Below are 57,671 nucleotides of genomic sequence, written 5' to 3' on the forward strand. Positions count from 1 at the left end.
GACGAAATGTTGGCACAAGCAGAGAAGAACGGCATGAGCCTCGGTGGCATGATTCTGAAAAACGAACAAGCGTTTCAGGATATGGAAGCCATCAATCAACGTGCAGAACAGATCTGGCGTGTGATGACGCGTTGCATGGAGCGTGGTTTCGAAACAGAAGGTATTTTGGATGGCGGCTTGAACGTGACCCGCCGTGCGCCTAACTTGCTGAAGAAGCTTGAAGCAAATGAAGCAATCGAAAACGATCCGATGGAAATCATGGATTGGATTAACCTGTTTGCTTTTGCTGTGAGTGAAGAAAACGCGGCTGGTGGACAAGTGGTAACATCACCAACTAATGGTGCGGCGGGTGTGATTCCGGCAGTATTGATGTACTACCATCGCTTCATCAAAGAGCTTGATACTAAACAGCTTAAAGACTTTCTTGCTGTCTCCGGTGCGATTGGCATCTTGTACAAAACCAATGCGTCTATCTCGGGTGCCGAAGTGGGTTGTCAAGGCGAAGTTGGCGTGTCTTCTTCCATGGCGGCAGCTGGCTTGACCGCGCTGCGTGGTGGCAGCAATGAGCAAATTTGTATTGCGGCCGAGATCGCCATGGAGCACTCACTAGGCATGACGTGTGACCCGATTGGTGGCTTAGTGCAAGTACCGTGTATTGAGCGTAATGCAATGGGTGCAATGAAAGCGATCAATGCTTCTCGCATGGCATTAAAACGTAATAGTAAATGTTTGATCTCGTTGGATAAGGTGATTGAAACCATGTACCAAACGGGCAAGGACATGAACAAGAAATACCGCGAGACGTCACTGGGTGGGTTAGCTTTGATTCACCTAGCGCCGCCTTGCGAATAATGAGTTAGGCACATCTAACCAACGAAAAAGCCGAAGCACTGAGATGCATCGGCTTTCCTTTTTTGGAGCGTTTACAACTTAGCTATGCGTTTGCTCACCTTTTGGTGTGCTTTGGTTTGGTTGATAGTGCAAAATCACCATCGAGGTGGGTGACAGCAAGACTTCGCCTTCAGCATGTCCTGGGTTGAGATTACGTACGTTTGTATCACAGATCGTCACCCATTCTTGCTTTCGCTCATTGGGGAGCTTAAAGCGCGCTGTGGCGTTAGTTTGGTTGATGAGGTAGACCAGCTCTTGCCCTTCTTTACCGATACCAAGGTGAAGTGCGACGGAGCTTAAACGGTTCCAATCATCGTGCTCCATTAAGCGACCGTCTGTACGGCGCCAGAAAATACGGTTGTTATTGCGGTTTTCGCCACTGAAAGCTCGGATAAATGGCACCATGTATTGATTTCGGTTGGCGACCATTTGTGACATCCATGCTTTGAAATGTTGCTTACGTTCTGTCTCTTCCCAGTTCAGCCAACTGGTTTCGTTGTCTTGGCAATAGGCATTATTGTTACCGCCTTGGGTGTGAGACAGAACATCAGCAGTGAGAATGTGTGGGATACCGAAGGCAAACAGCAAGCTAGCAATAAGGTTGCGTTTTTGCTTCTCACGCGTGGCGATGATCATCAGATTTTCCGTCTCGCCCTCAACACCGTAGTTTTCTGAACGATTGTCACCGTGACCGTCGCGATTTTCTTCGCCATTGGCTTCGTTATGTTTGTGCTTGTAAGACACTAAATCTTGCAGTGTGAAGCCATCGTGATAAGTGATGTAATTTACGGTGAGTTTGTATGGCCAGTTCGCTGCACTATAAATGTCACGAGAGCCCATTAATCGAGTGGCAAACTCTTTTAAATAGCCTTGATCACCGCGCCAAAAACTGCGGGAAATATCACGCAGTTTGTCATTACATTCGTTCCAACCAAATGGAAAGTTACCCACTTGGTAGCCATTTGGACCAATATCCCAAGGTTCGGCAATCAATTTGGTTTCACGCAAAATTGGGTCTTGCGCAACGGCTTTAAAGAAAGCTGCTTCTGGGTTGTAATCATCGCCCTGTCGACCTAACGTTGCAGCCAAGTCAAAACGGAAGCCATCGACTTTAAATTCGCTAACCCAGTAGCGCAATGTATCCATCACAAGGTTTAAGGCTGGTTGGTAGGTGAGATCCACTGTATTTCCGCAGCCAGTGTAATTGGCGAAGTGGTTGCCATGTTTGATGTAAAAACAGGAATCGAGGGCCTTCAGGTTGAAAATTGTAGGCCCTTCACCACCTTCAGCAGTGTGGTTGTAAACCACGTCGAGAATCACTTCGATACCGTTTTTATGCAATTCGCGAATTGTTGTTTTTAATTCCGTAACGGCGTCTTGTTCTGCGTAGCGCGGATCGGGCACCATAAAGAGATAAGGGTTGTATCCCCAATAATTGACCTTTTCCATCTCTAGTAGGTGAGGCTCATGCATGCATGCTGCGACAGGTAGCAATTGCAGCGTGTTGATGTTTTGTTGTTTGTAAAAGGCCAGCATTTCAGGTGATGCAAGACCTAAATAGCGCCCCCTCAGCTTGTCCTCAACCTCTGGGTGGCGTTGGGTAATCCCTTTGACGTGCGTCTCAAACAACACCATCTCTTCTCTGGGTATACGCGGGTGATCCGTGTTTTGCCAGTCAAAATCATCTTCGATAACGACGCACTTCGGCATATCGAAACTTTTGGCTGGAGAGTACGGAGGGTGATAGTGGAGGGCTTTATCTATTGATTTTGCGTACGGATCAGAAATTAACAGTGGCTCTTCCTTGTGGGAGACAAGGTAACCGTATTTTTGCCCCGGCTTAATATCTGGAATAAAAGTATGACGTATGCCAGCGTATTCATTCGGTAAACCGTGAAGCTCGTAGCTGCCATCGTCTGCAAACAATGCCAGTTGAATGTCTTTTACGCCTGGAGCATGAATAGAGAAGTTACAGCCTTCTTTATTCAATGTTGCGCCCAGGGGGTAGGGGCGAGAGAGAAGTCGTGTCATCGGAGATACTTTATTTAATATTTATTGCTACCTTTAGGAAACTATAAGTTAAAAACTTTGTCTTACTAAGGTCAACCACCCTAAATATAAAAATATTCGTGTAATTTAATTACTTTATGTGACGGCTTAGAGTCAAAAATATGAAATGGCTATCACTTTGTAGCGGCTCAAAACCGAACAAACTTACTAATTCCTCCCTAGATTGGTGATCTGACTCGAAAAAACACCATTCGGTAAATTTTCTACTCCCTTCTCATCCCCCTTAAATTAGTTTAGGGCGGAGGAAGTCATCCTTGTACGCCTCGGGTAATCTCACAACTGTTGAAACAAACGGGGATTCGTTCCCATCTTACCTCTCTTTCTTTAGGTGTGTTTTTACTGCCTATATTCACCTAAAAGAGTGAGCAGGGAAGACAGAATTATAAATACCCTTAATGGAGTTAAGAATGAAAAAAGTAAGTGCAATTGCTGCTGCTGTAGCTGCAACTTTAGCTGCTGGTTCTGCATTCGCAGTGGATTTCCACGGTTACATGCGTGCTGGCGTTGGCGTGAACGCTGACGGTGGTCAACAATTAACATTCGAAAAGAACAAGATCGGTCGTCTAGGTAATGAAAGCGATATCTACGGCGAGATTCAACTAGGTAAAGAAGTTTACAACAACAACGGCAAAACGTTCTACGTAGACTCTATGGTTGCAATGACTTCTAACGGTTCAAACGACTGGGAAAGCACTTCTGCTAACTGTGGTTTGGATAACGGCGAAGTGAAATGTGTAGACGATGCACAATTCGCACTACGTCAGTTCAACGTTCAAGCTAAAGGCCTACTAAACTTTGCTCCTGAAGCAACGCTTTGGGCAGGTAAACGCTACTACCAACGTCACGACATTCATATCTCTGACTTCTACTACTGGAACATCTCTGGCGCGGGCGCTGGTGTTGAAGGTATCGAAGCTGGTCCTGGTAAAGTTTCTTTCGCTTGGGTTCGTAACGACCGCGGCGATATCGCTGACCCAGGCAACGATGGTGGCGCAACAAACGTAAACACTCTAGACGTACGTTACGCAGGTCTTCCTCTATGGGACAACGGTTCTCTAGAAATGGGCTTGAACTACGCAATTCTTAACGAAACTGACGCTGCGCCAAACGGCACTAAAGATGCGAAAAACGGCGTAATGTTCACAGCAGAATTGACTCAAGGTCTAGACGCTGGTTTCAACAAAACAGTGCTTCAGTACGGTACTGAAGGTTACTCTAAAACAATGGCATTCTACGGCGACGGCAGCTGGTACGGCGCAGAAGCTGACAACGGTGCATCTGGTTACCGCCTAATCAACTGGGGTGTAATCGGCATGGGCGACAGCTGGGAAATGGGTCACCAGTTAGTGTACGGTGTTGGTGAAGACATGTGGGCTGGCCAAGACAAGTGGGAAACAATGTCTGTTGTTGTTCGTCCAATGTACAAATGGGATGACAACCACAAAACTATTTTCGAAGCTGGTTACGCTATCGACGATAACGACGGCGAAGAAAACAAATACGGTAAGCTAACTGTTGCTCAAGCATGGTCTGCTGGCTCTAGCTTCTGGGCTCGTCCTGAAATCCGTGTTTACGCTTCTTACCTAACGGCTGACAAAGAAGACAACTCAAACACATTTGACAACGGTCGTTCAGACGATACGTTCCAGTTCGGTGTACAAGCTGAAGCTTGGTGGTAATCATCTAACCACTAAGTCCTAAATTGTCCTAGAATGATACAGCCAGAACTTATCTGGCTGTATTTATTTAAAAAACAATAAAGAGTCGAGGTAGACAGTAATGAAAAAATGGCTTGCTCCCGTACTGCTGGGCATGTTGGCTACTGGTTGTGCGTCTGTAGAACAAGTAGAGATGAGTCCAAAAGGTCAGCAACAAGTGATCACGCAATCGGGTGATATTCAATGGGTACCGCTTAACGTGCCTGTGGTTACTGAATTCGCTTTGACTGATAAAAGCCAAATGTTGTTGGATGGTAACAGTGCTGGCGCTATTGCAGCGTTTGCTCTTCCAGGTAACCGTGGCAGTCTCGATATCAAATTAGAGACATTCGTAAGTAAAGAACTTCAATTTTATGCTCCTAATGTCGCAGTGATGAACTCGGCAGGAGAAACCATTTACCAAGCAGATTTTTCAAAGTTTAAGTACGAACCAGCAAAACTGTTGGACAATGATAAATTCGTACTTGATCTCAATGTGATTCCAGACATGACAGGTAACGATCTGCATGTGTTGGTTTACACGACTTCCGCCGATCTAAAAGGAAGTACACAAGTTTTACACCCAGCAAAAGCCTTCGCCATGGCGCGTCACACTCAGCCGCCAGATATTGCAGACCCTCTAGCGAAACATAGCCCACTAGGTCAGTTCCGCTTTTCGGTATCCGCGAATGATATTGTGAATACTAAGATTGTTGCGAAAAACGACAACATTCCCCAAGGTACGGACCTTACTAGCTACTACTACAGCTCAATTGAAGCGGCAGTCGCAGCGAATGATATTCCGAAAGCGCTCACTTTGCTTGATGAAGCAAAAGAGCTAGGTATTGAAGGTGCACAACAAGTTTTTGTGAAAGCCGTAAATAGAAAATAATCAGATAAAAAAAGGTCAGCATTTCGCTGACCTTTTTCATAGAAAATAAACTAATAAAAACACCCCTACATAGAGTTACCTTATTCACATAATTATTTTTATTACTTTGTTTTTTATATAGGTTGGATCAATAATTAATGGCAGTTCCCTAATTTATTTTTTGTACTTAGGAAATAAACAAACTTCTCGAAGTGATTTAAATTCACAATCTGACGATATTTATTTGGCGTTTGATATTTCCATTTTAATAACGATTAATATTTCTTTTAACCGTTGAGTTTATTTTGCTTTGGATATACTAAAAAGGAATTACGTGAAATGAACATGATGAAGACCTCTCTTGCTGCTGCTCTACTTGTTGCCTTAGTGGGTTGTCAATCGACTGCAGAACCAGAAGCGGCCGCAGAGCCTGTTGTTAATATGTCTCAAGACGAAGTGGTTGCTTTCATGAAAGCGTGTGACAACCCAGATAGCACAGCGAAAGGACCTATTTCTAAACCACTATTTGTGGTGGGTACGTTTGCGGATTCCGATTGGAAACACGTGCCTCAGCGTCAATACACCTACAAAGGGAATAATTTCTACCAAGCCGTGGTTCAAGAAAAAGTAGGCTCCTACAAAATGCAGTACGCGACCGAGTTGTGGTTCCCACAATTTACCGCAAAAGGTAATAGAATGAACGTTGGTGAATTAACACCATTAACATTTGGTGGTTACGGTACGGATACTTCGGTTGATATTAAAGAAGATGGTAAATATGTATGGAGTCTTCAGTTTGAAGGAAAAGGCAAACCTGTTCATGTCATGGTAAATAAGTGCCAATAATATTCCATTCAGTTATTTAAAATCTATTTTTATTTATTAACCCCTGCATGAAACACATGTCGGGGTTAATTTTATTACTCAAATTTCCGTAGTTTATTTGAGTAAGTTAGGGAGAATAAAATGCGTAATATCCTACGTAACCATCGCCTGTCTCGATCGTTGTTTGCGTTAAGTGTGATTGGTGCTTTATCTGCGTGTAATTCTTCTGGTGGTGGCGACACTAATAGCAGCACTCCGCTACCGGATACCAGTTATGCTTGCCAAGCCAATGTCATGGCGCAAAGTAACCAACTTCGTACTTATCAAATCATGGTAGAGAGTTTTGTGGATGGTGATGCGAGCATTGGTCACGGTACAGGTTATGGCACCAGCCATCATAACGGCGATTTGCAAGGAGTGATTGATTCACTCGATTACATCCAAGATTTAGGGATGAACGCGATTTGGTTGACGCCAGTTTTTGAATCGGAAGCGATAGTGGGCCAAGAACACTGGGCCGATCTTCTGGATGCCACGGGCTACTTTGCAACGGATTACTTCACCATTGATCCACGTTTTGGTGATTTAGAAACGGCGAGAACCTTGGTCGAGGAAGCACACAAACGCGGCTTATACGTGTTTTTTGATGGTGTATTTGGTCATCACAAAGATGGTTTGATCAAACCATCTCCCTCCGGTTTGTTGCCATCGGGATCGAGCAATCCCGTTGATTACCCGGCCAGTCTCGATTTCTACAAAGAAGTGGCAACCTATTGGATCAAAGAACTGAAGATTGACGGCTGGCGTTTAGATCAAGCCTATCAAGTTCCGACAGACGCTTGGACACAACTTCGTAAAGCCGTCGATGAAGCCTCACAAAGTGTGACGTACACCAATAGCAAAGGCGAACAAGTGAATCCGTTGGGCTATATGGTGGCAGAGATTTGGAAAGGGGAGTCTGAAATCGCGAATGAGGCGTATGGATCGAACAGCGATCCAGCATTGTGCTCTGCGTTTGACTTCCCTATGCGATATCGCATCGTTGAAACTTTGGCCGTGAATGAGAGCGGCGTGGGTGGTCGCGGTGCGGATTGGTTAGACAACGGCTACAGCACACACAACCAATATCCAACACATGCGCAGCCGAATTTGATGATCGGCAACCATGATTTAGTGCGCTTTGGTGACTTGTTACAGCGCGGAAACTTGGCGGATGTGAATGATGCAGAATATTGGTTACGCCATAAAGCCGCGTTTGCTTTCCAAGCGGCGTACACCGGGCCAATCACGTTGTACTACGGTGATGAAATCGGGGATCAAGTGGATGGTTTTGCCGCAAAAGAAGACAACAGCACCTGCGCCATTCAAGGTTTGTGCGATGATCACGTTGCGCGCAGCAGTGCGAAAATTGAAGGCGTGACGGCGACGCTTGATGCAAACCAAGCCGATCTCAAATCTTATGTGACATCGCTGATGACAATGCGCGATGCGCATCCTGCACTTTATCAGGGGTCACGCACGAATTTAGTTGCGAGTAACGGCAGTTATGTGGACTTGAAACAATCTGGTTCGGACAAAGTCTTGTTTGCGCTAAATACCTTAGAGAGCGCTAGAAGCGTTACTCTTACTCAGGAGAGTGTTGGTACTGGTGAGTTGGTGGATTTGCTCACGAATGAAAAAATTACTCCGAGCAATGGTCAATATCAGATTCTGATGTCGCCACTACAAGGACGATTCTTTGCGGTAAAACCTTAAGGAATTATCCAGAATTGATGCTCACCAGTTGAGCTGACCACAAGCTTTCTTATAAACAAGCCAAGTGTTGTTGCTGACCCCCATAGGCGCACACTTGGCTTTTTTCTGTCTGTTTTACTTTTCTCTTAATGGTTTTACGACGATGTAGCCAACAAGTTGCTTCGCTTTTTGTATTGGCATTTGTTTTCAGCAGATGGATATTTGTGAGATAAGCTGCACATTAAAAAGTAAATTAACACTTGTGCAACGTAAAAATGTGACTGAAGGATTACTTATGCCCCACTAATATGTTTATCGTGTTTGGGATTTACATAACTAATGGAAAAGTATAATGAAATCCATAACGAAACCCCTCTGTCTTCTTGCTGTTATTAGCTCTCCGCTTGCATATAGCCAAATTCTCAATGGTGACTTTGAACAGTGGAATGGCAGTGCGCCTACGCAGTGGTCGGAGATTGACGCTGGCATTACAGTGTCGCCAAGCAGCGAGCAAATCAAATCGGGTGGTCTGGCTGCCCAGGTCGTCGTGAATACAGGTACCCAAAGCAACACCGACTTTTTGCAAACCATTAATGTGGAGCAAGGGAAAACCTATCCGTTTTCTGTCTCGGTTTATCATACCGAAGGAAATGTAAAAGCACGTCTGGTGGTTGATGGTTATCACAATTACTCGAACCCACAACAGATAAACCAGTGGCAAGAGCTCGCGCACAATTACACAGCGAGCTCGAACAAGACCATCAACGTCGGTTTGCGTTTTTACGATGAAGCCAGTTTTGATGGCTCAGAAGTTGTCTACGTCGATAATTTTCAACCGACTGAGACGAGTACACAACCTCCTGTAGAAAGTTGTAGTGATCACCAAGTGGTCTTGACTCTCACAACCGATAACTATGGTTCAGAAACTAGCTGGACGTTAAAAAACAACCAAGCCGAAGTACTGTTTTCTGGTCAGGGATATGAGTCAGCAACCACCATTGAAAAGAGCATGTGCTTAGCTGACGGTAACTACCAATTCACGATTCAAGACGAGTATGGTGACGGCATTTGTTGTGGCAGTGGCGCGGGGTCGTACATTCTGACTGAGGGAGATAAGACTCTTGCTTCTGGCGCTGAATTCTCGAAAAGTGAAACCACCGATTTTACGTTAGGTGACTCAACCACGACCCCACCAGTGGTTGATGGTTACTATCAAGCGGCATCTGGTAAGACGGGATACGCTCTAAAAACGGCGCTGTTTAACATCATCAACAACCACACTAGCCGAGGTTATTCTGCGGTGTGGACCTTGGTAAAAGATGCCGATATTGATCGTTATTACGAAAATGATGGCTCTATTCTCGATATGTACTCTGAAAAGCCATCTGCTAGCGATACAGTAAGCTTTACCAAAGTCACAGACCAATGTGGCCAATACAAAACGGAAGGGGATTGCTACAACCGTGAGCACTCTTTTCCGAAAAGCTGGTTTGGCGGTAAGGTTGAGCCGATGAACTCAGACGGTCATCACTTGTTTGCAACCGATGGTTATGTAAACGCGAAGCGCAGTAATTGGCCATTTGGTGAAGTGGGCACCGCGACCTACGTGTCTAGTAATGGCTCTAAACTTGGCCAAGCAAGCACTAGTCTGGGCTACTCCGGTACGGTGTTTGAGCCGATCGATGAGTTTAAGGGCGACTTCGCCCGTGCTTATTTCTACATGGCGACTCGTTATGAAAATGTTGTAGGTAATTGGGAAGGTAATTCAAGCAATGCGGATGCTGTCCTTGATGGTTCAAGTTCGACGGTTTTTGAACCTTGGGTGTTAAACATGCTTAAGCGTTGGCACAAAAATGATCCCGTTAGTGAAAAAGAACGAAACCGCAATCAACAAGTGTTTGATTTTCAGGGCAATCGTAATCCATTCATTGATCATCCTGAGTTTGTTGAACAGATTTGGGGAAACTAACACCTTTTTGATTTTGGTATCCACCATTTAGTGACGCCAACAAAACAAAGGGGAAGCGTGATGCTTCCCCTTTTTCATTACGGATGTTTTTAAATGAAACTAGTTTTTCGTTACCGTCACGATTGGCGCCGACTTGTCAGCCGCGTTGAAGTGGAAGTTGTAATTTCCTGCTTCTGCAATCGCAATTTTCAGGTTTGCACTACCGCCACCGACTTCCATCGTTAGCGCTTTACCAAGCTCAACACTGCCTTCGCCACCGAAGTTGGTGTCTGCTGCCCAGTCTGCGCTCGCAACTTTCATTTCGTAGTTGCCCGCCGCTAGGTCAATGTCTAGCGAATAAACGTCATTTGCAACATAGCTGAACTTCGCTGTTGAGTCTTGTGCTGGAGCATCCCATGTAGTGATAGTGCCACGTAAGTAAAGTGCTGTTTCACCGAATGTTGGTGCATCTGCTGATTTGGTCACTGACACGACCGGTTTTTCTACGCTTTCATCTTGAACATGCAGCGCGTTCAGAGTGAAGTTGTACTTACCTGTTTCTGCAACAGACAGCTTACAGTTACCTTCTGAACCTAAGTCTAGTGAACCAGAAGCTATATTCGCAATATCACAACCGATGTTTGGATTTGCCCAACCAGAGTCCGCGAATTTGAACTCGTGTGTACCAGCTTCAAGAACGCCAGTTACAGAGTACATACCGTTGCCAATAAAGGTCATCGCCCAATCACTGCTATCAGACCACTCGTTCATCGTGCCTTTCACGTAAACAACGGTTTCGCCGTAAGGAGGAATACTCGATACGTCTTTGTTATCCGTGTTTACTGGCAGGCCAGCACCTTGCGCGCCGTTTTGTGGCTGCACGAATACCGCTGTTGTCAGTGCTGGTACTGTGAACGTTTCATTGGTGAAGCTTGCACCTTTGACGATGTCATCCGCAGAGTTTTGTTGAACTTCATGCAGTTCGAAACCAGTTGCGCCGGCAACTTTGAAAGATTTCTCAGTTGATGTTGAGTTCACAACCGCCACGATAGCATCGTAGTTCGAATCTAAATCGGCACCTGCTGATGTACCATCGTCGATAGACATCACAATCAAGCCTTCCATTTGGTCTTTCCCTACGTTGCGGAAGTCAACACGGTTCATCACTTCTTGCGCGGTATCTAGGCGGAATAGTTCGCTTGTGCTACGGATTTTTAGTAGCTCTAGGAATTGTTGCTTCGTCAGCTCGATGTCCGTTGAGTCTGGTTTCGCCGTGCTGTCACCGACGATGGTTTTGATCAACTCCCAGTTTGCGCCGTCTTTGTCTTCACGTGGTAGACCAACGTTCCAGTTATTGTCGCTTCCGTCGAAGAATACACGGTTGAACCAGTCACCAGAATCGTACGAGTCGCGCTGCATAGATTTAGAGCGCAATAGCTCAGAACCCATGTGGATGAATGGAATGCCTTGACCAAGCATCACCGTTGATAGGGACACAGACTGCATACGTGCACGCTCGGCAGATGAAGTGCCTGTCGCAATCTTGTAGGCGTTGTTATCCCACAATGTTTGGTTGTCGTGCTTAGACACGTAAGAGATGTTCTCTGATGGCACTTTTGTGTAGCCTGCAGGCGCACCATTGTAATCAACGTTCTTACCCAGCTTGGTTTCGCCTTTGTAATCAAGAAGGATGTAGTCAGCCAAGTTACCAGCCATACCTAGACGAACCAGATCTTGGTTGTGTAAACGACCATTCACCGATTCTGCGTCAGTTTTGGTTTCTTCGTTAGGGTAAGCGGCGTTACCAAAGCCTTGGTTAAAGCGAAGTGGGTGCTTACCTTCAGAATCTACACCGCCATCAAATGGGCTTCCGCCACGAACTGCGTCACGCAGACGATCAGAGAAAGTACCGATTTCTGTCCCTGCCATGTTGACTTGTGTCGCCTGATCGAAGCGAGCGTTTTGCGCGACTTCACCAAAGTCCCAACCTTCGCCGTAGAACAAGGTATTCGGGTCAATTTCACGGACTTTTTCAAGTGCGTAAACCATCACATCTTTCGGCTGGTGGCCCATAAGGTCAAAACGGAAACCATCGACTTTATAGTCATCCGCCCATACCATCAATGAGTCAACCATTAGTTTACCCATCATCAAGTTCTCGGTTGCGGTGTTATCACAACAGGTTGAGTTTTCGACGCCGCCAGTGTTGACGTTTAGGCGGTGGTAGTACCCAGGGACAATCTTATCCAGTACTGATTTTTCGTTCACACCAGATGCATTTGTGTGGTTGTACACGACGTCCATGACCAGTTTCAGATCCATTTTATGCGTCGCTTGAACCATTTCGCGGAACTCAAGAATACGCTTAGATCCGTTAGGATCGGTCGCATAACTGCCTTCTGGCACGGTGTAGTGGTAAGGGTCATAACCCCAGTTGAAGCTGTCTAGCATGCGAAGATCGTTCATCAACGCTTGTGCTTTGCCCGTTGTTGGGTCGTAGCTATTTAATACCTCTTCAATCACTTTGCCGTCATTTTCGGTCTCACAAATGGAGGCTTCTGGCTTGATGCCACAAAGTTTACCCACGGTGTCGGTGATATCGACTCGCTTGTCAGCGTCTTCATCCACGGTTGCAATATCAAATGCTGGCAGGATATGTAGCGTTGTTAGGCCAGCATCTTTCAGGGCTTTTAAGTGAGAAACAGACTCACGCTCAGGTTCTGTAAGCGCCAGATATTTGCCATCAAGACTTGGTGTGCCTTTACTGTCGTTAAAACTGAAATCACGAATGTGTGACTCGTAAAGGACGTGGTCTTCGTCTTTTTTAACCGTTGGGCGTGCGTAGTTTTTCCAATCTTGAGGCATTAAGCTTGGATCATCTAAATCAACCACTTGCGAGTATCGTGAGTTCTTAGACAAGCTCATTGAATATGGGTCTGTTACCAAACGCGTTTCAACGACGCCAGTTGTTGGGTGGTATACTTTAACTTGGTAGCGATAGTATTTGTTGACAACGTTGCTTTGTGCCTCAGAAACCCAGATACCTGTTGCTGGGTCTTCCGTCATGGCAACGGTCGCTTCTTCTGCTAAGTTTTCATCGTAGATTATCAGATCAACATCTTGGGCAGTTGGTGCCCATAGTTTGAAGGTTGCGGCACCGCCTTCCACAATCGCACCGAGTTCTTGACCGATCGCGTTACCTGCCTTGGAATCGGCAAACACCGCATCCAAAACGCCCGGCTTTTGCATTTCAGTTGCAGAAATGACGTCACCATTTGCGTTGTAAACCACCATAACAATTTGTGACTTCAGGATCGTACGCAAGGTCGCGTCATCGACATCGATACCCGCAGCTTGAAGGCTAGCAAGGTGACGGAAGCGTGATTTCAGACCATCAGACAACTCACCAGCTTTTGTCAGCTCAACGGCTGTACCGCCAGAGATTTGCTTGTCTTCATCCATTTTGATGTCATTGCTAAGGCTGTAGAACAGCTTCATGGAATCCGCACTGGTCGCCGCTTCCCATGCGATGGTGTTGGCGTCTAACCAATGGGCTTTTTGACCATCAATATCAACAGGGCGCTCTTCTATTGGCTCGTAGTAAAGTTCACTGCTGCCGTGGAAGCCAAACAAACCTTTCGATTCGCCGATTTTCGTCAACTCTACTTTTGAGTTTGCGCTGCCGAACGCTTTCTCATCACCTTTGTGCAGAATGAAGTTCATGCATTCGTGTGGGTCAGAGGCGTCAGGGTTTATTTTCAGTACGTAGTAAGCACCGTAGGTGTCGTTGATGCCATCGAATGGGTGTGGCGCAGACCAATCCGTTCCTGTTCCCGGAATGCCCATTGCGTCTAAATCTGTGCTGGTACAGCCCTCACCGTTCCATAGGTGCAAGCCCCAACCTTCGTAGTCGCTGGCTGTTGAAGCTGATGCTACGTCACGTTTGTAATAAATGACGACTTCGTTCTCTCCCGCAGGGTACAAGCCTGAGCCAGGGGGCGTCGTATCTTCGTTCGTGCTATCACTACCACAACCGCTGATTACCGCGACGGAAATCAAAGGCAGTACGGTTTTGGCAATTGTTGATAATTTAAATGTCTTATTGTCCACGTTTACAAATCCATTGTTATTGAATTGATATTGAGCTGCGCGCTGCCTTCGCTGACTCAATCATCAAGAAGGTTTTGCACACGCTAGAAAGGCAGATGCCAAAAAAGGAAATGTTCAATTAGATGCTAATACACTGAATCATCAGCAAAATGTGAGAGCAGGCTGTTAAGTTTTTTACAGGTGCAAATTTTCTGTCACAGTCGATTTTGTTCACAAATTAAATAACAAAACAGGCGCATAGTGAGAGATTCTGCACATCATTAAAATGTAAATTTTTATGGGATGAGTAAGGGGGGATGATAGGGGATGAGAATGTCTCAGCCCCAAAACCGTGATTAAGTTCTATAAAAATGAGGGCTATATTTTTCTTTTAAAAATAAGTTGCAGTGATGTTGAATAAAATACCGCCATTAAGTCTTCGCGAGCTTCAGATTTTCGCTAAGTGGTCGTTATATAATGACGTTAGTCGGCATTACGTCGGCGCGTAATCATAAGATTTCCCTGAAAGGGAGTTGAATTGGGCCCTGAAACCAAAAGAGGCTATTTATGAGTAGTATGGGCATTGCCATTGCGGCAACTGGCCTTTCACTCGTCCTGATATTTGTGTGGATGATCTCGTTGTCGATGCGGAAACAGAGACTCGAGGCAGAGAGGAAAGCTCGCGAAGCCGCTTATCGAAAGGCGATGCATAAAGCGCGAGAGCAAGAGCGTAAAGAGCGAGAGTTCAAAGCAGAAACCGGGCATATCCCCACCATTTTATTTCTAGCGAAAGAAGCCGAAAAGGACAACATTCGTCAAGCGCTGTATTGGTATGATAAAGCAGCTAAATTGGACAATGTGACGGGGATGTACGGCATTGTTCGCTTAAGTGAACGCATGCGCGAAGATGTGATTTTAAAAGAGCAGGCAAACTTCTGGCGTACCGCAATTGCGGGAATGGAAGGGGATACCGAAGCGAAATTTTCGACGGGCAAGGCCTTGGTCTTTGGTCGAGGAACTGAAAAAAATATCCCAAAAGGTAACCAACTGATTGAAACTGCCGCCGAAGAAGGCTGCATTGATGCCATGATTTATATGGGGGAATGGCAGCTTTCACCAGACAATAGTGCAGGACGCAGTGCAGATGCGCTTTACTGGTTTATGAAAGCGGCGGAAAAAGACAGTGCAGATGGCAAGATCCAAGTCGGCTTATGTTACCTAAATGGCATTGGTACAGAAAAAAGCATGGTTAAAGGTTGCTACTGGCTGGAACGGGCCGCGGAAGGTGGCAGTGCTAAAGCGATGTATCATGCTGGCGAAGCGTGGAAGGATAAAGGTAAAACGGGTAATGCAATTGCTTACGTTTGGCTGTTTCTTTCTGCCAATATGGGCTACCAACCTGCGCGTACGTTGCGTGATGAAGTGGCGACCAATATTGGTGTTGATGTTGTCGTTGGATTGCAGTCCATAGCGAAGCCGTTGCAAAGAAAGCTGGCCTCAGGAATTGTGAGAAAGCACTCTATTATTCGAGCCCTTAACAAAGTGTACAAACGCGAAGCGTATTTTCCTGCGGAAGAGGAGCTCAATGCGGTGTTGAATGATGAGAATAAAGACGCCTCCGAAGCTTGGGAGGAGACATCAACACTAGATTTTCAGCCTAAGATGACAACGGTAACAGCAGAAGACCAGGCAAGCACATCGCCCAACGAAAAAAAACTCTCTAAAGATGCGCTCGATTTCACTCAAAACTTCCTTCAGCCATAACCTATCTTATCCAGAAGCCTCAAGATTGAGGCTTTTCTTTTGCTCTTTTGCCAGTATCTATATCAGTCACGACAACAGAATGTAAACTTACTTAAGCAGTCATTTTACTGATGTGTATACTATTTATGCGATTTTTCAACATATTTTTAGTACTTAACTAAGATGGGATCTGTTTACCTTAAAAAAGAGGTTTTTCCCTCTTTATTTACTTCCGCTATTGGGCTTAGATCAAGACTTTTCAATTGATAGTAATAATTATTGAAGAGCAATACTTGATGCCCCGATTTATAGGTGAATAGTACTCATTACTTTATCTAATAATGTAAATTAAAAAATGTATTATAAATCTTAAATTGTTCTTTTATATTTAGGTGTCGATTATTGATTTTATGATTAATTAGTCGCAAGATAACGTAAAAATAAAATAGCATAGTTAACATGCAGAATTACACTAGGAAGTAACTTTTTCATTACATGCTTCATAATAAATAGAGGTAATTGTTTATCTCTGTTTTTATTTATATTAGAGATTTGTGTATGTTGAGAATCATTAGTGCAGATAAATTTATCTCTTCAAGGTTTATCTTAGAGTACAGTAAGGCTGAGTTCGCTTCTTTATTAGGTGTTTCCGTCGCTAAAATAAGTAATATTGAAAGTGGAAAATCTTCAATCCCCCCGGTGTATGATTACGCCATTAATTACTTGTTGAGTGAACATCCATTTAAAGATAGTGCTGTTGATGCTTTATGTTCTCATGAAACGTTAAACTTTGCTCGTCGTATTGACGTCAATACCAAAGTAAAACGCTTGTCCTGTAAGCGTTGCGATAGCCGTAGACTGCACGTTATGGCTGGCATGAGTGGCTTGTATTTTGTCGAGTGCATGGATTGTAAACACACTATGTACTCGTCAGGCATGTCTGTAAAACGTTATCAGCAATGGTCGAATGATGGAGTCAAACTAGATAGTCATTTATTTAATTGAATTGTGTTTCCTTTGCACCTAAAGTAAAAAGCCATCAATACATGTGTTGATGGCTTTTTTATTATGTGTTTAAATTTAGTTAAAATTAAAATATTTATCATTCCTAATAATATAGTCCTAATAATTATATAGTGATGGAAATCTCAAAAAATTATTTTCTTGATATTTTATTTCTAACAATAATGGTTGTGGTCACACAATTTTTAATTATTTTTCCTTTTAATTCTGGTTTCAATATCATTGGACTATCAATTGGAAAGTGATGAAGGTCGCGAAATTTTAATTCGAGGAAATAAGTCTTTTAAATGTGAAAATTTAATCACGAAATTTGTTTTTTGAATTTTAAATATCGTTTTCGTTTGTAATATCTGCACTTGTCAATTTTAAAGAACAAAAAAGAGATATTCCAAATGAAAAGTTTAATTATAGGTGTTAGTAATTACATGCCAGAAGACTTCAGTTTATTAGCTGAATCTTTAGATGAACAATTTAATCGTCATTTACAACCTTTAGAGCAAGTTGAATTAACCGACGTTGGTGCGACTATTATTACTTCAGCAGACATTAAAGCAGGTCTGCATAAAATGATTTCCGAAACGGGTTACGGTATTCCAGTTTTCTTAGTAACGGATGAAAACCCAGTTTCGGCAGAAGATTACGTTTGGCTAACTGGCGTTATCGATTTAGAAAGACAATCTATAGAGTACTACTGTCGTCAAATCAACGAAGCAGTAACCAAGTACGAATGTCGTCTGCTTCCTCCTTTCTTCAAGCAATTAACGCACTATGTTGAGATGGGTAACTCAGCGTTTGACTGTCCGGGACACCAAGGTGGTCAGTTCTTCAAAAAACACCCAGCTGGTAAACAGTTCTACGATTTCTTCGGCGAAAACCTGTTCCGTAGTGACTTGTGTAATGCGGACGTGGATTTAGGTGACTTGCTGATCCACGAAGGTTCTGCACATCAAGCGCAGGCGCACGCTGCAAAAGTATTTAACGCGGACAAAACTTACTTCGTACTTAACGGCACTTCTGCTTCAAACAAAGTAGTCTGTAACGCGCTGGTAACTGAAGGTGATTTGGTACTGTTCGACCGTAACAACCACAAATCGAACCACCACGGTGCGTTAATCCAAGCGGGTGGTATGCCAGTTTACTTAGAAACGGCGCGTAACCCTTGGGGCTTTATCGGTGGTATGGATGAACACTGTTTCGATGAAGAATACATTCGTGCTCAAATCGCGAAAGTGGACCCAGAACGTGCACGCGATGAACGTCCTTTCCGTCTTGCTATTATCCAGCTTGGTACTTACGACGGTACTATCTACAACGCTCGCTACGTAATGGATAAGATAGGTCACCTTTGTGACTACATCCTGTTTGACTCTGCGTGGGTTGGTTATGAGCAGTTCATCCCTATGATGAAAGACTGTTCACCACTGCTGCTGGATTTGAAACCAGAAGACGCAGGTGTGATCGTGACTCAGTCTGTTCACAAACAACAAGCTGGCTTCTCTCAAACATCGCAAATCCACAAAAAAGACCGCCATATCAAAGGTCAAGCTCGTTACTGTAACCACAAACGCTTTAACAACGCGTTTATGATGCACGCATCGACTTCACCATTCTACGCACTGTTCTCTGCGCTTGATGTGAACGCGAAGATCCACGACGGCGAAGCAGGTCTGCGTTTATGGCGCGATGCGGTTAAGACAGGTATCGAAGCGCGTAAAGAAATCCTTAAGAGTTGTGAATTGATTCGTCCGTTCATTCCAGATGAAGTCGAAGGCCAACCTTGGGGCAGCTACGACACTGACGTGATCGCAACGAACAAGAAATTCTTCATGTTTGAGCCAAACGCAAGCTGGCACAAATTCGAGGGGTACGGTGAAGGTCAATACTTCGTTGACCCATGTAAATTGCTACTAACCACAGCAGGTATTGCTGAAGATGGCAGCTACGCAGACTTTGGTATTCCTGCAACGCTTTTAGCGAACTTCCTTCGTGAAAATGGCATCATCCCTGAAAAGTGCGACTTGAACTCTATCTTGTTCCTACTCACTCCTGCGGAAGATATGGGTAAGATCCGTCACCTTGTGGCTCAAATTAACCGATTCGAAAAATTCATCCGTGATGATGCCCCTTTAAGTATCGTACTTCCAAGCGTCTACGAAGCGAATAAAGAACGCTACCGTGGCTACACCATCCGTCAGCTATGTCAGGAAATGCATGACATGTACAAAGAGCTGAACGTGAAACAGTTACAAAAAGCGATGTTCCGCAGCGAGTACTTCCCACAAATGGTTCACAAACCTGACGTAGCAACACGCAAATACTTCCGTGGTGAATGCAATTACCTACCACTTAAAGAGGCCGTGGGCCGCGTAGCCGCTGAAGGTGCACTTCCTTACCCTCCAGGTATTATCTGTGTGATCACTGGTGAAGTCTGGACTCAACAGGTGGTGGATTACTTCCTATCTCTAGAAGAAGGCATCAACCGCTTCCCAGGCTTCGCGCCAGAAATTCAAGGTGTGTACCTTGAAGATGTTAACGGTCGCACTACCGCACATTGTTATGTCCTAAAAGATTAATCTACCCGTTCGCACCACGCTCCGGCGTCGGTGCGAACCGCTTATTCGTGGAGAATAATTTATGAGTACTGAAACTAAAAAAATGTCGGTGGTGCAGTTAACCATTCTGACATTCATCAACATGGCCGGCTCCGGCATCATCATGCTGCCAAGTAAACTGGCGCAAGTGGGCACCATTTCTGTGTTGTCTTGGCTGATCACGGCGGCGGGCTCTTTGGCGTTGGCTTACGTGTTTGCAAAATGTGGTCGTTTTAGTAAACGTGACGGCGGTATGAACGGTTACGCGTCTTATGCATTCGGTAAATCGGGTGCATTTATGGCGGGCTGGACTTACGGTTTGTCGCTCCTTATTGCGAACATTGCGATCGCGATTACTTGTGTGGGTTACGGCTCCGCATTCTTTGAAGTGACCCTATCTCCGGTCGAAACCTGTTTGTACACCATCGCCATTCTTTGGATTTGTACTTTCGCGAACTTCGGTGGTGCGAAAATCACAGGTCAAATTGGTACATTCACCGTGTGGGGCGTAATCCTACCAGTGTGTTCATTGGGTATTGTTGGTTGGTTCTGGTTTAACCCAACCATGTACATTGAAGCTTGGAACCCACACCACCTACCATTTGGTGAAGCTGTGAGTGCTTCTATTGCGATGACTCTATGGGCATTCCTTGGTCTTGAATCGGCCTGTGCGAACTCTGAAGCCGTAGAAAACCCAGAGAAGAACGTACCAATCGCAGTGCTAGGTGGTACGCTAATCGCGGCTGTGGTTTACATTGTATCGACAAACATCTGTTCTGGTATCGTTGCAAACTCTGAGCTTGCTGCATCTACAGCGCCATTCTCAACCGTATGGACAGTGATGCTAGGTTCTGCTGCTGGTAAAGTGGTTGCGGGTATGGCGGTATTGGCTTGTGCGGGCTCTCTATTGGGTTGGCAATTCACTATCGCGTCAGTGTTCAAATCGTCTTCTGATGCGGGCTTCTTCCCTAAATTGTTCTCTCAAGTGGACAAACGCGGCACACCGATCAAAGGTATGATCGCGATTACTATCATCCAATCAGTATTGTCTCTAATGACGATTTCTCCAACGCTGAACGAGCAGTTCGAAGCACTGGTTAACCTAGCGGTAGTAACAAACGTTATTCCTTACATTTTATGTATGGGTGCAATATTTATTATGCAGCAAGTGGCACATGTGCCAGAGCGCGAGATGAAAACCACCAACGTTATCGCTCTGATTGGCTCTCTGTACAGCTTCTATGCGCTTTACGGCTCCGGCTACGAAGCGATGATGTGGGGCTCTATCGTAACCTTCCTAGGCTGGAGTGCTTACGGTCTGATTGCTGCGAAGCATGAGCCTTTAGCAAATTAAAAAATAATACAAAAAGAGCCTTCCCAAACGCGGTGTGGAAGGCTCTTTGTTTTTAGGCATTTACGCCAAACCCAAGTCAGCTTAATGTATTTGAGGCTAGACATCCAATGACGTGAAAACTCATTTTCGACATTTGGAGGACGAAAGATGATAAGTCAACCTGTTAAAATCGGTGACGACACCGCCGTAGTCATTCCAAGCGTAATCCTGGCTCAGCTCGGGATAAGGGAAGGAGATACCCTAGAAATCGCACTGAATAAAGACAAAATGGAAATTAAGAAGATGGTGTTGAAAACCAACGTTCCAACTTACTCTGAAGATATTGAGGAGAATTGAGTTAGAGAATCTTGGTTTGTCGGATACACTACTGGTTTCGCAAAACTGGCGCTTGCCGCTGTCTTTGAACTATCGATAACTACAATAAGAGGTAAGGTACTATGCAAGGTATCCTCTCTATACAATCTCATGTTTCTTTTGGTCATGCTGGTAACAGCAGTGCCGTTTTCCCAATGCAACGCATGGGTTTCGAAGTATGGCCGATTCATACCGTTCAATTTTCTAACCACACGCAGTATCAAGAAGGCTGGACTGGGCGAGCGTTTGCGGCTGAAGACATCAGCGAGTTAGTTCGTGGACTTGGTAACATCGGCGTGCTGGAAAAGTGCCAAGCGGTATTGACGGGCTACCAAGGTAGCGCAGAGCAGTGCCTTGCTGTTGAAGATACCGTGACGAAAGTGAAGCAAGCGAACCCGAACGCACTTTACGTTTGCGACCCTGTGATGGGCGCGCCAGACAAAGGCTGCATTGTGGCTCCGGGCATTGCTGAAAATCTTCTAACGCGTTTGATGCCAATGGCGGACGTGATCGTTCCGAACCAATTCGAGCTAAGTCAATTTGCTGAGATGGAAATCCACTCACTAGACGATGCGATCACCGCATGCCAACGTGCGCTAGAGAAAGGTCCAAAAGTTGTGCTAGTTAAGCACCTTTACTGCCTAGAAAATGGCAGCTTTAACATGCTACTGGCTACGCAAGAAGGCATTTACCTTGCGAAGCGTCCTCAATTTGAGTTTGCTAAACAACCTGTTGGCGTGGGCGACCTTATCTCGGCGATCTTCACTTCAGGATTGCTGAAAGGTTGGTCTCCTAAACAAGCTTTCCAACATTGTCACGACGCGTGTTACGGGGTGTTAAGCGCCACTTACCATGCAGGCGAATGGGAACTGCAAACCATCGCAGCGCAGCAAGAGTTTGTTGAGCCAAGTAAGCATTTCTCAATTGAAGAGGTGGCTTTGGTCACCGCGTAATTGAGCGCAATTAAACAAAAAAGGGGAGCCATCATCGGCTCCCCTTTCTCTTTGTTCTGTCAGTCTTACTGAGCTTTTTGCTGCTCTGATTTACAAACTGCTGCCGTAAAGACAACGTCTGTTGAGCTGTTTAGCGCAGTTTCTGCAGAGTCTTGAATCACACCGATAATGAAGCCAACCGCTACAACCTGCATTGCTACGTCGTTTGAGATACCAAACAGGCCACACGCAAGTGGGATAAGTAGTAGAGAGCCACCTGCAACACCTGATGCGCCGCATGCAGAAACCGCAGCTACAATACTTAGAAGTAGCGCAGTCAGTAGATCAACTTCGATACCCATAGTGTGCACAGCTGCAAGCGTTAGCGTTGTGATAGTGATTGCAGCACCAGCCATGTTGATGGTCGCACCTAGAGGGATAGATACTGAGTATGTATCCTCGTCCAGTTTTAGTTTCTCACATAGTGCCATGTTTACTGGAATATTCGCCGCACTTGAACGAGTGAAGAACGCAGTTACACCACTTTCACGTAGACAACGGAATACAAGTGGGTAAGGGTTTTGTTTGGTTTTAACGAACACGATCGCTGGGTTTACAACGAGTGCGATGATCATCATTGCGCCAAGAAGAACCGCCAGAAGGTGTGCGTAGCTTGCTAGTGCGCTAAAGCCCGTTGTCGCAAACGTTGAAGCAACCAAGCCAAAAATACCAAATGGTGCAAGACGAATGATAAAGCGCACAATGTGAGACACGCTGTGGCTTAGATCTTCAAATACGGCCTTCGTTGTCGCCGATGCGTGGTGTAGTGCAAGACCCAGACCCACACCCCAAGCAAGAATGCCGATGTAGTTTGCTTCTACTAGTGCATTTACTGGGTTGTCGACCAGTTTAAACAACAATGTGCGTAGAATTTCAGCAATACCTTGAGGAGGCGTTGCACCTTCAGCGCCGGTGACAAGCGTTAAATTGGTCGGGAAAAGGAAGCTTAGAACCACTGCTGATAGCGCCGCGAAGAATGTACCCATCAGGTACAGTACAACGATTGGGCGCATGTAAGTGTGTTGGTTTTTCTTTTGGTTTGCAATTGAAGCGGCAACCAAAATAAACACAAGAATTGGCGCGATCGCTTTAAGCGCACCGACAAAAAGGCTACCAATTAATCCCGCGCTTTCGGCATGGCTTGGAGAAATTGTCGCGAGCAAAATACCAAAGACGATACCGACAAGGATCTGGACGACGAGGTTACCACGAGCATATCGGGCAACGAGGCTGTTGTGTTGCATACATCATTCCTGCAATTTTATGCCAGAGTGGCAGGGCAATAGTCCATCATTACACGGCGATAATGCCCTTATATTGCAAGGGGTGAGCATTGCTTCTGGTCACTAAGACACATGATTATCAATTATCCTGTTTTTATAAATTCAGCCATTTTCTTGCTGAATATCACATATCTTAGCTTGGTAATATTTTGTGTCTAGTTTTAGTTTGTTTTTGGATTAAATGTTTGCTCAATGTTATTTAAATAAGATTTTTATGTTGAAAATTATCATTAGTTATGAGTAATGGTTTTTAATAAAGTTGTTAAAAAGGAGACTTTCGTCTCCTTTGATTTTATTGACAACTCAAACGCAACAAATTAATAACTTTGTTGGCGCCTGCGCTTATCACTCATGGCATTTCGAGTGAGTTTCCCGAACTGTCGACTTTGAGCTCGTTGCTCTGCCAAAGTCGCACCGTTAAAGGCTTGTTCTCGCAATAGTTTTTGATAGTTATTGAAACGACGAACTTCCAGTTTGCCATTTTCAATCGCAGTTTGAACTGCGCAACCCGGCTCAGTTTGATGCTGGCAATCACCAAAGCGACAACGCTGAGCGAGAGCCTCAATGTCAGAAAATGCCTCACTGACCCCCGATTCACAATCTGCTAGTTGAAGCTCGCGCATTCCCGGAGTATCAATCAAGATGCCGCCATCAGGTAATAGATGGATAGAGCGCGATGTAGTTGTATGTCGCCCTTTGCTATCGTCTTCACGAATATGCCCAGTTGCCTGTTCTTGTTGCCCGAGTAATGCATTAACAAGAGTTGATTTGCCAACGCCTGAAGAACCGATAAAAGCGAGGGTTTGTCCTTCTTTGCACCAGGTCATGAGTTTAGAAGCACTCTCTATTTCTAAGCCGTTGACTGTCTCTATAGCTAATAGAGGGTCGAGCTTCTGTACTTGGCTTTTTAGTTCATCAGTATTGTCACACAAATCGGCTTTGGAAAGCACGATGACGGGTTCGACTTCGGCTTCATGAGCCAAGGCAAGATAACGTTCAATACGACTTAAATTGAAGTCGTCGTTAAGGGAACAGACGATAAACACTGTATCCACATTGGCTGCGATGAGTTGCTCTGCCACTTTGCTGCCAGCGGCTTTGCGGCTAAAGAGGCTCAAGCGATCCAGTAAGCGAACAAATTGCTGATCTTCATTTAAGATTACCCAGTCTCCGACGGTCATATTGGGTAAAGAATGGTGGGCATTAAGATGAACTTGCCCAGTTTCTGTTGCCAATAAATAACCACTTCGGTGATGCGCAATTACACGAGCAAAAATAGTGTTGTCGTAATCGTCTAATGTCAGTTGTTGCGGAAAAAATGGTTTCCAACCCAATTGTTTTAGAGGGTTTGAAGTTGAAACTAATGTGTCACAAAAAGTATGTGTTTGATTCATTATTGAATTATCCCTGACGCAACAAAGCGCCTTAATACAAATCGCATTAGGGTCTAATTCGGATAGAGTTGACCCCGGTGAAGACCGGGCAGAGAAGGGGAGTTGTGGTTATGCCACAGAGTTGGTGCTGTTAGGGTTACCCTTGCGATGCCCAGTTAGTGTTATTCAATACAATCATCTTGTGTCCTCTTCGTTGGTTAATAAATAAGTGAGTTAATTAAGCCAAAAGAGTATAGCTGCCCTTTTTTAAAGAGGGTAGCTATACTGCAAAAATATTAACTTTGTTTTGTGATGCGCTCTTCCATAATCTGCGAATACGTGTTGGCTTTTAAGCCGTATATGATTTGGATATGACGATCATCCAATATCACGACGCCATGCGCGCCATGATTTTTGAGTGCGTTCTTATCGATGACGGACGTCGCTCTGAGGGTAAGACGCAGCCGAGTCGCACATGCACCAGTTTCTAGCAGGTTTTCTATGCCCCCAATGGCGTCAATGATCGTATCGACGTCTTGTTCGACATTGGGGTTGGTATGAGTTAGGAAATTGAAAAATTGCTTCAGCACTGACTTAACCGTCATTTGAAGAGCCTTCGGTCGTTAGTTTTGAAATGGCTTCAACAATCGGTGCCGGCGAGAGCGTATGCGGTACTTTAGTGATTAACGTGCCATCCGGCTTCAAGAAGTAAAAGTAAGAGCTATGATCCAGCGTGTACTTTAGTTCCGAGCCTTCCAATTCTGTCTTGCGGAAAATGACACCATAGTTGTGTGCCAAAGGTGTCGTTACATCAAGTGGTGCCGATAGGCCTTCAATCATTGGATGGAAGTAATGGGCATATTTTGCTGATGCATCGGCCTCATCACGCTCTGGGTCTAAAGAAATGAACATCGGGCGTAGTTGTGCTTTTTGCGCGTCGTCAATTTGATTCAGTGCTCCTGCCAGCATTGCAAGAGAAGTTGGGCAAACGTCTGGGCAGCGAGTAAAGCCAAAATAGACGACTCGGATGCGAGGGTCATTCACATCGAAGATATTGACGGCTTGGTTATTTTCCCCAAACAATACCGTTTGTTGAGAGGTGGAACTGTCCACTTGCTCTGGCTTCGTTTTCTGATTATCTAAATAGCTCTTTACGCCAAATCCGAGTGCGAAAGCAGCTACGAGAAATAGGGACCAATTGCGGCTCATAACGATTCCTTATCTTTGCATTTTTATAGCAGGGTAAACGGTATTCTCTCCATCACTGAGTTCACCAACCCAAGTCATTGCATCCTCCGTGCAAACCGGGAGAATGATGTCACCTTGATATTGGCCAGGAGCGATTTGCTTCAGTAAAAACTTAGGCTCACCCATCTCCATTTCTCTTCCTGAAAGACTTAGGATGAGTTGCTTAGCATCGCTTGTATGCCACTCAACATTTAGAGTGGTAGGAACCAAGGGTTGAGCAGTTTCTGAGTTTAGCGTCATCGTAACATTTTCTTGGACGCAAGAGGTTGTAGAGAGAAAGCAGTATTCATCTATTGACTTGCTTTGAGTGGAAGAAGAAAAGCTTTTTATTAGAGTCGGGGCATAAAATCCCGCAACTAATGCGGCTGAAACAGCGGCGATTTGTAACAGTTTCATTAAGGTTCAGCATTTATCACTTAACATTACGAGCATCGTAGCACAGATGCGCCGCTCGCCAACTCGTGACCTCGGTAAATTGTGCGTTATACCTCGGTGACCAGCTTCTTAGTAACGCGACGGACGTTATTGCATCAAATACAGCAGAGTTTTCAATTGAGATGTTTTTGCCCTTAGCCAATAGATAAAAACGGAGCCAATTGGCTCCGTTTTTATTTGGTTCAGTATGTGTTTGATACCAAAGTTATTTATCTGAATCTGCGAATTTCTCTAGACCCAAAACCAGAGCAATGGCTGCAAGCATCATTACGACAGCAAGTACTAACTGAGAAGGTTGTGATGTCACGTGTTCAAATTCAAATGGTGATAGGTTGTGCTGTAGCAATGGCACTTGTTCGCCCTTCGAATTGGTGCGCCAAGTGATGGTTTCTTTCCATGGCCAAATCTTTGGCAACGTACCAATCATTAATCCAGTCAAAAACATCAGGGTGAAATCACGGAACTTGCGTAGTAACCACGACAATAAGTGAGAGAAGGACAGTAAACCGATCACGCAGCCAGACAAAAATAGCGCTAATGTATCGACTTGAAAACCTTTCACTGCGGCTAATACAGGAGCATACATGCCAATCAGCAGCAAAATAAAACTGCCAGAGATACCCGGCAAGATCATCGCACAAATCGCGATAGCTCCAGCGAATAAGGTGTTAATGGCCGTTGGTTCCATGTGTAAAGGTTTGAGCACAGTAATACTATAAGCAAACCCGACACCAACGAGCAGAATGACAAAGCGGACAAGATCGCGTTGCTCAACCTGACGAATAATGTGATACACAGAGACCAAAATCAGACCAAAGAAAAATGACCAAAGTGGGATCGGGTGTGTGTCAAGAAGCCAAGTAATCAACTTTGCTAGCGTTGCAATACTGGTGAAAATGCCGGCAAACAGAGCGATAAGGAAGAATCCGTTGATGTGATTAAACGCGGCTTTAACCCCTTCTTTTCGCCAGATAGAGAAAAGTGAGGGGTTAATGCGTCGAATGCTTTCAAGCAGCGTATCGTAAATACCAGTGATAAACGCGATGGTGCCGCCAGATACACCAGGTACAACATCTGCTGCACCCATGGCGATTCCCTTGAAGAAAGTAATTAAGTAGTTCATTGCTCTAATGCTAAGTCGTTTCGATGGCAGAGAGTATACAAACATTGCGATGAAAAAAGTATGAAATAGTGCTGTAACTACTTGGTTTTATATCCAATCTATTGCCTATCTTTATTACCCGCCAAGAGACAATGCCGCCGTAACGAGCTTTTAATGCTTGGTTTACATTTTTGAGATGATTAACTCTACTATCAATTATCAATCTTGGTTGCATTGTGCAATTGCAATTTGCATTATCAAATTGCATTTTGATAATTTGCGCGTGAATAAATCCAGCTTATATGAGATCTTGTGCCCAAAAATAAGTCTTTGCATTTTGGCATGATTAATGCATAATACTGCTCGACCCTTCTTAAGCCGAGGGTCACCTAGCCAACTGACGTTGTTAGTGAATACAATTTGTTCACACTAAATATAAGCCAATCGCGATTATTGCGGTTGGCTATTTTTTTATATGAACAACGTTACTTACGTGCTTTGCAAATTGCACTTCTCTTACTGTCAGTCATAAAAAAGGGCTGACGTGTTACGCCAACCCTTGTGTTTTACTTTACGTTTTAACCCGTTTATCGAGCAGTTCAGTATCCCATCAACTGCAGCAAATTTTCAGCTGTCACAATGGCTTCTTTACGATTAGCAATATTAAGCTTTTGGTACAGGTTGCGAATGTGGGTTTTAATTGTCGTACCTGCCACATCCAGCTCTTGTGCGATTTGCTCGTTACTAAAGCCTGAATAAATCAGCCCCAGAACCTGCCATTCGCGTTGTGTTAATGGGCTGGTACGTACTAGCTCTGGCACATTAGGGTGATTCACCAACTTTTCAATAAAGTCTTCATCAAAGTGAATCGACCGGCTACGTTGATTCGATGAAATGTCCTTCATTAACTGTTGAGCACGGTGACGCTCAAGATCGCCCAGTTCATGGCGGAGGCTCAACTTCTCCAGCAGACCGCCAATGGTTGCACCATCAATCAGGAAGTTTCCGACCATGCCAGTTTGGTTCGTCATTACTAATGCTTCTTTTAACAGAGCCTTGGCTTGCTCCTCATCTTTTTGGCGAGCAGAAAGGACCGCTTCAACCACTAAGTTGCGATTAGTATCTGTGATTAGGTTAGTGCGACGAGCTTCACCTTGGAGGAAATCTAACGCAGCACGAGCGTCGGTATATTGGCCTAAGTTAATGTGGGCGCGGGCAATGTTACGCCATTGCAATTGAGAAAAGTGGTTGCATGCCGATTCAGGACGAACCGCAGTGTTGAGCCATTCTTGCATTGCATCGGTATTCCCGCGCGCTTGCCAAAATAGAATCAACGATAGTGAAGCGTTTGCAGTCCAATCTACGTGGTAAGTCGACTGTTTCATCAAGTGCTGTATATGCTCAATGAATTTACCGGCTTTGTCTAATTCACCGCGTCCAATCGCAATACGCGCCAACATCGAATAGCTATGTAAGTGCTTGCTTGGTGAATGGTTTTCGAGAATTTGCAGACCTTTGTACGCGCATTCTTCCGCTTCATCAAGTCGGTTCCAGCACCAAAGTACTTGCGCGCGAATACGCAGCAAAAATTCATGAAGAGGAACATGCTGAAGCTGCTGATCTTCAATCAGACGAAATGCGGAATCTTGTAGTTCAAAGGCAGCTTGCACGTAACCTTGTGCAATTAAAATCTCGCTTTGCTGCAATATTGCCCATAACGCTTGGTGATATACCTGATACTGACGAGCTAGCTTTTCAGTTTGTTGCATCATCGGCAAAGCACGGTCTAGTTTACCTAGCACGTGGTTAACTTCACCAACAACCGAAGTCGCCACAATTCGGCTACGGTAAATTGTGTTATCAAGTTGGCTAAGCGCTAACTCCGCTAATTCGAGAGCTTTTTCTGGCTGGTTACTGTTGATAGCCACTTGAGCAAGCAACGCGTTTGCTTGACCTTGATAATGAATATCTAACGCAATGTTACGCTTTTTGTGTTCCTCTTCCGCTTCTTCAAGCAGGTGGCCCACTTGGTTATAACGATGCTGACTTTGAGCCAACCATGCTCGGAGCATCGTAAGTTTTGGGTGGCTGAACAACAGATCATCGTCCAACTTGTTAATTGAGCTTTCCAGCGTGCTGAGTTCGCCTTGGTTAAACATCTTCCAGCCGAATTCGTTTAGGATCTCTACCACTAAGTCCTTATCATTCGATTTTTGTGCATGATGAATCGCTTGGTGTGGTGCTTTTTGCTGTAACCAAGCGATAGCAGCATTGCGGTGGAGATCTTTTTCTTGCTGAGGAATACGAGCTTGGCGCTCATGAGACAAAAACTCGCCAAATAAGTTATGGAATCGGAACCAGTTCTGTTCCCCTTCGAGCGGATAAATGAATAAGCCGTAACGGTTAAGCGATTCAATCATTCCCAGTGCATCTTCGCGTTGGGTAAGGGCAAACACTAGCTCATCATTGAAGTGGTCAAGCACGGATACTTGCATTAAAAAGTGACGAGTTTCGTGATCGAGTAAGTCAAACACTTCTTCGACCAAGTAATCCCACAAGTGCGCGTGATTGAACTGCGATACCGACTCTACGGTTTGTGCCAATGTGCGGTTTTGATGTTGGGCTTGCAATGCGATCAACTGCATCGCCGATGGCCAACCTTCAACATAGGTTCTTAGGCTGTTCGCCATGTCTTCATCAATACCATCGGCGATACGCTGGTTAAAGAAGCGAGTTGTTTCTTCGGTATCAAACGCCAACATCTCGTTGCCGATTTCGATCATTAAATCACGAACACGTAAGTTTGCAGTGCCCAGAGGCGGCGCTGCACGACTGGTTACCACAACGGTGAGGTTGTCTGGCATGTGCTTTAAAAAGAAACGCATGGATTCATGGATTTCATCATTCGTGATTAAATGGTAGTCATCAAGCACCACGTAGCACTCTTGATGAAAGTCAGCCATTTCAGCGAATACTTCGCTAAATAGGGAGCGTAAAGACGAGATCTGACGTTTTTCCGCCAGTTTTTGTGCGTTAGCGCAACTGAAGTTGGTGGCTTTGTTTAATGCTTGAAGCAGATAGTTTACAAAGCGAAAGCCGTCGTTATCGCTGTCATCAATGCTGTACCAACCGACGTTTGGCTTATCGGATAGCCACTGCGCTGCCATTGTTGTTTTTCCGTAACCTGCTGGGGAGCGGAATAAAACCAATTTGTAGTAAGGCGCTTGCTGTAGTAAGTCCAACACTCGTGGGCGCACGATGGCATTGTGCAGGCGTCCTGGTCGAGTAAGCTTAGATGGAATCCACATTAGTAGTTATGTCCTTATTTATGTATACCCAAATGACAGCAACGTGATCATTCTAGTAAAGCCCCCTTGAAAGCCGTCTTACTGAATGATGTCATCAGCATCAAAAACACTGTTTGAATGCCGGATAATGTCGCTACTGTTGGGGCTTGCGTCCGTCTGAAAAACCATTCCATACGGTCACTTAGATATAAAAGCTAGCGAAAACTAGAAATAACTCACATCGCCTAATTCTAGTTTGTATAAAAAGCGTACAATCCTGTGAGCTGAGTGGGATGTTACGACATCAGAAATGTTCGTTACTTTGATCCACTTCCTAATTCTCAAGGGTTGATGGATTTACCATCAGCTACGCCCTTTATTTGTGATTGTCGTCACTTAAATATCGTTTGTTTCGTTAGCGTTAAGATCGCGTTGCACATAGATTACGAAAAGTTCTTCTACGCTGACCGAGTTAATGTGACCGATATTACAATTTTCACATCATCAGATGAGTGGACTATAAAAAGCGTCATGAACGGGTTTTAACCTTTCTCACATTCCATTGTGATCAAAATCACTAAGAACTGGTGCAAAGTTCACTTTGTTGAGATTTGGATCACTAACCTAGCAATGGTACCCCCTCTACGCCCTCAGCCCTCCTCCTTCAAAGGATGAGAATTAGGAGGATGTTTATTCACAGAGGTAAATGCACGATGTATGGCAGATGAATTACCAAAAGACGTGAGAATTTCGTAATGAAACCTACTCAACAAAAACAATTTGACAAGAAGTCGTTCCAAGAAAGCGTAAAGAAACACCTATCTGTAACTTACGCTCATACGATTGAAAACGCAGACAGCCGCGCATGGTACCTAGCAATGGGGCATGCTCTGGCTGAATTTACTACTCTAGATTTGCTTGCGACAGAAGAAGATCCACGCATTAAAAGTGCGAAGAGCGTTAACTACCTTTCGCTAGAATTCCTTATCGGTCGTTTGACTGGTAACAACCTAATCAGCATGGGTCTGTACGAACAAGTAACAGAAGCAATGGCTGAACTAGGTTACAACCTAACTGATCTGCTAGAAGAAGAGCGCGACCCATCATTGGGTAACGGTGGCCTTGGTCGTCTGGCTGCGTGTTTCATGGATTCATGTGCGGCACAAGAATTCCCAACTGTCGGCTATGGTTTACATTACGAATACGGTCTATTTAAACAGTCATTCAAAGATGGTCGCCAGCAAGAAGCACCTGACGCATGGCGCGGTGTAGAAGGCTACCCTTGGGAAATTGCGCGTCCAGAACTTGCGCAAGAGATCGGTTTCTACGGTCACGTTGAAGTGATTAACGAGAACGGTAAAGAGGTTCGCAAATGGGTACCAGGCATGACAGTAAGAGCAATGCCTTGGGATCTTCCAATTGTGGGTTACGAATCAGACACGGTTTACCCGCTACGTCTTTGGGAATGTCAGGCGATTGCACCATTCTCACTAGCAAGCTTTAACAATGGTGATTACTTCGAAGCTCAGCACGCACTGATCGACGCAGGTAACATCACTAAAGTGCTTTACCCGAATGACAACCACGAGAAAGGTAAAACACTGCGTCTAATGCAGCAGTACTTCCACTCAGCAGCGTCTGTACGTGACATCCTACGTCGCCACGAAGCTGCGGGCTACTCGCTAGCGGATCTACCTAAGCAAGAGACTATCCAGCTTAACGATACACACCCAACGATTGCGATTCCTGAACTAATGCGCATCCTGATGGATGAAAAAGGTTTAGCTTGGGAAGCGGCTTGGGAAATCAGCTCTAAGACATTTGCGTACACCAACCACACGCTACTTCCAGAAGCACTAGAGACATGGCCAGAGTCGCTAATCCAGCACCTGCTACCACGTCACATGGAGATCATTTACGAGATCAACCACCGCTTCCTACAAGACGTACGTGCAATGTGGCCGGGTGATGTCGCGAAGCAACAGAAGCTTTCTATCATCGAAGAAGGTTTCCACCGCATGGTTCGCATGGCAAACCTATGTGTAATCGGCTCTTACGCAGTAAACGGTGTAGCAGCACTTCACTCTGAATTGGTTAAGAAAGACCTATTCCCAGAGTTCCACGAAATGTACCCGACACGTCTACACAACGTAACGAACGGTATTACGCCACGTCGCTGGTTGAAGTTCTGTAACCCAGGTCTGTCTCAGCTTATCACTGAGAAAGTCGGCCCAGAATGGCCAGCGAAACTAGAGCAACTTGAAGGTATTGCGAAGTACGCTACTGACGCGACATTCCAAAAAGAATTCATGGCAGTGAAGAAAGAGAACAAAGAACGCCTAGCAACTTGGGTGAAAGAGAACATGGGTATCGAGCTCGATACTAATGCAATCTTCGATGTCCAAATCAAGCGTCTGCACGAGTACAAACGTCAGCATCTAGACTTGCTACACGTACTGTCTCTGTACCACCGTATTCTTAATGAACCAGGTTTTGAGTGTACGCCACGCGTTGTGTTCTTCGCAGCAAAAGCAGCACCGGGTTACCACCTAGCGAAAGAAATCATCTTCGCAATCAACAAGATTGCAGACAAGGTGAACAACGATCCTCGCATCGGTAACAAGCTGAAAGTGGTATTCATCCCTGACTACCGCGTGAGCATGGCTGAAATCATTATCCCTGCGGCTGACGTTTCTCAACAAATCTCGCTAGCGGGTAAAGAAGCATCAGGTACAGGTAACATGAAGATGGCGCTAAACGGTGCGCTAACTATCGGTACAATGGATGGTGCAAACGTTGAGATTCGTGAGGAAGTAGGCGATGAGAACATCTACATCTTCGGTCTAGATGTTGAAGGTGTGAAAGCGCTGAAAGCTCAAGGTTACAACCCATTTGATTACTACAATGCGGATCACCTACTCAAAGCGTCAATGGACTTGCTATTGGGTGAAGAGTTCACACCAGGTCAACCAGGCTTACTGCGTGCAACGTATGACAGCCTACTAGACGGCGGTGACCCGTACTTATGTCTTGCGGACTTTGCATCTTACGTGAAAGCGCACGAAGACATGAGCGAACAATATAAAGATCAAGCTGGCTGGGCGAAGAAGGCCATTCTTAATACCGCCCTTGTTGGCAAGTTCACGTCAGACCGCTCAATCCGCGACTACGTGAACAATATCTGGAAACTTGAAGCGGTGAAACGCTAATAGAACCTAGTTAAGACCAAGGTAGCCAAGCGCTACCTTTGGTCATTTTCCAAAAGAAGTTATTGATAACAATAAAACCCTACATGGAAGGTGTTGGTATTACCTTCGGAGAAAGCGATGAAAGAACAAACAGCATTAAAGAAAGTCGCGGAAATGGCGAGATTGGCTGATAGCTATGTCAGTGCTTGGGGAGATGAGGCTAAAGTGTCTGAGGAGACGCTACGCCGCTTGCTCGCTTCGCTTGGCTACGATACTAGCAGTGATGAAAAACTACTGGCTTCTGCTGAAAAGAAACATAAAAAAGACGTACTAGCCCCTGTTCTTGTTTTACGCGACGGCGAACCAGTCGAAGTGGAACTAAACCTAGGTACGAGTGCTCGTGAGAGTGAATTCAGCTGGCGTTTAGAAACAGAACAAGGAGAGGTACTTGAAGGCTATCTTCAGTCCCAAATTGTTCGTGATGAGCGTGCTGAGGGTGGCCCTCTAGTGTTTGCATTGCCAAAGAACTTGGCTTGGGGTTATCACAAACTGATCATCAGTCGTAAGCGTCGTAAAACACCTTACGAGATGTCATTGATCATTACGCCGAAAGCGTGTTTCAAACAAGACGATCTAAACCAACACAAAAAGCTATGGGGTCCTAGTATCCAGCTTTACACACTGCGTACTCAGCATAACTGGGGCATCGGTGATTTTGGCGACCTAAAACAACTGGTGAGTGATATTGCCTCTCGTGGCGGTGACTTCATTGGCTTGAACCCTATTCACTCGCTGTTCCCTGCGAATCCAGAAGGGGCAAGCCCATACAGCCCGTCTTCTCGTCGTTGGTTGAACATCATGTACATCGACGTAAGCTCTGTACCTGAGTTCGCGCTTAGTGCAGAAGCACAACAGCGAGTGGGTAGCGCAGAGTTCCAACAACGTCTACAAAAAGCGCGAGACTCTCATTGGGTGAATTACACCGAAGTTTCGCAGCTAAAAATGAGCGTTCTTCCGCTGCTATTCAGTGAGTTTAAAGCTCGCCATTTAGACAAGAACACCGATCGCGCTCGTGCCTTCTTGGACTTTGTTGAAAAAGGCGGCGACAGCTTGCTACATCAAGCTGCATTCGATGCACTTCATGCTGATTTACATGCAGAAGATGCAAACATGTGGGGCTGGCCAGTATTCCCTGAGAAATACCGCACATTCGACGCAGCTGGTACTCAGAAGTACATTAAGGACAACCAAGATCGTGTTCACTTGTACATGTACCTGCAATGGATCGCAGACGATCAAATCAAAGAAGCGCAAGCGCTAGCCGAAGAAAAAGGCATGGCTGTGGGTTTATACCGTGACCTTGCGGTTGGTGTTGCTGATTCTGGTAGTGAAACATGGGCTGATGAAGGCGCGCTAGTATTGGATGCAAGCATCGGTGCACCACCAGATGTACTTGGTCCACTAGGCCAAAACTGGGGTCTGCCTCCGCTTAACCCTCAGGTTTTAGAAGCGACTGGCTACGACGCTTACATCAAATTGCTACGTGCTAACATGAAGCATTGTGGAGCATTGCGTATCGACCACGTACTTGGCCTGCTTCGTCTTTGGTGGATTCCAAAAGGCGAGAAAGCGACAGAAGGCGCATACCTGTACTACCCAGTTGAAGACATGCTAGCCATCCTAGCGTTGGAATCTCACCGTCATCAGTGTTCTGTAATCGGTGAAGACTTGGGTACTGTACCTGATGAAATCGTTGATATCCTTCGTGATGCGGGTGTGCATTCGTACAAAGTCTTCTTCTTCGAAACATCAAAAGACGACGGCGGTTTTATTTCTCCGAAGCACTACGCTGAGCAGTCTATGGCTGCGCTGTGTACGCACGATATGCCAACACTACGCGGTTTCTGGCACTGTGATGACTTGAAGATGGGGCGTGAGATTGGTCTGTACCCTGATGAGCAGCAGTTGGAAGGCCTATTCGCTGACCGCTTGAAGTGCAAACAAGGCATTCTAGACAGTGTTCGCTGGCATGGCTATCTGCCAGAAGGCATTGGTCATGATGCTCAGTACGTGCCAATGGATTCATACCTAAGCGAAGCGCTGCAACTGCACGTAGCCGCGGGTGACTCTGCACTGCTTAGCGTTCAGCTTGAAGACTGGCTAGAAATGGATCAACCTGTCAATATTCCTGGTACGGTGGATGAGTATCCAAACTGGCGTCGTAAATTGTCGATGAACCTAGATGAAATCTTCAGCCGTGAAGATGTGAATCGTATTTCTAAACGCCTTACTGAAGTTCGCGCACAGGCGAGTAAGTAAGATGCCTAGAGTGGCGTAGATGGACGAGCTGATTACCAATTTTGTTAGCTCAGAGGTACGAAAGTTCCGTCTAGGTCACTCATTCCTAAAACACAATCCGTTAGGATGAAGTACCGTTATTATGCCCGCGACAATAGCGGGCATTTTTGTATTTTGACGCCGTTTACGCAACGAACGTGAGAAGCGGAGTCTTTTTGTGAGTTCACAACGTTGGCTGTGGAGAAACCGATGTTTGATTCAGATCTCTGGTCTTGAAAAGGATGTTGGCTCTAGGGAGAAAGATTTGAAAACCACCAAAACCAAGAAAATAAAGAAACAACACGAACGCGCATACGAACTGCTTGCTGAGGCGGCTTACTCAGATCCATTTGCGGCGCTGGGTCCATTCATTGACGACGAAGCTTCGCTGAGAGTTTGGATGCCGGGCGCAAACAAGGTTGAACTGCTTGTTAATGGTGAACCTCGCGTGGCGCTTGAGCGTGATGGCGACAGCGGTTTCATCTTAAAAGAACAACGCGATTTACACCTGACCCACTACCGTTTAGCGGTCGATTGGAATGGTGTTGAACAAATTATTGATGACCCGTACCAGTACCACAATATCTACCAAGAGTACGAGCATCTGCATACGCCAAAAGACATGTATCACTACATGGGCGCGCACTTTGTCACGCTAGAGCGTGGCGGTGAAAACATCTCTGGTGTGCGTTTCCTTGTTTATGCACCACATGCATCTGCTGTTAGCCTTGTGGGTTGCTTCAACCAATGGGATGGCCGTCGTCATCCAATGCAACGCTTAGACTACGGTATCTGGGGCCTATTCATTCCTGGTTTGGAAGAGGGGGTACAATACAAATTTGAGCTCAAAGGGCCAAATGGGGAAGGGTTGCCACACAAACAAGACCCTTGGGGTTTCTACTCTGAGCAATACCCATCGTTCGCATCCATTACCTACGATCACAAGCGTTACCAATGGCAAGATGCGAAATGGCAAAACCGAGCAGTGACACAAAAGCGTGATGAAGCGTTATCGTTTTACGAGCTACATGCTGGATCATGGAAGCGCGACGAGAACGGTGATTTCCTGAACTACCGCGAACTCGCGGAGCAGTTGGTGCCATACCTTGTGGATATGGGCTACACCCACGTTGAGCTGATGCCTGTGTCTGAGCATCCATTCTATGGTTCATGGGGCTATCAACCTGTTGGCTTGTTTGCACCAACTAGCCGTTTTGGCTCACCTGATGATTTCAAATTCTTCGTGGATGCGTGTCACCAAGCTGGTATCGGTGTAGTGCTGGATTGGGTTCCTGCGCATTTCCCATCGGATGATCATGGTTTAGCTAACTTTGATGGTACGCCTCTGTTCCATGATCCAGATCCTCGTCGCGGTTGGCACCAAGATTGGAACTCCTACATTTACGATTTAGGCCGTGAACATGTACGTCGCTTCCTTGTCTCGAATGCGCTGTACTGGTTTGAACAATTCCATATTGATGGCATTCGTGTCGATGCTGTTGCGTCGATGCTCTATCTCGATTATTCACGTAGCCACGATCAGTGGGTCCCGAACGTTGATGGTGGCAACGAAAACTACGACGCAATCGCAACCTTAAAATGGATGAACGAAGAAGTGTACAAGCACTTCCCGAATGCGATGACGATTGCGGAAGAGTCAACGGCGTTTCCGGGTGTGTCTGCGCCAACCTTTATGGGTGGTTTAGGCTTTGGCTTCAAGTGGAATATGGGGTGGATGCACGACAGTCTTTCATACATCAAAGAAGATCCTGTTCACCGCAAATACCACCACAATACCATCACATTTCCGCTAGTTTATGCGCACAGCGAGAACTACGTCTTGTCTCTCTCTCACGACGAGGTGGTGTACGGCAAAGGCTCTATTCACAACAAGATGCCGGGCGATGAATGGCAGCAAACCGCAAACCTAAGAGCATACTACGGTTATATGTATGGTCAACCGGGCAAAAAGCTGAACTTCATGGGCGCGGAAATCGGTCAAACGGCGGAGTGGAACCACGATGATCAGTTGCAATGGTTCTTGCTAGAATACGAGCGTCATCAAGGCGTTCAAAAGCTGATGCGAGATTTGAACCACTTGTACCGAAATGAAGCGGCGATGCACGATCAAGATTGTGTTCCTGCTGGTTTTGAGTGGCGTCTACAAGACGAGGCAGATGCAAGCATCCTAGCGCACGAGCGTATCAGTAAAGAGGGTGAGCGTATTCTCATCATCACCAACTTTACGCCCGTACCACACGAGCGTTTCCGTTTAGGTGTTCCAAATGCAGGTCAATACGAACTGCTGCTGAACACGGACGACAGCAAATACGGCGGAAGCGATTTTAAAGTGCTGACCAGTGTGAAAACGGAACAAGTCGAAAGTGAATCACTGCCTCAATCACTTGAGCTTCGTTTGCCTCCACTTTCAACCGTGTTCTACAAGCTGCACAAATAATTTAGTCTAATCAAATTCTAAGCCCGTTTTACATTGTAAATCGGGCTTTTTTTGACCAAGTTTTCACTAACGATAAACAGACTGCATACTCTATACTTGCATCATATTGTTTTGTTAAATCAGGCTAGGTCGGACTTTGAGAAAGATTAAATCCCTTCTGTTCAATATCTTATTAGTGCTTTTGCTTTTACCAGTGATGCTCGTTGGCATAGTGAAATACATCGATCCACCAATTTGGGGATGGAAGCTCAGCCGCATGATTTCTCCTCCTGAAGGATTTCCTGAAGAGAGTCAAAATGAATGGGTGCCTTTGAGTGATATTTCTAAACACATTCAACTGGCCGTGATTGCGACAGAAGATCAAAAGTTCCCGACCCATTACGGAGTGGATTTTGATTCCTTGTTTAAAGTGATCTCAGAGTCTGGCGAGAACGGTCCCTCTCGCGGTGCGAGCACGATTACTCAGCAAACTGCAAAGAACGTGTTTCTGTTTCCTTCACACTCTTATGTGCGCAAAGCGTATGAGCTTTATTTTGCTCTGCTGATGGAAGCAATGTGGAGTAAAAAACGCATTCTTGAAGTGTATTTGAATGTGGTGGAGTTTGGTCCAGGTATTTATGGCGCGGAAGCCGCTGCGCAAAACTACTTTGGTATTCCTGCTAAACAACTTTCAACACGCCAAGCAGCAAGGCTTGCGGTGGTGCTGCCAAATCCGTATCGCATCAAAGTTTACCCTCAGACTTCTTACACCATCAGCCGCGTCAATTGGGCGATGAGACAAATGCGTAACCTTGGTAGCATTCAGCTTTAAACTCCTTTTTACCCTGCTCATAAGTAGAACTACGCCCCCATAAAAGCAAAATGTGAAGCGTCACAAGCTTTAGGGCGTAGCCTTTCAGAATGATGTGCTCAGTTTTTCATCCATTTACTATTAGTGTGAATAAAACTACAACACGAATACTGCGCCTATGCGCAACCAATGGACTGAACGATGAAACTGAATCTGATTACGACGACCTTATTGCTTGCATCGGCAAGTGCCATCGCCGAGCCAAACATCACCATTTCTACCACGACCAACAGCCGTGACTTTCCTTTAAGTGCAGAGCAACCTTTGGTTGTGCCCTTAACCAAAGACGGATACACGCTCAAAATCACGGGTGTTGAAGGCGACTGTGTCGCGCCTGATGGTCAGAAGGTCAAATTCAACAAACCTATCGCGCTGAACTGCGGAAAACCAACAGAACTGCCGTTAAAAATCCGTTTTACTGGCGATTACTCTTTTGCTTTTGATGCGGAAGCCAAAACTCTACGCTTCATGCGTGAACCTAAGAAAGCTGCCAAGACAGAATTCAAACGCCCAATCCCACAAGTGCAATGTGAGGTTTACCAAGGCGGCGAAGTCACCATCGCGCTGGGTGACAGTTTCCCCGATGGCACCAAGTTGCGTGATGCCTATTCTGGTCAAATGGTCGAAGTAAAAGATCAGCAAGTATCGCTGACACCAAGCAAAGATTCCGGCGGTTTGGTGCTACTAGAGCCAGTGAAGAAAACCAAAGAAGCAGTACCGTTTGATTACCGTAATGCCAACATTTACTTCGTGATGGTCGACCGTTTTAACAATGCCGATACCAGCAATGATAACAGCTATGGGCGCAAGAAAGACGGCAAAGAAGAGATTGGTACCTTCCACGGTGGTGACCTAAAAGGCGTGATCGAAAAGCTAGATTACATCAAGAGCCTAGGTACAGATGCAATTTGGCTGTCGCCAATCGTTGAGCAAGTGCATGGTTTTGTGGGCGGCGGCGATAGCGGCTCATTCCCATTTTACGCTTACCACGGTTACTGGACGCGTGATTTCACCAAGATTGATGAGAACTTCGGTAACGAAGATGACCTGAAAAAGCTGGTGGAAGAGGCACACAAACGTGGCCTTAAAGTATTGATGGACGCAGTAATCAACCACACCGGTTACTCAACGTTAGCCGATTTGCAATTTGATGGTATTGAGGTGTTAAAACCAAACGCTGAACTACCTAAGAAGTGGGGGGATTGGCAACCAAAAGCGGGTGAAAATTGGCATAGCTACCACCAGAATATTGATTACCAGAGTCCAAACTGGGCGAAATGGTGGGGCGGTGACTGGATAAGAACAGGTCTACCGGGATACCCAGCTCCGGGCAGCAGTGATATCACCATGTCATTGGCGGGTTTGCCTGACTTTATCACTGAATCAGACAAAGCCGTGAAGCCAGCTCAATGGCTATTGGATAACCCTGGCACTCGCGTTGAGGCGCGTGATAATTACACCGTCTCGGACTACCTAATTGAGTGGCAAACTGATTGGGTGAAACGCTTTGGTATTGATGGTTACCGTGTCGACACGGTGAAGCACGTTGAAGGCGATGTGTGGAAACGCTTGAAAGAAGAGGCATCAAGCAGCCTTGAGCAATGGCGTAAAGAGAACGGTAAGTCAGGTCAGCCATTCTGGATGATGGGTGAAGTATGGGGACATACCGCTTATCGCAGCCCTTACTTTGACGATGGCTTTGACGCGTTGATTAACTTCGACATGCAGAAGAAGTTAGACAAAGGCGCGGCGTGTTTCAGCCAAATGGCAGACACTTACCAAAGTTACGCAGATACTATCGCCAATGAGAAAGACTTTAACCCTGTGAGCTACATGTCTTCTCACGATACCGAGCTGTTCTTCTCTCGCTTCAAAGATTACGGTATGCAGCGTAACGCCGCGAATGCACTGCTTCTGAGTCCTGGTGCTGTTCATGTTTATTATGGTGATGAAATTGGTCGTAACATTGGTCCTTACGCGGATGATTTCCACCAAGGCACACGTTCTGACATGGTGTGGAAGCTATCGGATGAGAAGCAAGCGCTACTCAAACACTGGCAAACCCTTGGTCAGTTCCGTAAAGCGCACCCAGCGATTGGTGCAGGTCAACATCAAGTGATTGAACAAGAAGGTGCGTATGTGTTCTCTCGCTCGCTTGGCAATGACAAAGTCGTTGTGGCGTTTGTGGGTCGCGAAAAGTAGTTAGAACTTCGTTTTAAGCCTAGATAGAAAAAGCCCTTCCTTGAGTTATCAGGGAAGGGCTTTGTTGTTTTAGTTCGCCAGTTCTTGGTCGATGACTTGTTCTAGCTCGTCAAACGGCACATAGCCAGGAATGACTTGATCATTAATGATCAACGCAGGCGTGCCGCGTAAACCAAGTTGCGTGAAATACTGATAGTTTTTATCAAGCAACGCCTTGGTCTCTTTGTCGTCGACAAGCTGCGCTTCTGTCCCCGTTTTTTTCGCGATTTGATTTAAGGAACGTGCGTCATGTGCGCCCGGTTTTTTCACCAATAACTCATGCACTTGTTCGTACTTATCTCGCTGGTTTTGCCAAACATTTAATGCGTAACTTGCCGAGTTGTAGCCGTTTTTCTCGTATTGTTCTTTAAAAGAGACATTGAGGTTAAGCACTTTTACCTGCGGATATTCCTTACCAACTTTGACCAGCTCTCCTTCTAAACGTTTACAAAAAGGGCAGCTGTAGTCCGTTACGTTAATAATGGTTAACTCAGGGTTTTCAGCACCAAAAGAGGAATGTTTGCCATCACTTAGATATTGACGAACCTCCTTTAAGGTGTCTCCAAATGACTGTTGATAAGCAATGTATTCTTGAAGGTTTTGGTGCAATGAATCAAGAATTTGAGGGTTATCTTTTAGTATCTGATTAACTTCCTCTAGCTTTTGTTCTGCGGTCTTTTCTGATGCGAAAGATACGGCAGATACGATAGCCATCGTTAACGCCAAAAGTGTACGAGTGAATGTCATAATATTTCCTAAAACTTTTAAATTTCGTTGTTTGTTATGTGAAGTGAATAAAATATGTACAAAAGTCAGGCGGAAAGGTCTCTCGCCTTGCTGGCTTTATTCTCTAAACACGCAAAGTTTTAGGTGAACCCGATACTTTTCCGGTATCGGTTCTGTGTATTCCAGATAACGAATTGCTGTGGTTGTCATCGGCAGCGCCACAATCAAAGCAAACAGAAAAAATGGAATAAGAATATGATCAAACTGATGTTGGTACGCTTGAACCAGCTTTTCTGAAAGGTCGCAAGATGGTGATAAATTCACACTCTCATCTTGCTGACCCTGTATTTGGTGAGCCTTCGGGCAGCTTTTCGAGAAACCAGAATTTTGGCTTAAGCATATCATCACCACCCAAAGAACGAGGGCGAGTGTCCATTTGGCTATTTTATATTGTGAGCGTAACAATGGGTCGTATAGTCCTGTTAATTCTGGTTTATGCCGTTTACATATGACCGGGCCATCCTAACCTAAATTTCGTGGCTGAATGTTACTTTCGAGTTAATCGATATTGCCTCAATGCCAAAGTATGAAGTACGTCATGAATGTTGTAGAAAGCAATATTCGTCAGAATCATTTGTTGAGTTGATGAAGAAGTCGTGAGCTATCGACATAGATTAATATACCTAATTGTTAGCACAAATTTTTATTATCTTTCAATTGTGATTGGAATCATAAAATAAAACTTCATAATTGAGTGGCATGATTGTTCGGTAAATGGATTGATTTTGATCATCTCTCTAGCACGTCGTTCAAGGGATCATCTATGCGTTCTGTTCCACATACATAGGTGAATTTATGACAAGCCCTGTTCATGCTGAACGCAAGGTGACGATCGGGTGTTACATTGCACTCGCGTTTGCGGTTGTGTTCTTTTCTGGTCTGATGCAATCCAACGAATGGTACGGTGTATTCGACTTTACAACGCTTAATGGCTCTTTCGGTAAAGTGGCTTACGGCGTAACGGAAGGTGCGGATGGCGCGGTACAAGCTGCGACTACCTCTTTCCGCGGTACTGGCGGTAGCGGTGCTCGTGACGGTTTCATTTTCGCACTTACTTTGATTCCAACCGTTATGTTCGCATTAGGTATGATCAACGTACTTGAGCACTACGGTGCGCTTGAAGCCGCTCGTAAGCTTCTTACTCCTCTTCTACGTCCTCTAATGGGCATCCCTGGTAACTCTGGTCTGGCTTTGATTGCTTCTCTACAAAGTACCGATGCTGGTGCGGCAATGACGCGTCAGCTAAAAGATGAAGGTCACCTAACTAAGCGTGAAACGGACGTATTTACCATGTTCCAGTTCACTGCAGGTGCAACCATCGTGAACTTCTTCTCATCGGGTGCTGTGCTGTTCACACTGACGATGGCTGACGGCTCTCTAGCAGTAACGTCTTCTATTGGTTTAGCAGTTGTGGTGATGTTCGCATTTAAGATCATCGGCGCGAACCTGTTCCGTATCTACCTGAACATGACGGAAGGTAAAGAAGACAAGCAAGACCAAAACAAATCAGAGAACTTAAAAGAGGAGACGGCATAATGGGTGACGTTAAAGCGAAAAAACCAATGGTGACGGATATCTTCGTCGAAGGTGCTAAGAAAGGTTGGGTGATTGCGACTACCTCTACGGTGCCTAACGTATTGATGGCATTTGTTATCATCAAGGCGCTACAAATCACTGGCGCGCTGGATCTGATGGGCACGGTGTTCTCTCCAATCATGGCGGTGTTTGGTCTTCCGGGTGAAGCTGCAGCGGTATTGATCGGTGCTTGGATGTCGATGGGTGGCGCAGTGGGTGTGGTTATCACGCTGTTTGACCAAGGTCTCCTTAACGGCACGCACATTGCGATTCTTGCACCTGCTATCTACCTAATGGGCTCTCAAGTTCAGTACATGGGTCGTATCATGGGGCCAATCGGTACTGAAGGTCGTTACATCCCAGTTATGATTGCAATCTCAGTATTGAACGCATTTGGCGCAATGCTGGTGATGAATCTGTTTGTCTAGGAGTGAGTCATGCAATTCTCTCTAAATGAATATCTAGAAGAGCTACGTCCGCTGATTAATGTGGATTGTGGCACTTACACGACTGATGGTATCGAGTTTATCGCTTCTCAATTTGAAGAGAAGTACCAAGCGATGTCAGGTTGGAGCGTAAAACGCATCGACTGTGGCAAAGCGGGCATCGGTCTTGAAGTTCGAAACAAGCCGGAAGCTGAGCAAATCGACGTGATGCTGATTGGTCACATGGATACCGTGTTCCCTGTGGGTACCGCTGAGCTTCGACCAATGTCTCAAGATGCAGAAAAAGCCTACGGTCCGGGCGTCTCGGACATGAAATCTGGCTTGCTGAACATCGTATACGCGATGCGCAATCTAGACCAAGCGGTGTTGGATAAGTTGTCTATGGCTATCTGCATGAACCCAGATGAAGAGACTGGCTCTCTGGACTCTGTGGATTGGATTCAATCAGTTGCGAAAAACGCTAAGAATGTACTGGTTGCAGAAGCCGCACGTGCAGACGGTGGTTTAGTGAAAGCGCGTAAAGGCATGGCTCGCTACAAAATGACCTTTAATGGCGTTGCTGCTCACGCAGGTAACGAGCCAGAGAATGGTCACAGCGCAATCACTGAGATGGCGAATTGGATTCTGGCTGTCAATGCAATGACCAACTTTGAATCTGGTACTACGCTGAACGTCGGCATTGTTTCTGGCGGCAACGGTGCGAACATCGTCCCTGATCACGCTGAAGCGAGCGTGGATGTGCGTTTCTGGAACAACGAAGAATACGATGATGTCGATAGCAAGCTAAATGGCATGCTGGAAACACCATTCGTTGATGGCGTGAGCATTGAGTTGGTTCGTGAAGCTTATAAGCCTTCTATGGTGCCAAGCCCACAAACAGAAAGCCTGATGATGCTAGTTGAAGAAGCGGCAAGTGAACTGGCTATCGACATCAATTGGAAAGAAGTCGGTGGTGGCTCTGATGCAAACAACACGGCTATTCTTGGTGTTCCAACTTTGGATGGTCTAGGACCTATCGGTGCGGGCTTCCACAGCGATCAAGAGTACTTGTTGCTTGAGTCTATTGAACCACGTATCAAAATGTTGATACGTGTACTGGAGACGATTGTTCAATAAGGCATTCTGCTTCTAAAGCTTGGCTCCCAAAGCTTTTGGTTTCAAAACTTTTGTTTTCCAAGACTTTTTGTTTCCAAGGCAATAATCCCCGGACTTCGGTTTGGGGATTTTTCTATCTGTGTTTCACTTTACTATCATTTCTTGTTATTAATCTTGCGTTCAGGTTCGATTTATTAATATGTTGGACATAGTCATAAATTTCGGAGGCAACGATGAGCACAACAATGTCTGTAAAATCGGCGCCGAAAGACGCCAAAGATCAAACGATGCAAGCGCCAGATGAGAAAACATTCTGGCGAAAAATGAAAGGGTCGGTTAAGAAAGCGGGTGAAGAAATTGCCGTAATGGGCATTAAATCATGGCTCGCGATGGCAGATTCCAACACCTCTGTTCGCCACAAGGCTATTTTAGGTGGCGCGCTGGCTTACTTCGTCCTACCAACAGATATGGTGCCAGACGTACTAGCTGGCGTCGGTTTTACCGATGATATGGCGGCACTGACTCTGGCGGCGAACTCGGTCGGCAATGCCATCACCGACGAGCATGAAGAACAAGCGAGAGAAAAGCTGAATTCGATGGTGGATTAGAAAGAGCATTTCTAGACGCGGAGAAAACAAAAGCCCCGATGTTTCCATCGGGGTTTTCTTTTAGACAGGACTATATAATTTCAGGATGGTAATCGTAGAACGATTTAGGCGTCAGCGCGTTTCAGGTGCACTTCTTCTTCGGCTACGCCTGCCATTGGGTCGTTGAAGCGAGCTTCATCCAATGCACCTTCTGATTTCGCAACGATGACGGTTACAGCACTGTCACCAGTGATATTTACCGCGGTACGAATCATATCAAGAAGACGGTCAACACCCATGATGAGCGCGATACCTTCAAGCGGTAGACCAACTTGGTTCAATACCATAGCAAGCATGACAAGACCCACACCAGGAACACCTGCGGTACCGATAGACGCCAGAGTTGCCGTCATGATAACCATTAGGTAATCGCCCATAGTTAAATCAATATTGAAAGCTTGAGCAATAAACGCAGTTGCTACGCCCTGCATGATCGCCGTACCGTCCATGTTCACGGTTGCACCAAGTGGTACTGTGAACGATGATACACGGTTCTCAACACCCATGCGGTGCTTTGCTGTTTCCATTGTCACTGGAATCGTCGCGTTCGATGATGCTGTAGAAAAAGCAAACATGATCGCGTCTTCCATCTTACGTAGGAACGTAATTGGGTTTAGACCTGTGAAACCTTTTAACATTAAGCTGTAAGTAACTAGACCGTGTAGGACAAGCGTACCAGCCAGTACTAAGAAGTACTCTGCCAGATTGACGATCGCGCCCAGACCAAGACCAGTAAATAGCTTCGCCATTAAGAAGAACACCCCATAAGGCGCCAAGTTCATCAAAATCGCGACCAGTTTCATGATCACTTCATTCAGATCAGAGAAGAATGCTGCGATGCGTTCGCCTGGTTTACCCGCTGCACTGATCGCGATACCGAATAGCACGGCGAACACGATAACTTGCAGAGTTTTACCTTCTGCCATTGCGCTGATTGGGTTGGTCGGGAACATATCGATGATCACCTGACCTAAAGATGGCGCTTCGGCTGATTTGAATGAACTTGCTGCCGTTAGATCTGCCCCTGCCCCTGGCTGGAATAGAGTACCCATAGTTAGAGCAAGCGTAATCGCGATAGCCGTTGTCGTAACGTAGAAAGCGAGGGTTTTACCGCCCATGCGACCCAGTGTAGAGAGGTCTTTGAGAGAGCTAGTACCACAAACTAACGAAACAAATACTAGCGGTACAACAAGCATTTTTAAGCTGGCAACGAAGATCTGTCCACCAACTTCGAATAATCCATTAACAATGTATGCGTCGACAAATCCGTTGTCGGCAAAAAGTGTGCGAATTGCAAATCCTGTCAAGATACCCGCAACCATACCTAAAATTACGCGGCTGGTAAGCGACATCGGTTTCTTGGTATTCATGAGAACACTCCTTATAGTTATGCACCTTGAGTTCACTTCAAAGCGGCGAGCAGATTAGCAGCGGAGTGAGAAAATACGAAAGAATAATCCTCTAAATGGTTAATAGATGTGAACTTTATCACTAATAAAAATGGGATTTTAACCAAATATTAACGAATTGGCCGGATGAAAAGTTTGTATTTTAACACTTTTATCGAATATACAACCGATAACAAAGAGGATTTACAATAAATTTTAATAAGAGATAGAGTGCATACTCTCTTTGAGTGGATGCATTTCTGCATAACTATTTAAGTTATATTCAGGCTAGCGGTCGCTTCTTTAGGGATAATTTAGTATTGAGTGTTCATCAGAGCCAACGAACCCTTTATGCTTTCATATTTGTCAACTCAATGATGGTTGGCAAGTGTAGTTAGTTGGAGGTGATCCCAGCTCCAATAACTTTGACTGGTATTTTTAATCCCTCCAACCCAATAGCATTGTTTCGCTCGTATTAAGCCTTCCAAACACTGCTTGCCAGCCTCAGTGATACGGACGCTTTGTTCCCACCAGTGCCTTTCACGTGACTCAATCGTGATCAAAGGTGTTTGACACTGTGCTAGAGGGAGGAGTAACGCGTAAAACATCACGTCTCCTAGGTAAGGAAGAGGTTCTAGTTGTTGATATTGCTCAAACCAATCTTTGATGGGAATTGAACGATTTTGCGAGCTCAAGACCTTTAGTGCGAGGTGTTGTGTCAAGCTCAATCCAGTTTGTGAATTAGGTAACTCTTGCAAATGGCGTTTAAGCACGTTGAATATATTGGGCAAGCAATCCAGGTTATGCTGCTGAATCAAATTAACTATGGAAATAGGTGTCGGTGATGTAATAGCGTGCCAACACCGTTTAGCCTGACTGAATAATTTTGCTGTCACAGGTTTACGGTATCGCCAACAAGAACGAATAGCTTCTTCAGGCAACTGCCCAAAGCCGATGAATCGTTCAGTGCCCGGGAACTGGTTCAACTCAATGATCTCTATCACTTTATTCTCTACATTCTCTAACTGTGTTAGAGCACGAATTAGCATCAATTGATCATAACTGTCATGTTCGACCCAAAAGACGATTCGTTCAAATACATCACTTTGCAACAGGTCGAGGTTTGATTGTTCCAATGTGACTATATCTTGAACCGAGTCTTCACGCTTCATCACAGGCAGCAGAGTCTCTACGACATATTGGGCACGAATGGCAAGGAAGTTCTGCGGTGTTGCTGGTATGGGGCCAATACAAAGCGGATCGATCAGGGCTAAAAATGTCCCTTCAAATCCACTGGTTTTAAGCTGTTGTTGTATATCGTGACCGCAACGAACGTGTAGCGTTTTTACTTTCGCATCTAGGGGCGGTTTTTGTTGTTTGATGGCTAGTTTGTGCGCTTCTAGCTCTTCGACATGAGCTTTTAGTTTACTCCAACTGGATAAGCCAAGTTCTCTTGCGAGTGCATGTTGAACGTCAGCCAATTGAATTGTATTGGGAGCCAAAGATTCTGGTTTGGAGTGAAATCGCTTAACTAACTCCAACATGGCGTCATCGTATAGGCGGATAGCTTTGAGCCTTTTTTTAGCAATGGATTTTTGCTGATTGATATTGATCGAGAAGCTATTTGTAGAGTTCATATTTCACCTTTCTTATTTCTTCCACACTCGCCTATATAGAAGCAAAAAAGAAGGTAAAAACAGATTGTGCCTGCTAAACCAAGCAGGTGAGGATATTGCCGTGAACCGAGTTCTTTCCGCGAGTGTTGGGTGCTTTAGGCATGAGCAGAGTGATAGTAGGTGGTCGCTATCCTTCGTGCAACCTTTTGTGAGAGTGTAGCGTCACAAAATGGCCGTTTCTCTATATTTAGGGAGAATCAATAGCCGATAACACTAGCGATTCAACTCAATACCACTGTTGCTAGACTCGAGTTTCTACACTTTTGAGTAAAGTACGATAAAGCGCTTGAGTCGCAGGACCACTTTTGGCTCCTTTGGGCAAAGTGAGGTGCAGCGCAACTTGATATTGATGGGAGTGTTCGATCTCCAATACGTTAATTTTATCGCTCTTGCGGGTTGCGACTAAGTGCGCTGGTAGCCGACAAAATCCAGCGCCTTGCTCTACGGCGTGAAAAGCGTGGTCGAAGTTATCGACGGTAATACGCTGACGTGCGCGTAACCAACCCACATCTCTTTTCGTTTTGTCTGAATCACCTAAGTCACGGATGACAATTTGGCTGGTGGTTGCAAAATCGTCGATGGAAACATGCGGCTTTTTAGCGAGTGGATGGTGTGCTGCGATTACAGGCAGCATGGTTGTTACGCCAAATGCTTCGGCAGGGTAGTTGGTTATCGGTAAGTTGATGATTGCGATGTCAGCGAGCTCATTTACGACCATTTCGGTTGTTTTGCTCAGTGACGTTTCAACCACTTGAACGGAGGTCGTGTTGTTGTCCTCCAAAAATTGACTGAGTGGTGCATAAAGCCAACAAGGGTCACAAAGATGATCTATTGCGACCGTGATTTGAGATTCCACCCCACTTTTTAACTGCTCGCTGATGACTTCTAGTTCCCGCGCTTGTTCAAGCATGGATTGTGCACGACGCAGTATGGTTTTGCCGTGCTCTGTCAAACCCGCTTTGCGCCCTCGTACTTCGATAAGTTGAATACCAAGTTGGTCTTCTAACTTCCTCACCGAGTAGATCAATGTGGTATGGCTCTTGTTGAGCAGTAAAGCTGCGGATTGAATGCTGCCTTCTTGATTAATCGCTTGTAGCGTTTGCCATTGTTCTAAGGTCGTTTTTAGTCTCATGAGTCAATTTTTTAGACAGTTAATGGCGAAATTATGAACTTTTCTGTCAGTTTTATAAAGGTAATAATCTTGTCATCGAAAACGAGTCAATAAGAAGAGGAGACTCAAGATGGCGAAATTATTGCAAGTTGATTTTGAATTTCATGGTCCGTTTGGTGACGAGATGTCGAATGCTCTGGTCGACTTAGCTAAGTCGATTAACCAAGAGCCGGGCATGATTTGGAAAATCTGGACGGAAAGCGAAAAAGACAAACTCGGTGGTGGTATCTATCTTTTTGAAGATGAAGCCACGGCGCAAGCTTATCTCGAAATGCATGCCGCACGCTTACGAAAAATGGGCGTAGTCGAAGTACGAGGTCAAATTTTCGATATCAATGTGCCGTTAACGACGCTCAATCAAGGGCCTATTAGAGGATAAGGAGATGATGACCAACCGCACTTTTCTAACCGTTCATGGTGTCGTATATACGGTATTCGCTTTTGCGTTGTTTTTTGTACCAACCATAATGTGGCCGATGTATGGAGTACAAATTAACGACCAGTACGCGCTGTTTTTATCGCAGCATACTTCGATCTTTTTAGGTGGAATCGCAGCGGTGAGTTTGATGTTACGTAATGTGGAATCAGGGCATACTGCGAAACAGCTGTTTAAAGCATTATTGATTACTAATGGCTTAGGGGCAGTGATTACTACCTATGCCGGCATTATCGGAGTATTTGTCGGTTTTGGTTGGAGTGACCCAATATTCTTTGTCTTGCTTAGTTTGATTACGTACAAGCAATTAAGAGTGCAATAGAAAAAGCCCTGCTGTTTCTAGCAGGGCTTTGTCATATTTGGTTTAATTAGCGATCTAAATTCAAGTTATGATTCGCTTTTGTACGCGTAGTTATAGTAGCCGTATCCATAGCCGTATGAGTTAGATGCTTTTTTCTCAACTGCATTGAGAATCACACCTTTAACTTCAACGCCTGATTGCTCGAAGCGACCTTGCGCGACTTCAATCTCCTTCAAAGTCGTTTGATCAAAACGAGCGACCATCAGAGTTGTTCCTGCAAGCGCGCCAACAATGCTTGGGTCGGTAACTGCGAGTACAGGCGGCGTATCGATGATGACTAGATCGTATTGTGCAGACATCTCGTCAACAAAGCTCTTGAAGCGAGGGTGCATAAGAAGTTCTGACGGATTTGGTGGTACTTGGCCGCGAGTCACAACATCTAAATTATCAATGGATGTAGATTTAATGATGTTGCTAAGGGATGTCTTACCGCTCAAGTAATCAGAAAGACCGTTGTCCCAACGTAGACCGAAGCATTGCTGCAAATAACCTTTACGCATATCCGCATCAATAAGCAGCACTTTCTGACCGGTTTTCGCAGCGACGGCCGCAAAGTTGGTCGATACAAATGTTTTGCCGATAGATGGTGCAGGACCTGAAATCATAAGAACGTTATTCTTCGCTTCCATCATTGCAAAGTGCAAGCTAGTGCGAAGACTACGTAGAGCCTCAATGGAAAGATCGGCTGGGTTAGCTTCCGCTAGAAGGACTAGCTCATTGTTGCTGCCTTTGTTGCGCTTAAGCTTGTTTGCAAATTCCAGTTGTTGAATAGATTTTGGAACGCTTGCGTAAACTGGCATGCCAATCTGTTCAATTTGATCTGGTGTTTCCACACCACGGTGGAATGCTGCACGAATTAATACGAAAGCAACGCCTGCCATACCGCCAAGCAGTGTTGCTAGCACAACGATAAGCGCTTTTTTCGGCTTAATTGGCTTAGAGAAAGATTGAGCGTTATCTAAGATTCGAACGTTGCCAACTGTTCCGGCTTTAATAATGTTGAGCTCTTGAACCTTGTTCAATAGTTGGATGTAGATTTGTTGGTTTACTTCTACATCGCGTGTCATACGTAGAACTTCACGCTGTGTTTTCGGTAACTTTTGAACTTGTTTATTAAGACGTTCTTTCTCTTTTAGTAGTGTTTCACGTTTATCAAGTAGCGACTTATAAGCTGGGTGATCCTGTGTGAAGCGTTGGCTGATCTCACTTTCTTTGAATGTAAGCTCATTTAGCTGTGCTTCTAACTCAACCATTACTTTCAGCGTTGACTGAGCTTCAAGGCCTAAATCGATAGATTCATTTTCTTGACGGAATCGATTTAAAACGTCTTCAGAAGCGGTCAGTTTTGTTTTGATGTCTGGGAGGTGACCTTTCAAGAACTCGAGGCTTTGCTCTGCCTCTGCAGAATTTCTTTGAACGTTTTGTAAGAAGTAGTTTTGGCTAATGTCGTTCAAGATATCTTGAATCTTAGCGCGGTCTTCACCAGAGAAGCTTAAAGATATAATCCCGGTTTGCTTACCACGTTCGCTAATCGATAAGTTTTCTTGAAGTTTATTAATTGCATCTAATTTACTGATTTTGCTGACCGTGAATGAGTCACCAGTTTGAGCCACAAGTTCAGTCGCCAAAAATTGGTATCCATTCTTCTCAAGCAGTTCACCAACTTTACCTTCTAAAATGACGTTATTGTCATCTTCTAAGAGCCTGAACGTCTGTTTTTCAGAATCAATAACTTCAAGAGTTAAAGGAACGCCAACTGCGTAAGAAGGAGCATTAAATCGTGAAACGCTCAGACTGATTTGCTCACCTTGTAGTCGAGCTAGGCCTTTACCAATAATTGGCATGTAGTTTGGAGAAACGACAGTCGTTAAGTTGAACTTATCAACAGTACCGCCCAAGATCATACGAGATTTGATGATCTCTATTTCTGTTGTCGCTGATGATTCTGCTGAAAACAGCTCTCCCATATCACCAACCATCGCTGAAATACCACCTGAACTCTTACTTTCGATTTGGATAAGAGCGTCAGCTTTATAGATAGGTGTTGATAGAATGGCAACGCCGACGCCTATAATTGAAAATAGGACTACGGTACATAGAATGAGCCATTTGGCATCGAGAATGATCCCAAATAACTTTCCCAAATCGATCTCATCGTCGGCTTGACGTGATTGCTTAATAGTTTGTGTTGTCATTACTTTAACTTCTTAAATACCTTGCCATTGGCGTTTATTTAGCCTTGCGGCTTATAGTTTTTGAGACCACGCTTTTGCTGCTTTTTCTATAAGCGTATATGCATGTTCGAAAGCTTCTCTACTTTGTCTGTATGGATCAGGGATGTTTTGTTCATTTATCCACTGTCCAAACAGCATCGTTTTACCTCGTGCCTCAGGAGCGATTTTGGTTAAGGCTTCTAAATGACCTTTTTCCATAACCAATATCAGATCGTATTGAGCGCAAAGCTCAGGTGTTAATTGTCGTGCTTCGTGTCCATCTAAGCTTACGCTATGTTCGTTCGCGATAGTGGTTGCCATCTCGTCAGCAGCTTTTCCCGTTAGATGGCTCTTATCTACTGCGATTCCTGCTGATGCGACATGTTTGTTTGGTAGTAAAGACTGCAAAAGCCGCTCTCCTGTTGGAGAGCGGCAAATATTACCGACACAGACGACAAGAATATTAGAAAACAAATGCTTACCCTACTTTAAATTGTATGCTTATGATCTCAACTGAATTGCTGGCTTCTTTATATTGCGCAATTGAGCTGAGTAGCTATCGATTACGTGCCGCAAGAGATAAGTTTCTTGCGGCACGTTGTTTTACGGCCAAGTGCGTACTCGTAGTACACCTTCAGTTAGTTCATTAAAGCCGGAAATGGTTGGAACGAGCTGAGCAATCACACGATTCCAACGACTAACAGGTGCAGCCGTCACATAGACTATGTCGTAAGGGTTGAGATCAAACTCAGTACCAATCACCAAAGCAGAAGCGTCAGAAACATCTAGCTGATAAATGTCCGCCATTTTAGCTTCTTCTTTTGAACGTCTGATGACAAACACACCGGTAGCATCTGCGGAGATTTCACTGATACCACCAACGCTGCTAAGAGCCTCAGTAAGGCTCATGCCGCTACGATCAATTTTGAGTAATTTCGGATCGTTAACCTCGCCCATAACAAATACTTTTTGCGCATCGTTTCGAGGAATATGAACAATATCACCAGGCTTTAGAAGGCGGTTTTGAGTTAAATCGCCTTGTTGCATCAGAGCATACAAAGAGACGTTTTCAACAACGCCATTGCGTGTCAGTGTCGCATTACGCCAATCAGCCTCGGCAGCCAGTCCGCCAGCTCTATTCACAGCATCTAGAAGTGTAAGGGGGATGTTTGTAATTGGTTGTTGTCCTGGCTTGTTAACTTCGCCAGTTACATAAGTCTTTTTAGAGCGAAATGCCGCAACGCTTACATCGACCTGTGGGCTCTCAATGTATTTTGCAAGGCGGCTTGCAATGTCTGCACGAATCTGACGTACGTTTTTGCCTTCAACATGTACGACACCTATGTAAGGGTAGAAGATCGTGCCATCCGAATGCACCCAGTTACCCGCTTCGGCTGAGCTTCGGTATGAGCCCGCTGGGATCGTTAGCTCTGGGTGATCCCAAATAGTGATATTTAGGATATCGCCAGGTCCTACTTCGTATTCATATTTTGCGATTTCAATATCTAACTCTGGGTTTGGTTTTGAAAAAGGGTCCACTGAATTTAAAGACGTTACGCGCTCCAAAGTTAAGGGATAAACGGTAACCTGAGACTCTATATCACTCGATTCAGTGCTCATGACTGTTTTGTCACTGACCGAAAGGTGGCTACCAGGCAAAGTACACCCTGTAAGAAGGATTGGAAGTACTGATATCCCCAAAAATTTATTAAATGTGTTCATTGGTTTATAACTACCGAAAGAAAGTTTGCCGACTGAAATTGATTCATTCTAATTGAACTGAGTTTCATCAATATTGACGATTTACTGCAGTTTTAAGCCTTTAGAAAGCGAGTCCATTCAGAATTATTTGTGTAATAAACACTCCAAATGGCTGCTAGCGACTTAGAGCTCTTAGTTTTATTAATGAAGGTGTGAAAATCCGACCCACAAAAAATAGTCAACTATTATCCATCTGGTTGCAATAAAGGCAACAAGTTACTCGAAAAAATACTGACGAATACATGACAAAATTGTGTCTATTTAGCGTTATTGAGATGAATGCATGATTTTGCACAAGCAAACAGGCAGTAATGTGAAAAAACTCATGCCAAAGTTGTATGCATCCTATTTACACTATATGCAACTGCCGTTATGCTTCGTGTTGCGGTCGGATATAACAACAAATATTGGAGCTAATTTTGAAAATCAAACTTTTAACGGCAAGTGTGGCTGCTGTTCTACTAGCAGGTTGTGGTAGTGACAGCGATCCTGAGGTAAAAACATACTCAGTACAGGCTTATGACCCAGCTGTTATCGGCATGGAAGTATCTTATGACTGTGGTGGAGACTTAAAAGGTCAGGCTGATGAGCTAACAACAAACTATGAAGGCATGGTTGGTAAAGCTCGCATTAGCCATATCGACGTAGTGAGTGCACCAGGTGAATGTACTTTCACATTGAAGCATACTGATAAGAGTGTAGATGCATCTAACGGAAAACCTATTACGTCTGATTACAAGATTCCTAAAGGTCTTGCCCAAGCTGACTCTTTAGTTACAGGTTCTCCATTTACAACGTTGGTAGCTAACTCTCTAGATGACGGAGAGGTATACTCATCAGATACTGCTGAAAAAGTATTTGCCAATTTAGGTATCGATATCAATGCAAGTGGTAAAACAGTTGACGAAATCCTTCGTGATACAGAGTCTGTAGTTGCTAACCTTCAAAGTGAAGGCGGCAATAGTGAACTTGCTACGAAGCTAGTTGCTACGGCAAATATCGTGTCTGATATCATTAAAGCGAACCCAACAGCTGCACCTGAAGCCGTGGCTGTAGCTGCAAAATCAATGGCAGAAGAAGTGATTGCGAAATACCCGCATTACCCTAAAGCAGGCGCGGATTCTGAAGAAGTGATTTACGTAGAAATCTCTGAAGAAGATACGAAGAACGTTGTTGAGCAGGTTGAAAAAGACATTGCTGCAGGTAAGCCTGTAGACCAAATCAAACCTACCGTTCCACCAGTTCCAGATGCGAAGCCTGGTAAGCCAGTTGATCCGGTTGCTCCACCATCAGGCGGTTCAGGCGGTAACTAAGCAAGTTTTTGCTGATAAATTCTAAAGGCCTCTTCAGAGGCCTTTTTTGATCCTATCGTATTGTAGTCATCACCTTTTAGTGAGCCCTTTTCTGTTTAAGTAAGGCAGGATGTGCGGACGTGATTCGCCAGCCAGTTTACTGGTGACTTCTTGTGACCAAGTACTCTGTTTTTGATTGCTCGAACGGTTTGCATAGTAGTTTTGCATAGTTTGGTCATACGTCTGAATATCATCCAAGCTTAGGTCTTGATACTGATTTTCATGCACCACGACATGCTTAGGTAGGCGAGGTTTTACTTCAGGGGCTTGATCTGGATGACCAAGACACATACCAAATAAAATGGCGGTATTTTTAGGTAAACCTAATAATTCGTCTACTTTTTGGGCATTGTTTCGTAAACCACCAATATACACACCTCCTAGTCCCATCGACTCCGCCGCAAGCAAGCAATTTTGTGCCATGATGCCCGAGTCTACAGCGCCTATTAGCGTTAACTCGGTAAAATTAGCTTGAACATCTGGGTTGATACTGGCGTGGCGCTGGTAATCAATACAAAACACCAAAAACTCAGCCGCGCTTTCAACGTACCCTTGATTTCCGGCATATTGAGCTAATAGCGTACGTTTTTCTTTGTCGGTCACGCGGATAATTGAAACGACTTGCAACATGCTTGATGAGGACGCCGCAAGGCCGGCTTGAAGAATGGCATCTAATTGTTCGCTCTCAATCGGTTGTGAGGTGAATTTTCGAATTGAGCGGTGATTGAGAATTGTTTGAATCGTGCTGTTCATGGTGACTTAACATCCCCTGTTACGTGT

At 45.0% G+C, this 57,671-nt stretch carries 42 protein-coding genes (1 of these 42 running past the window's edge); 24 read left to right on the forward strand and 18 right to left on the reverse strand.

All coding sequences use genetic code 11. The features are described from left to right. A protein-coding gene (locus tag R7093_RS06355) for an L-serine ammonia-lyase (protein ID WP_017820113.1) crosses the window boundary here: on the forward strand, positions 1–852 show its 3' portion. Its footprint begins 519 nt before the window's first position; 852 of the gene's 1,371 nt are visible here — the last part of the coding sequence; its start codon lies off the left edge, out of view; it ends in the stop codon at positions 850–852. Positions 853–930: 78 nt separating this feature from the next. Here R7093_RS06355 and glgX read toward each other — a convergent pair whose 3' ends face one another. Next, positions 931–2,922 (reverse strand): glycogen debranching protein GlgX, encoded by a 1,992-nt coding sequence (glgX, locus tag R7093_RS06360; RefSeq protein ID WP_047102416.1) that lies wholly within the window; start codon positions 2,920–2,922, stop codon positions 931–933. A 446-nt stretch (positions 2,923–3,368) separates the two neighbouring features. On the opposite strand from glgX, the gene R7093_RS06365 reads away from it, so the two are divergent. From R7093_RS06365 to R7093_RS06385, 5 genes are all read left to right on the forward strand, one after another. Further along, positions 3,369–4,640 carry a maltoporin gene (locus R7093_RS06365; RefSeq protein ID WP_005374784.1) on the forward strand — a complete coding sequence of 424 codons (1,272 nt, stop codon included), beginning with the start codon at positions 3,369–3,371 and terminating at the stop codon, positions 4,638–4,640. Positions 4,641–4,740: 100 nt separating this feature from the next. Then, positions 4,741–5,550: a MalM family protein gene (locus R7093_RS06370; RefSeq protein WP_005374786.1), complete on the forward strand. Its 810-nt coding sequence runs from the start codon at positions 4,741–4,743 to the stop codon at positions 5,548–5,550. Between the two features lie 318 nt (positions 5,551–5,868). Next, the gene (locus R7093_RS06375) at positions 5,869–6,375 is read left to right on the forward strand and encodes a hypothetical protein (protein WP_005374788.1); all 507 of its coding nucleotides are present in this window, start codon (positions 5,869–5,871) and stop codon (positions 6,373–6,375) included. Between the two features lie 120 nt (positions 6,376–6,495). Further along, positions 6,496–8,109: an alpha-amylase family glycosyl hydrolase gene (locus R7093_RS06380; protein ID WP_318146565.1), complete on the forward strand. Its 1,614-nt coding sequence runs from the start codon at positions 6,496–6,498 to the stop codon at positions 8,107–8,109. A gap of 331 nt (positions 8,110–8,440) precedes the next feature. Then, on the forward strand, positions 8,441–10,057 hold the full coding sequence (locus R7093_RS06385) for an endonuclease (protein ID WP_213969252.1): 1,617 nt from the start codon (positions 8,441–8,443) through the stop codon (positions 10,055–10,057). Between the two features lie 99 nt (positions 10,058–10,156). Here the strand turns inward: R7093_RS06385 and pulA are convergent, their stop codons facing one another. After that, complete coding sequence (gene pulA / locus R7093_RS06390) at positions 10,157–14,146, reverse strand: pullulanase-type alpha-1,6-glucosidase (protein WP_318146566.1); 3,990 nt, start codon at positions 14,144–14,146, stop codon at positions 10,157–10,159. 546 nt (positions 14,147–14,692) lie between these two features. Between pulA and R7093_RS06395 the strand changes: the two genes are divergently transcribed. The 6 genes from R7093_RS06395 (at position 14,693) to pdxY (ending at position 22,143) form a co-directional block, all read left to right on the forward strand. Then, a complete protein-coding gene (locus R7093_RS06395) occupies positions 14,693–15,889 on the forward strand; it encodes a hypothetical protein (RefSeq protein WP_318146567.1) in 1,197 nt (398 codons plus the stop codon). 537 nt (positions 15,890–16,426) lie between these two features. Further along, positions 16,427–16,873, forward strand: coding sequence for a helix-turn-helix transcriptional regulator (locus R7093_RS06400; RefSeq protein ID WP_005374797.1), 447 nt, complete (start codon positions 16,427–16,429; stop codon positions 16,871–16,873). Between the two features lie 410 nt (positions 16,874–17,283). Then, positions 17,284–19,464: an ornithine decarboxylase SpeF gene (gene speF / locus R7093_RS06405; protein WP_318146568.1), complete on the forward strand. Its 2,181-nt coding sequence runs from the start codon at positions 17,284–17,286 to the stop codon at positions 19,462–19,464. A 61-nt stretch (positions 19,465–19,525) separates the two neighbouring features. Beyond that, on the forward strand, positions 19,526–20,836 hold the full coding sequence (gene potE / locus R7093_RS06410) for a putrescine-ornithine antiporter (protein WP_053307967.1): 1,311 nt from the start codon (positions 19,526–19,528) through the stop codon (positions 20,834–20,836). A gap of 147 nt (positions 20,837–20,983) precedes the next feature. Continuing rightward, positions 20,984–21,172 (forward strand): AbrB/MazE/SpoVT family DNA-binding domain-containing protein, encoded by a 189-nt coding sequence (locus R7093_RS06415; RefSeq protein WP_031780908.1) that lies wholly within the window; start codon positions 20,984–20,986, stop codon positions 21,170–21,172. A gap of 101 nt (positions 21,173–21,273) precedes the next feature. Further along, a complete protein-coding gene (gene pdxY, locus R7093_RS06420; RefSeq protein ID WP_115386838.1) occupies positions 21,274–22,143 on the forward strand; it encodes a pyridoxal kinase PdxY in 870 nt (289 codons plus the stop codon). Between the two features lie 65 nt (positions 22,144–22,208). Here the strand turns inward: pdxY and sstT are convergent, their stop codons facing one another. The 7 genes from sstT to malT all read right to left on the reverse strand — a co-directional run bounded on the left by sstT (position 22,209) and on the right by malT (position 30,931). Further along, positions 22,209–23,426 carry a serine/threonine transporter SstT gene (sstT, locus tag R7093_RS06425; RefSeq protein ID WP_005374821.1) on the reverse strand — a complete coding sequence of 406 codons (1,218 nt, stop codon included), beginning with the start codon at positions 23,424–23,426 and terminating at the stop codon, positions 22,209–22,211. 356 nt (positions 23,427–23,782) lie between these two features. Then, positions 23,783–24,859, reverse strand: a complete 1,077-nt coding sequence (gene rsgA, locus R7093_RS06430) for a ribosome small subunit-dependent GTPase A (protein WP_318146569.1) — start codon at positions 24,857–24,859, stop codon at positions 23,783–23,785. 275 nt (positions 24,860–25,134) lie between these two features. Beyond that, positions 25,135–25,443, reverse strand: coding sequence for a PTS transporter subunit EIIB (locus tag R7093_RS06435; protein ID WP_047102409.1), 309 nt, complete (start codon positions 25,441–25,443; stop codon positions 25,135–25,137). Then, complete coding sequence (locus R7093_RS06440; RefSeq protein WP_042522188.1) at positions 25,433–26,047, reverse strand: SCO family protein; 615 nt, start codon at positions 26,045–26,047, stop codon at positions 25,433–25,435. The genes R7093_RS06435 and R7093_RS06440 overlap by 11 nt, the downstream gene beginning before the upstream one ends. Before the next feature lie 9 nt (positions 26,048–26,056). Continuing rightward, positions 26,057–26,482 carry a hypothetical protein gene (locus tag R7093_RS06445; protein WP_025768641.1) on the reverse strand — a complete coding sequence of 142 codons (426 nt, stop codon included), beginning with the start codon at positions 26,480–26,482 and terminating at the stop codon, positions 26,057–26,059. A gap of 244 nt (positions 26,483–26,726) precedes the next feature. After that, complete coding sequence (locus R7093_RS06450; RefSeq protein ID WP_031778872.1) at positions 26,727–27,644, reverse strand: DUF368 domain-containing protein; 918 nt, start codon at positions 27,642–27,644, stop codon at positions 26,727–26,729. 578 nt (positions 27,645–28,222) lie between these two features. Then, on the reverse strand, positions 28,223–30,931 hold the full coding sequence (gene malT, locus R7093_RS06455; RefSeq protein WP_005374834.1) for an HTH-type transcriptional regulator MalT: 2,709 nt from the start codon (positions 30,929–30,931) through the stop codon (positions 28,223–28,225). 734 nt (positions 30,932–31,665) lie between these two features. Here malT and R7093_RS06460 point away from each other — a divergent pair. The 5 genes from R7093_RS06460 to R7093_RS06480 all read left to right on the forward strand — a co-directional run bounded on the left by R7093_RS06460 (position 31,666) and on the right by R7093_RS06480 (position 41,945). Next, complete coding sequence (locus R7093_RS06460; protein WP_005374836.1) at positions 31,666–34,119, forward strand: glycogen/starch/alpha-glucan phosphorylase; 2,454 nt, start codon at positions 31,666–31,668, stop codon at positions 34,117–34,119. A 117-nt stretch (positions 34,120–34,236) separates the two neighbouring features. Beyond that, complete coding sequence (gene malQ / locus R7093_RS06465; RefSeq protein ID WP_005374838.1) at positions 34,237–36,417, forward strand: 4-alpha-glucanotransferase; 2,181 nt, start codon at positions 34,237–34,239, stop codon at positions 36,415–36,417. A 283-nt stretch (positions 36,418–36,700) separates the two neighbouring features. Further along, the gene (glgB, locus tag R7093_RS06470; RefSeq protein ID WP_224721283.1) at positions 36,701–38,893 is read left to right on the forward strand and encodes a 1,4-alpha-glucan branching protein GlgB; all 2,193 of its coding nucleotides are present in this window, start codon (positions 36,701–36,703) and stop codon (positions 38,891–38,893) included. A gap of 136 nt (positions 38,894–39,029) precedes the next feature. Then, on the forward strand, positions 39,030–39,704 hold the full coding sequence (mtgA, locus tag R7093_RS06475) for a monofunctional biosynthetic peptidoglycan transglycosylase (protein WP_205391342.1): 675 nt from the start codon (positions 39,030–39,032) through the stop codon (positions 39,702–39,704). A gap of 180 nt (positions 39,705–39,884) precedes the next feature. Continuing rightward, positions 39,885–41,945 carry an alpha-amylase gene (locus tag R7093_RS06480; protein ID WP_318146570.1) on the forward strand — a complete coding sequence of 687 codons (2,061 nt, stop codon included), beginning with the start codon at positions 39,885–39,887 and terminating at the stop codon, positions 41,943–41,945. A 69-nt stretch (positions 41,946–42,014) separates the two neighbouring features. Here the strand turns inward: R7093_RS06480 and R7093_RS06485 are convergent, their stop codons facing one another. Both R7093_RS06485 and R7093_RS06490 read right to left on the reverse strand, forming a co-directional pair. Beyond that, the gene (locus R7093_RS06485) at positions 42,015–42,731 is read right to left on the reverse strand and encodes a DsbA family protein (RefSeq protein ID WP_053349997.1); all 717 of its coding nucleotides are present in this window, start codon (positions 42,729–42,731) and stop codon (positions 42,015–42,017) included. A 96-nt stretch (positions 42,732–42,827) separates the two neighbouring features. Beyond that, entirely contained in the window at positions 42,828–43,115 is a 288-nt protein-coding gene (locus R7093_RS06490; RefSeq protein WP_205391422.1) for a hypothetical protein, read from the reverse strand. Positions 43,116–43,565: 450 nt separating this feature from the next. Between R7093_RS06490 and R7093_RS06495 the strand changes: the two genes are divergently transcribed. The 4 genes from R7093_RS06495 (at position 43,566) to R7093_RS06510 (ending at position 46,494) form a co-directional block, all read left to right on the forward strand. Continuing rightward, positions 43,566–44,306 carry a nucleoside recognition domain-containing protein gene (locus R7093_RS06495; protein WP_005437881.1) on the forward strand — a complete coding sequence of 247 codons (741 nt, stop codon included), beginning with the start codon at positions 43,566–43,568 and terminating at the stop codon, positions 44,304–44,306. Further along, positions 44,306–44,773: a YjiG family protein gene (locus R7093_RS06500; protein ID WP_158173260.1), complete on the forward strand. Its 468-nt coding sequence runs from the start codon at positions 44,306–44,308 to the stop codon at positions 44,771–44,773. Before R7093_RS06495 ends, R7093_RS06500 begins: the two co-directional genes overlap by 1 nt. A 9-nt stretch (positions 44,774–44,782) precedes the next feature. Then, positions 44,783–45,907, forward strand: a complete 1,125-nt coding sequence (locus tag R7093_RS06505) for a M20 family metallopeptidase (protein ID WP_318146571.1) — start codon at positions 44,783–44,785, stop codon at positions 45,905–45,907. 212 nt (positions 45,908–46,119) lie between these two features. Beyond that, positions 46,120–46,494: a YkvA family protein gene (locus R7093_RS06510; protein ID WP_206957636.1), complete on the forward strand. Its 375-nt coding sequence runs from the start codon at positions 46,120–46,122 to the stop codon at positions 46,492–46,494. Between the two features lie 104 nt (positions 46,495–46,598). Here the strand turns inward: R7093_RS06510 and R7093_RS06515 are convergent, their stop codons facing one another. From R7093_RS06515 to R7093_RS06525, 3 genes are all read right to left on the reverse strand, one after another. Continuing rightward, positions 46,599–47,903, reverse strand: coding sequence for a dicarboxylate/amino acid:cation symporter (locus tag R7093_RS06515; protein ID WP_017820133.1), 1,305 nt, complete (start codon positions 47,901–47,903; stop codon positions 46,599–46,601). 389 nt (positions 47,904–48,292) lie between these two features. Next, complete coding sequence (locus tag R7093_RS06520) at positions 48,293–49,558, reverse strand: DUF1835 domain-containing protein (RefSeq protein ID WP_085569412.1); 1,266 nt, start codon at positions 49,556–49,558, stop codon at positions 48,293–48,295. A 280-nt stretch (positions 49,559–49,838) separates the two neighbouring features. Further along, the gene (locus R7093_RS06525; protein WP_042521726.1) at positions 49,839–50,729 is read right to left on the reverse strand and encodes a LysR family transcriptional regulator; all 891 of its coding nucleotides are present in this window, start codon (positions 50,727–50,729) and stop codon (positions 49,839–49,841) included. Positions 50,730–50,838: 109 nt separating this feature from the next. Here R7093_RS06525 and R7093_RS06530 point away from each other — a divergent pair, with 109 nt between their 5' ends. Beyond that, the gene (locus R7093_RS06530; protein ID WP_005374871.1) at positions 50,839–51,147 is read left to right on the forward strand and encodes a monooxygenase; all 309 of its coding nucleotides are present in this window, start codon (positions 50,839–50,841) and stop codon (positions 51,145–51,147) included. Between the two features lie 7 nt (positions 51,148–51,154). Beyond that, positions 51,155–51,526, forward strand: a complete 372-nt coding sequence (locus tag R7093_RS06535) for a hypothetical protein (protein ID WP_017634450.1) — start codon at positions 51,155–51,157, stop codon at positions 51,524–51,526. Between the two features lie 65 nt (positions 51,527–51,591). Here the strand turns inward: R7093_RS06535 and R7093_RS06540 are convergent, their stop codons facing one another. The 3 genes from R7093_RS06540 to R7093_RS06550 all read right to left on the reverse strand — a co-directional run bounded on the left by R7093_RS06540 (position 51,592) and on the right by R7093_RS06550 (position 55,500). Then, positions 51,592–53,760: a polysaccharide biosynthesis tyrosine autokinase gene (locus tag R7093_RS06540; protein ID WP_005374875.1), complete on the reverse strand. Its 2,169-nt coding sequence runs from the start codon at positions 53,758–53,760 to the stop codon at positions 51,592–51,594. A gap of 51 nt (positions 53,761–53,811) precedes the next feature. Further along, a complete protein-coding gene (locus R7093_RS06545; protein ID WP_031780905.1) occupies positions 53,812–54,252 on the reverse strand; it encodes a phosphotyrosine protein phosphatase in 441 nt (146 codons plus the stop codon). Positions 54,253–54,381: 129 nt separating this feature from the next. Further along, positions 54,382–55,500, reverse strand: a complete 1,119-nt coding sequence (locus R7093_RS06550) for a polysaccharide export protein (protein WP_017820139.1) — start codon at positions 55,498–55,500, stop codon at positions 54,382–54,384. A 458-nt stretch (positions 55,501–55,958) separates the two neighbouring features. Between R7093_RS06550 and R7093_RS06555 the strand changes: the two genes are divergently transcribed. Beyond that, positions 55,959–56,852 (forward strand): hypothetical protein, encoded by an 894-nt coding sequence (locus R7093_RS06555; RefSeq protein ID WP_047102404.1) that lies wholly within the window; start codon positions 55,959–55,961, stop codon positions 56,850–56,852. Positions 56,853–56,921: 69 nt separating this feature from the next. On the opposite strand, the gene nfsA is transcribed toward R7093_RS06555, so the two are convergent. Beyond that, the gene (nfsA, locus tag R7093_RS06560) at positions 56,922–57,644 is read right to left on the reverse strand and encodes an oxygen-insensitive NADPH nitroreductase (RefSeq protein WP_047102403.1); all 723 of its coding nucleotides are present in this window, start codon (positions 57,642–57,644) and stop codon (positions 56,922–56,924) included. Between the last annotated feature and the right edge of the window lie 27 nt (positions 57,645–57,671).

This window comes from Vibrio sp. 1580, from assembly GCF_033340055.1.

Excerpts from the sequence above, each read along its gene's own strand:
- glgX (WP_047102416.1), bottom strand. The coding sequence starts at position 2,922 with ATGACACGACTTCTCTCTCGCCCCTACCCCCTGGGCGCAACATTGAAT.
- R7093_RS06365 (WP_005374784.1), top strand. The coding sequence starts at position 3,369 with ATGAAAAAAGTAAGTGCAATTGCTGCTGCTGTAGCTGCAACTTTAGCT.
- R7093_RS06370 (WP_005374786.1), top strand. The coding sequence starts at position 4,741 with ATGAAAAAATGGCTTGCTCCCGTACTGCTGGGCATGTTGGCTACTGGT.
- R7093_RS06375 (WP_005374788.1), top strand. The coding sequence starts at position 5,869 with ATGAACATGATGAAGACCTCTCTTGCTGCTGCTCTACTTGTTGCCTTA.
- R7093_RS06380 (WP_318146565.1), top strand. The coding sequence starts at position 6,496 with ATGCGTAATATCCTACGTAACCATCGCCTGTCTCGATCGTTGTTTGCG.
- R7093_RS06385 (WP_213969252.1), top strand. The coding sequence starts at position 8,441 with ATGAAATCCATAACGAAACCCCTCTGTCTTCTTGCTGTTATTAGCTCT.
- R7093_RS06395 (WP_318146567.1), top strand. The coding sequence starts at position 14,693 with ATGAGTAGTATGGGCATTGCCATTGCGGCAACTGGCCTTTCACTCGTC.
- R7093_RS06400 (WP_005374797.1), top strand. The coding sequence starts at position 16,427 with ATGTTGAGAATCATTAGTGCAGATAAATTTATCTCTTCAAGGTTTATC.
- speF (WP_318146568.1), top strand. The coding sequence starts at position 17,284 with ATGAAAAGTTTAATTATAGGTGTTAGTAATTACATGCCAGAAGACTTC.
- potE (WP_053307967.1), top strand. The coding sequence starts at position 19,526 with ATGAGTACTGAAACTAAAAAAATGTCGGTGGTGCAGTTAACCATTCTG.
- R7093_RS06415 (WP_031780908.1), top strand. The coding sequence starts at position 20,984 with ATGATAAGTCAACCTGTTAAAATCGGTGACGACACCGCCGTAGTCATT.
- pdxY (WP_115386838.1), top strand. The coding sequence starts at position 21,274 with ATGCAAGGTATCCTCTCTATACAATCTCATGTTTCTTTTGGTCATGCT.
- sstT (WP_005374821.1), bottom strand. The coding sequence starts at position 23,426 with ATGCAACACAACAGCCTCGTTGCCCGATATGCTCGTGGTAACCTCGTC.
- rsgA (WP_318146569.1), bottom strand. The coding sequence starts at position 24,859 with ATGAATCAAACACATACTTTTTGTGACACATTAGTTTCAACTTCAAAC.
- R7093_RS06435 (WP_047102409.1), bottom strand. The coding sequence starts at position 25,443 with ATGACGGTTAAGTCAGTGCTGAAGCAATTTTTCAATTTCCTAACTCAT.
- R7093_RS06440 (WP_042522188.1), bottom strand. The coding sequence starts at position 26,047 with ATGAGCCGCAATTGGTCCCTATTTCTCGTAGCTGCTTTCGCACTCGGA.
- R7093_RS06445 (WP_025768641.1), bottom strand. The coding sequence starts at position 26,482 with ATGAAACTGTTACAAATCGCCGCTGTTTCAGCCGCATTAGTTGCGGGA.
- R7093_RS06450 (WP_031778872.1), bottom strand. The coding sequence starts at position 27,644 with ATGAACTACTTAATTACTTTCTTCAAGGGAATCGCCATGGGTGCAGCA.
- malT (WP_005374834.1), bottom strand. The coding sequence starts at position 30,931 with ATGTGGATTCCATCTAAGCTTACTCGACCAGGACGCCTGCACAATGCC.
- R7093_RS06460 (WP_005374836.1), top strand. The coding sequence starts at position 31,666 with ATGAAACCTACTCAACAAAAACAATTTGACAAGAAGTCGTTCCAAGAA.
- malQ (WP_005374838.1), top strand. The coding sequence starts at position 34,237 with ATGAAAGAACAAACAGCATTAAAGAAAGTCGCGGAAATGGCGAGATTG.
- R7093_RS06480 (WP_318146570.1), top strand. The coding sequence starts at position 39,885 with ATGAAACTGAATCTGATTACGACGACCTTATTGCTTGCATCGGCAAGT.
- R7093_RS06485 (WP_053349997.1), bottom strand. The coding sequence starts at position 42,731 with ATGACATTCACTCGTACACTTTTGGCGTTAACGATGGCTATCGTATCT.
- R7093_RS06490 (WP_205391422.1), bottom strand. The coding sequence starts at position 43,115 with ATGATATGCTTAAGCCAAAATTCTGGTTTCTCGAAAAGCTGCCCGAAG.
- R7093_RS06495 (WP_005437881.1), top strand. The coding sequence starts at position 43,566 with ATGACAAGCCCTGTTCATGCTGAACGCAAGGTGACGATCGGGTGTTAC.
- R7093_RS06500 (WP_158173260.1), top strand. The coding sequence starts at position 44,306 with ATGGGTGACGTTAAAGCGAAAAAACCAATGGTGACGGATATCTTCGTC.
- R7093_RS06505 (WP_318146571.1), top strand. The coding sequence starts at position 44,783 with ATGCAATTCTCTCTAAATGAATATCTAGAAGAGCTACGTCCGCTGATT.
- R7093_RS06510 (WP_206957636.1), top strand. The coding sequence starts at position 46,120 with ATGAGCACAACAATGTCTGTAAAATCGGCGCCGAAAGACGCCAAAGAT.
- R7093_RS06515 (WP_017820133.1), bottom strand. The coding sequence starts at position 47,903 with ATGAATACCAAGAAACCGATGTCGCTTACCAGCCGCGTAATTTTAGGT.
- R7093_RS06520 (WP_085569412.1), bottom strand. The coding sequence starts at position 49,558 with ATGAACTCTACAAATAGCTTCTCGATCAATATCAATCAGCAAAAATCC.
- R7093_RS06525 (WP_042521726.1), bottom strand. The coding sequence starts at position 50,729 with ATGAGACTAAAAACGACCTTAGAACAATGGCAAACGCTACAAGCGATT.
- R7093_RS06530 (WP_005374871.1), top strand. The coding sequence starts at position 50,839 with ATGGCGAAATTATTGCAAGTTGATTTTGAATTTCATGGTCCGTTTGGT.
- R7093_RS06535 (WP_017634450.1), top strand. The coding sequence starts at position 51,155 with ATGACCAACCGCACTTTTCTAACCGTTCATGGTGTCGTATATACGGTA.
- R7093_RS06540 (WP_005374875.1), bottom strand. The coding sequence starts at position 53,760 with ATGACAACACAAACTATTAAGCAATCACGTCAAGCCGACGATGAGATC.
- R7093_RS06550 (WP_017820139.1), bottom strand. The coding sequence starts at position 55,500 with ATGAACACATTTAATAAATTTTTGGGGATATCAGTACTTCCAATCCTT.
- nfsA (WP_047102403.1), bottom strand. The coding sequence starts at position 57,644 with ATGAACAGCACGATTCAAACAATTCTCAATCACCGCTCAATTCGAAAA.